Genomic DNA, 42,606 nt, shown 5'->3' on the forward strand with positions numbered 1-42,606 from the left:
CCCCCCCCCCCCTCCGCCGCCACCCCCACCGCCGCGTGACGGCGGGGGAAGGGAGGTGGAGATTTCCACCTCAGAATCAAACCGGTCGTTTCCCTGCCAGGTGTAGTCGGCGCAGACAATGCCGTTGCAAACAGTAAGGCGATCTCCCGGTGCAAGCGAGTTCGCAATCGACCAAACACTGTCACCTCGCGGGGCGAGTTGGGACTTCTCCCTCAGCAGCGTTCGAAAACTGACCGGACGCATACGCTCGTTCCAAATCTCCGATGGCGGAGATGTTTCCCTGGTCGGCGAGCTCGTGCAGATAGGTCGAAGCGTTATGCTTCCAGTTGCTCAATTTTTCGGGGTCTTGAATTACTTTGTTCAGCGATCCAAGTGTTTCTTCTGGAGATAGCGCGTAAGCGTGCATTGCTTCTTGTGAACCCATCGCAGCGGATCGGGATAGCCAGTCGCCTTCGTAGATATCCTTAGTAAGAATGAGCGATTCGCATTCTTTGAGGATTCTCTCCGTTTTCTCCAGAAACCATTTCCCAGCGCCTACGGCGGCCGAGGATTCCGAAAGATCGTCAGCGCGCGATGAGTTGAACGTCCGGCACTCTGAGATAGCTAGGTGGATCTCATATGCCGCATTTGCATCGCCGCGCTCCATTCTTTGCATCAACTGTCGGACATGAAGCAACGCATCGCCATGTGGGCGCAGCTCGCGCGGTCTGATGATCTCGTACGCTCTCGGCCCCAAGGGCCGGAAGGAACCCAAAGGAATTTTCTTGTCGATTTCCAAGCGGTGTGCTGTCGACCCCGCTGAAGCAGGCATCTCCCCGCCCGTCGACTGTTCTGCGGCCTGCACGCCAGCGCTGGTGACATTCAGGGAGACGGCATCACGAGGAGTGTGGAACTCAAAGCTATACAAGGCGGCTCCCGCGATTCCGATGGCCATCGCCGTGGCGATGGAAATCCCGATTCTCTGCTTTCGCATCCTTTCCTCCGTCTCAATTGGGTCGATAATGATTGCAGAGTCCAAGGGCCGGATCCCAACGGACGCCACTGACGCGGTTCTCATTTGGAATTCCATGGAGGGAGAATGCTCGACGGGCATTGCGCGGCGCGTCGCAACGCAGGTCAGGGGGGGCGAAATTCAACTAATTGATCGTTTGTCTGAAAGTGGCAAATCCGACAGTGCCGTGAACGTCGTCGCGGAAAGCACAATTTCCTACTGGAATGCGCGGAAGAAGCGCGTCTGCGATGTAGTTTTTTTCCTGCCCGGTCGTAGCCACTGCTTCCGCCCAAGAGCACTTGGAAGCTGTGATTACGTGGGTGCGGAATGGAATTGCTGGGAAGATCACTGTGCCGCCCTGCGCAGCAGGCAGTGCCTAGCTCAAATACGCCTACGCCGTCGCTGACCCCCGCTGCTGCACCGCCGCGAGTGGTGTCACACGCCTCTGGCTAGACTGTGCTTCTTTTTCGTTCGCAGGAGGCTCCCATGGCCCATCCCATTTCCGTCACCCTGATTGGTGTGCCGACCGACGTGGGCGCGGGCCATCGCGGGGCGCGGCTGGGGCCGGAAGCCCTGCGCGTGGCCGGCCTGCCCGAGGCGCTGGCTGCGCGTGGCGTGGACGTGCGCGACCTGGGCAACCTGGACGGCCCGCGCAACCCGTGGACGGCGCCAGTGGCCGGTTACCGCCACCTGGATGAAGTGGTGGCCTGGAACCGGGCGCTGATGGAGGCCAGCTACGCCGAACTGCAGGCCGGGCGCATGCCGATCATGCTGGGCGGCGACCATTGCCTGGGCATCGGTTCGATCACCGCCGTGGCCCGCTGGTGCCGCGAACAGGGCAAGACCCTGCGCGTGCTGTGGCTGGATGCGCATTCGGATTTCAACACCAGCGATGTCACCCCATCGGGCAACATCCATGGCATGCCGGTGGCCTGCCTGTGCGGCCTGGGCCCGGACGAACTGACCCGGCTGGGCGGCAGCGCCCCGGCCATCGCCCCCACCCAGGTGCACCAGATCGGCATCCGTTCGGTGGACCCGGACGAGAAGCGTCTGATCAAGACCCACCGGGTTGATGTGTACGACATGCGCTACATCGATGAGAACGGCATGAAGCGCACGGTGGAAGCGGCGCTGGCCGGTGTCGATGAAAACACCCACCTGCACGTCAGCTTCGACGTGGATTTCCTGGACCCCAGCATCGCCCCCGGCGTGGGCACCACCGTGCCGGGCGGGGTGAACTACCGCGAGGCCCAGCTGGTGATGGAAATGATTGCCGACAGCGGCCGCATGGGCTCGCTGGACATCGTGGAACTGAACCCGCTGCTGGACAACCACAACACCACCGCCGAGCTGGCCGTGGACCTGGTGGAGAGCCTGTTCGGCAAATCCACCCTGATGCGCGACTGAGCCTGCCTGCCGCAGTCTGAATGGCCCGCCGCGCCGTTCACACTCGCTCCACGCCGTTGCCGCCAGATTGCACGTCAAGCGACGGCGGTGCCTTCGGGTAGCGCCGCCAACCGACAGAATCCGACCCGCGATGTGCGCGGTGTAGCGGCCAACCCAAGGAGAAGCTCATGAAGCGTGTAGTTGCCCTGATGCTGTTGTCGATGTTCTCGGTGGCCATGCTGTCCGGCTGCAATACCGTTGCCGGTGCCGGCAAGGATGTGCAGAAGGCTGGCGAAAAGGTCGAGGATGCCGCCAAGGGCAACTGAGCCCGCGGTGGTGCGACACACGGAAAGGCCGGGCATGCCCCGGCCTTTTTCGTGCGCGCGTGCAGGCACCATGCACGGCGCTGGGTAGTGAACCATTCAAGCAGGTGAGCATGCTTTTCATGGTGGGTTGACCGCTGTTCAACAGGCAGTGCGCGAAGCTGGAGGCACGGTAAGAACGCCGTTGCAACCAAGGATTCCAGCAATGAACAAAGACATCATTTCCGGCAAGTGGTCGCAGCTGAAGGGCAAGGCCCAGGCCAAGTGGGGCGATCTGACCAACGATGATTTCGATGTGGCAGAAGGCAACGCCGAGTATCTGGCCGGCCGTCTGCAGGAACGCTATGGCTGGGCGAAGGACCGTGCCGAGAAGGAAGTCAGCGAGTTCTCGGACAGCGTGCGCAAGGATTACCCGGACTTCAGGTAAGTCCCGCGCTCAGAGACTTGAGCGTCCCCACAGCCCGACGCCCGCGCTGAAATGGTGCGGGCGTCGTGCTGTGTGCGCTCAGCGCGCCGGCGGATCGGGCACGTAGCGGTTGGGGAAGGCCTGCGGTTCCTGTGGCAGGCGCGACGGTGCATCCAGGCGGACGCCGCGTGCGCGCAGGTTGCGGGCACTGTCGTAGCGCAGCTGCACCACCTGGGCGGGCGTGCGGCTGGCACGCTCGAACTGGGTGTCGCGGACCTGCGAGTACTCGCGCTCGCCATGGCCTGTGCCCAGTGCCGGTGCTTGACTGCGCGCCTTGCTGGACGTGCTGCGTTCCATGCGGCTGGCGGTGGCATCGGCCGCTGCCGATTCGGCTGCAGCGGCGGGTGCGGCGGGGGCCGGCAGCGGCACATGGCGCAACGGCGGCCGCGGGGTGGGGCGCCAGCGGTAGGCCTCTTCGAACACCGCCATGCCTACCACCCCGATGTTGTCCGGCCGACCGGTGCGGCTGGCGTAGCTGCCGCCGGGGCTGCTGAAGACGAACTGGGCCACCTCGTCCTGGCTCTTGCGCCAGCCGGTGATGTCCGCGCTCTGGCCCGGATCGAGCACGTAGCCGGTCTGCGACGGATCGGCATCTTCGCCGGAAATGGCATTGATGCCGTCCACCGACAGCACCACCAGCACCCGCCGGGGGCTGTCGTTGTACAGGCGAACCGCATAGCGGTGGCCGCGTTCCCCCGCCACCCAGCGCTGGCCGTCGGCGGCGTAGCTGCGCAGTTCGGTATCGCGGTCGCGGTCCACCAGCACCATGCGCACTGGCTGTTGCGGGTAGGGGGCCGGCAGTGGCGGGGCGGGCCGGAAGCCGGCCAGGGGCAGGATCAGCAGCAGGGGCAGCAGGCGCTTCATGGCAGGTCTCCGGTGGGCTCGGGTGAACAAACGCGTGGCCAGCCACAACGGGGTTGGCCCGGCACGCGGTAAACTGGCCCCGTTCATCGAAGGTTTCCGCACGCAGTCATGACGACCCGAGTCCTTACCGGTATCACCCCCTCCGGCACGCCCCACCTGGGCAACTACGTTGGCGCCATCCGCCCGGCGATCGCCGCCAGCCGCGCGCCGGATATCGAAAGCTTCTTTTTCCTGGCCGACCTGCACAGCCTGATCAAGGCCCAGGACCCGCAGCGCACCCAGCGCGCGACCCTGGAAATCGCCGCCAGCTGGCTGGCCTGCGGCCTGGACCCGGAACACGTGTGGTTCTACCGGCAGAGCGATATCCGCGAAACCACCGAACTGATGTGGTTCCTGACCGCCATCGCCAGCAAGGGCATCCTCAATCGTGCCCATGCCTACAAGGCCGCGGTGGACAAGAACCGCGAGGAAGGCGTGGATGAAGATGCCGGCGTGAGCGCCGGTCTGTTCATGTACCCGGTGCTGATGGCCGCCGACATCCTGATCTTCAAGGCCAACCAGGTACCGGTGGGCCGCGACCAGATCCAGCACATCGAAATGGCGCGCGATTTCGCCCAGCGCTTCAACCATGTGTACGGCAAGGAGTATTTCCCGCTGCCCGAGGTGGTGATCGACGAGCAGGTGGCCACCCTGGCCGGCCTGGATGGTCGCAAGATGAGCAAGAGCTACCACAACACCATTCCGCTGTTCGCCCCGCGCGACGAGCTGAAGAAGCTGGTGTTCTCGATCCTGACCGATTCGCGCGCACCGGGCGAACCGAAGGACACCGAAGGTTCGGCGCTGTTCCAGATGTACCAGGCGTTCGCCACCGCCGAGCAGACCGCTGCGTTTGCCCAGGCCTTTGCCGAGGGCATCGGCTGGGGCGATGCCAAGCAGCAGCTGTTCGAGCGTATCGACAGCGAACTGTCGCCGCTGCGCGAGCGCTACAACGCGCTGATGGCCGAGCCGGAAAAGATCGAAGCGCTGCTGAAGCGCCGTGGCCAGCAGCTGCGCGAACAGCTGGCCATGCCGCTGCTGGACGAACTGCGCCACGCCGTGGGCCTGCGCGATCTGTCCAGCGCCGGCGATATCGCCAGCGAAGACGCCGGCGTGGCCCGCGTGGCCCCGCCGCTGTTCAAGCAGTACCGCGAGAAGGACGGCCGCTTCTACTTCAAGCTGACCGCCGGCGACGGCACGCTGCTGATCCAGAGCGAAGGCTTCGATTCGCCGCGTGATGCCGGCCAGCTGATTGCCGTGCTGAAGCAGGCCGAGCAGGGCGATGCCCTGCAGAGCGAGCTGTTCAAGCTGGAAGCCGACGTAGAGGCGGTGCTGGCGGCACTGGCGGCGCTGCGCGCCGAGTAACGTGGGCCTTGTAGCGTCGAGCTTGCTCGACTTCGCCCTGATGTAGAGTCGAGCCATGCTCGACTGCTGTTGATCCGCCAGTCGAGCAAGCTCGACTCTACAAAAAGGGCCGTCGAGCAAGCTCAACGCTACGTACCACGTGCAAAGATAGGGGGAGTCTGCAATGGCCTGGTTGTCGCTGCTGCTGTTCCTGCCATGGTTCCTGCTGCTGGGCAGCCTGTTCTGGCTGTTTCCGCGCCAGCCGCGCAGCCTGCGGCGGCGCGTGTTCGACAGCGCCAGCCTGGTGCTGGCCTTCCTGCTGAGCATCGTGGCCATGCTGTGGGGCCACCATATCGGCCTGGCGCAGGCCGGTGCCGGCCCGATCTGGCCGCAGGTGCTGGCGGTGCTGTACGCCTACGGCGCGTTCCTGGCGGTGCTGGTGCTGGCGCTGCTGCTGCGGCCGAGGTACCTGGAACGGTAGAGTCGACCGTTGGTCGACTGCGCTCCTGCAGGGCATTGCCAAAAATCCGCGCTTCGCGCGAAGTCGACTGACAGTCGACTCTACCCCCGGCCCCCGTGCCCCTCCGACCAAAGCCGCATCGAACCGCGCCCCTGCGGCGGCCTACCATGGGCATCTGTTCCTGATCCCGCCAGGTGCGTGCCGATGACCGCCGACCCCAGCATCCACACCATCGATACCGGTTTCCAGCGGGCGCAGTTCGATGCTGCCTACCTGATCGTGGAAAACGGTCGCGCCGCCTTCGTCGACTGCGGTACCGGTCTGTCGGTACCGGCGATGCTGCAGGCGTTGGCCGATGCCGGGCTGGGCCCGGAGGCGGTGGACTGGCTGCTGCTGACCCACGTGCATCTGGACCACGCTGGCGGCGCCGGCCTGCTGATGCAGCAGCTGCCCAATGCCCGTGCCGTGCTGCACCCGCGCGGCGCGCCGCACATGATCGACCCCACCCGGCTGATTGCCGGCGCCACCGCGGTGTATGGCGCCGAGGAAATCGCGCGCAGCTACGGCCGCATCGCGCCCATTGCCGAACACCGCGTGGTGGTGGCCGACGATGGCCACCGCATCGATCTGGCCGGCCGCGAGCTGTTGTTGCTGCACACCCCCGGCCATGCGCTGCACCACTATTGTGTGTGGGATGCGCGCAGCCGCAGCTGGTTCACTGGCGATACCTTCGGTATTTCCTACCGCGAACTGGACAGCGCCAAAGGCGCCTTCATCTTCCCGACGTCCTCGCCGGTGCAGTTCGATCCCGAGGCCATGAAGGCGTCGATCCAGCGCATGCTGGCGCACGACCCGCAGGCGATGTACCTGACCCACTACGGGCGGGTGCAGCACGTGCCGGCGCTGGCGGCCGATCTGATCGAACAGATCGATGCCATGGCCACCATCGGCCGCCAATGCGACGGGCGGCCCGATCGCCACCGCTGCCTGCTGGCGGCATTGCAGGCGCTGTACCTGGAACGCGCGCAGGCGCATGGCTGCGCGCTGGACCAGGCCGCGGTGGCCGAGGTGCTGGCCATGGATATCGAATTGAACGCGCAGGGCCTGGCCTGCTGGCTGGACCGCGTGCGTCGCTGAACGCAACGCACGCCGTCATCGCACTGTCACGCTACACTTCAGGGCATCCCTTCCTGCCGTGGTATTGCCGTGAATCCGATGCGCGTGTTGCTGCTGTCGTCCTGCCTGTTCGTCGGGGGCCTGGCCCATGCGGCCAATGATCTGCCCGGTGGCGGCATCGATCCGCAGGCGCTGTCGCGCCACGTGCGCGTGCTGGCCTCGGACGAGTTCGAGGGCCGCGCCCCGGCCACGGCAGGCGAAGAGCGCACCGTGCAGTACCTGATCGAACAGTTCCGCAGCTATGGCCTGCAGCCCGGTGGCGCCGATGGCAGCTGGGTGCAGCCGGTGCCGCTGGTGCGCGCGCAGCTGGATGGCGCGGCCAAGGCCAGCCTGGCCCTGAAGGGCGGCACCCGCGCGCTGGTGAACGGCGAAGACGTGACCCTGCAGAGCCTGCAGCCGCGCAAGCGCGTGCAGATCAAGAACGCACCGCTGGTGTTCGTCGGCTATGGCATCGATGCGCCGGAACGCCACTGGAACGATTACAAGGATGTGGATCTGCACGGCAAGATTGCCGTGGTGCTGATCAACGATGCCGACTTCGAAGCCGAAGCGCCGGGTGCGTTCGACGGCAAGGCGGTGACCTACTACGGCCGCTGGACCTACAAGTTCGAAGAAGCCGCGCGCCGAGGCGCCGAGGGCGTGCTGATCGTGCACGAGACCGCACCGGCCGCCTACGGCTGGGCCACGGTGAAGAGTTCGGGCACCTCGCCGCTGTTCGACATCGAGCGCAGCAACGCCGAAGCGATGGCCCAGCACACGCCGCTGCGTGGCTGGATGCAGCGCTCGCTGGCCGAGGCGATCTTCGCCGACGCCGGCCTGGATTTCGACGCCGAGAAGCGCAAGGCCATGCAGGCCGACTTCCGCCCGGTGCTGCTGGACAACGCCCGTCTCAGCGCGGAATTCGCACTGAAGCGCGAGCAGGTGGTGACCCGCAACGTGGTGGCCAAGCTGCCCGGTGGCGAGCACGGCGATGAAGCCGTGATCTTCTCGGCGCACTGGGATGCCTTCGGCATCGGCCAGCCCGACGCCAAGGGCGACCGCATTCGGCGTGGTGCAATCGACAACGCCACCGGCGTGGCCACAGTGCTGGAACTGGGCCGGGTGTTTGCCGCCGGCCCGCAGCCGCAGCGCACGCTGTTCTTCGTGGCCCTGACCGCTGAAGAAAAGGGCCTGCTGGGCGCCAGCTACTACGCGGCGCACCCGCTGGCACCGCTGGAAAAGACCGCCGCCGTGCTGAACATCGAAATGTTCAGCCCCGATGGCGCCACCCGCGATATTGCCTCGTGGGGCAAGGGCCGCGTGTCGCTGGAAGGGGATCTGGAACGCGTCGCCAAGGCCCGCGGCCGCAGCTACAGCCCCGATCCGAACCTGGAAGCCGGCTTCTTCTACCGCGCTGACCACTTCGCCTTCGCCCGCCTGGGCGTGCCGGCCATCACCATCGGCCCGGGCCTGGACAAGCTGGAAGGCGGCGTGGAAGCCGGCCGCGCGCTGCGCGAGAAGTACTTCGCCGACTGCTACCACCAGGCCTGCGATGCCTGGACCCCCAGCTGGGACCCGGCCGGCCATGCCGCCGATACCCTTCTGGTGTACGACCTGGGCGCCGAACTGGCCAACAGCCGCCGCTGGCCGACCTGGGAAGAAGCGTCCGAATTCCGCGGCGCCCGCGAGAAGAGTGAAGCCGCCCGCCGCTGATGGTGGGAGGCGGGATCGGCCGTGGTGGCGTGGGGATGACATGCCGCCATGACGCCTGCGGTACGGCAACGGCGCCGTGATGCCTGCGGTACGGCATCGGCGCCGTGACGCCTGCAATATGGCATCGGCGGCACGACGTCGGTGATACGGCATCGGCGCCATGACGCCTGCGGTAGAGTCGACTCTACCCAGCCGCCATCAATCGCGCCTCCGTTACCGGCGGCCGCGTAGCAGCCGCCATGCGCCCCAGGCACTGGCGAGCAGGGCAACTACATACAGCCCTGCCCGCGGCCCCGAGGCAAGCGCACGGCCGGGATTCTCACCGCGATGCAGTTGCAGGTTCATGGGCGTGGTATCGCCGCCCAGCACCGTGGCCACTGCCGCCAGCAGGGCAAGGCAGAACAGCAGCAGGGCGATGCCGAAACCGATACGTGGCCATTGGGCCTGCGCGGGTGGGCGTCGCAGCAGCCAGGCCAGCATCGTGGCCAGGGCTGTGCCCAAGGCCACCCACATCAGCGGGGTGGCCGGGTAAACCGCAGCCACCGGCATTGCACCGGTGGCTGCCATCAGAACCGCACCGTTACTTGCGGGTGCCGTCGAGCCAGTTCGGGCCCTTGTTGGTGAGGAAGAACACATAGACCACCAACGATACCGCGATCGTGGCGGTCACGTAGATGGCGAACCAGTCGACGTGGCCGGTCTTCAGCGCGCCCTGGTACAGCAGCGGCGCGGTGCCACCAAACAGCGAATTGGCCAGCGCGTAGCCCAGGCCCACGCCCAGTGCACGAATGTGGGCGGGGAACAGTTCGGCCTTCACCACGGCGTTGATGGAGGTGTAGCCGGTGAGGATGACGAAGCCCAGCGCCAGGGTCAGGAAGGCGAGGGTGGCATCATGCTGGTGCGGCAGCTGGGTGATCAGGTACCAGCTGTACAGCACGCCGCCCACGCCGAAGAACACCAGCAGGCTCTTGCGGCCGATGATGTCCGACAGCCAGCCGCCCACCGGCTGCAGCACCATCAGGAACGTCAGCACGCCCAGGTTGACCAGGGTGGCGGTCATCGGGTCGTCGGCGGCGAACGCGCTCTGGATCATCTTCGGGCCGTTCACCGAGTAGGTGTAGAAGGCAATGGTGCCGCCGGCGGTGATCAGGAAGCACAGCAGCAGCGGGCGCCACTGGTGCACGAACAGTTCGTACATGGAACCGGACTTCTTCGCCTTGCCTTCGCGCGCGGCCTCGATCGACGATTCTTCCATCGTCTCGTCCATGCCACGGCGCAGCCAGAACACCACCACGGCAGCGATACCGCCGATGCCGAAGGCGATGCGCCAGCCGAACTCGGAGATTTCCGGCTTGCCCCAGAAGTTCAGCATCAGGAACAGGGTGAGCTGGGCCAGCACATGGCCACCGACCAAGGTGACGTAGTGGAACGAGGACAGGAAGCCGCGGCGGCCGGGAATGGCAGCCTCGGACATGTAGGTGGCGCTGGCGCCGTACTCACCACCGGTGGCAAAGCCCTGCAGCAGGCGCGCGAACAGCAGGATGATCGCCGCCCAGATGCCGATGCTGGCCGCGGTGGGGGTAATGGCGATCAGGAACGAGCAGACGGCCATAAGCGTGACCGACACAGTGAGCGCCAGACGGCGGCCATGGCGGTCGGCGAAGCGGCCGAAGAACCAGGCACCGATGGGGCGCATCAGGAACGTGGCGGCGAAGATCGCCCACACGTACATGGTGGAGTTCTTGTCTTCGGGCGAGAAGAACTGCGATTCGAAGTACACGGCGAACACCGAGTACACGTAGACGTCATACCACTCCACCAGATTGCCGGCGGAGCCTTTGAGGGTATTGGAGATCGACCGGCGCAGCGCGGCGCCGTCGGTGCTGGGGACAGCGGAATGGGACGTGGTGCTCATCCGGTTGGGGATCCTCGATGCGGCGCTTCCGTGCGGGAAAGATCGGTGCCAGCCGCGCGCGGGGCGCTGGCGGTCAGCCTCCTGGGTACTGCATCCCATGTCAACGCCAGGTGCCGGAACAGGCGGGGCAGGGCATGGGACCGCACAGGATGACAGCGGCGAGGGGGAGGGACCATAGCTAGATCGTCGTACGCGATGCGGCCGAACCCACTAGAATCCTGCTTCCCCCGGCTTTCTGGTGCGTCATGTCGGCTCCCCCTGCTTCTTCTGCGGCTGCCCCCCGGGGCGGCCTTGTCGCGTTGGCACTGCTGCTGGTCTACGTGGTCTGGGGGTCCACCTACCTGGGCATCGCCAAGGCCCTGCACGGCGGCGCGCTGCCGCTCACGATGGTCTCTGGCAGCCGATTCATCATTGCCGGCGGGCTGATGTACCTGGCCCTGCGGGTGTTCTGGAAGCTGCCCCGGCCGACCCTGCGGCAGTGGCGCAACCTGGTCATCATGGGCGTGACCATGCTGGTGCTGGGGAACGGCATGGTGGTGTTGGCCGAACGCGAGGTGTCGTCGGGCCTGGCCGCCACGGCGGTGGCCTCGGTGCCGCTGTGGATGGCGCTGTTTTCCGCGCTGCGCGGCCAGCACGCCAGCCGTGGCGAGTGGCTGGGCATCGCGGTGGGCTTCGTCGGCGTGGTGTGGCTGAACGCGGGCAGCAGCCTGACCGCTTCGCCCACCGGGCTGGTGCTGCTGCTGATCGCGCCGATCGGCTGGGCGTTCGGTTCGGTCTGGGCGCGCGGGCTGGATCTGCCTGGCCCGTTCATGACCGCTGCCGGGCAGATGCTGTGCGGTGGCGTGCTGCTGGTGCTGATCGGCCTGGCCGTGGGCGAACGCCCGACCACCCTGCCCGATACCGGTGGCCTGCTGGCAATGGCTTACCTGTGCGTGTTCGGCTCCATCGTGGCCTTCACTGCGTATGTCTGGCTGCTGCACAACGTGCGCCCGGCGCTGGCCGGCAGCTATGCCTACGTGAACCCGGTGATCGCGGTGCTGCTGGGCGCGGCATTGAACGGGGAGCGCTTCGGCTGGCGCGATTTCCTGGCCATGGCGGTCATCCTGCTGGGCGTGGTGGTGCTGACCATGGCCCGGACCCGAAACAAGTGAACTGACGAAGTGAGCATGACGCAGTGAGCATCGACGAAAAAGAACAACGCCGCGGCCTGCTGGTCACCGCCTCCACCTTCGTGCTGTGGGGGCTGGTGCCGGTGTACTGGCACCTGCTCAACGAGGTGCCTTCGTTCCAGATCATCGCCCACCGCATCATCTGGTCCACCGTGCTGGTGGTGGCCTGGCTGCTGCTGAGCGCACGCCTGGGCTGGTGGCAGAAGATCGCCGCGCAGCCGCGCGCGTTGCCGATCCTGGCCGTATCCAGCCTGACCATTGCCTTCAACTGGGGCCTCTACATCTGGGCGGTGAACGCCGGCCATGTGATCGAAACCAGCCTGGGCTACTTCATCAATCCGCTGGTGAACGTGCTGCTGGGCGTGCTGGTGCTGAAGGAACGGCTGCGCCGCCTGCAGTGGGTGGCAGTGGGCATGGCTGCGGTGGGCGTGGCCTGGCTGACCATCGATGCGGGCACGCCGCCATGGATCGCGCTGGGCCTGGCCTGCTCGTTCGGGCTGTACGGGCTGCTGCGCAAGCTGGTGTCGGTCGATCCGGTGGCCGGCCTGGGCGTGGAGAGCCTGTACCTGTTCCTGCCGGCGCTGGGCTTTGCGATCTGGGCCGAGAACGGCCACGGCGGCGCGTTCTTCCACGGCTGGGGCTGGCGCAACGATCTGCTGCTGGTGTTCGGCGGGGTGGTGACAGCCGTGCCGTTGATCGGCTTCGCCTACGGGGTGAAGCGCATTCCGCTGTCGCTGGTCGGCATCCTGCAGTACATCGCGCCCAGCCTGCAGCTGCTGCTGGGCGTGTTCTTCTTCCATGAAGCATTCGATACCGGCAAGGCGATTGGGTTTGCGGTGATCTGGGCCGGACTGGTGCTGTTCGTGGCCGAGAACGTGCGGGCGATGCGCGCAGCGCGGGGTCGGATCCCTTCGCAGCGCGAAGGGCTCTGACCCCAGGACCGCGGAAAAAAGAACGGCGCCCCGAGGGGCGCCGTTCTGCTTCCATCTCCGGCCAGGAGAGAGTTGGCCGGAACGGGAACGCGGGTGCAGTGCTTAGAAGCGCTGCTGGTACTTCATGTACATGAAACGACCGATGTCGAAGCCGCCGTAGTAGACGAAGCTGCTGTTCGGCTGGCTGTACATGATCGGACCCTGGTGGTCGAACACGTTGTTCAGGCCCAGCGACACGGTGCCATCCCACGGCAGGGCGTAACGCACCTGCAGGTCGTGGAAGGTGTTCGAACCCACCTTGTTGGTCGGCGAGGCATCGGTGTAGGCCGAGCTGAAGCCCGGCATGTTGCACTCGTCCATGTAGGAGCACTTCTCCTTCATGCTGGAGTAGTAGCGCGCGGTCCAACCGATGCCCAGGTTGCCGTACTGCCAGTCCAGGTTGAAGGTCGAACGCACGCGGAAGTTGCCGCCCCAGCTGGTCAGCTGTTCCACCGGAGTGGTCGCGGCGTTGTCGTTACGCTGCTCCAGGTAGTCGGTGTAGGTGGTGTTCCAGGTGACGGCGAACTTGCCGAACGCGGTTTCCGGCAGGCGGTAGCGCGCGCTGATGTCATAGCCGGCGGTTTCGCGGTAGCCGGCGTTGACCAGCGAACGGTCCAGCGCATTGACCTGGCCGTTGCTGCCGCGGGTGAAGCGGCCGCACGCAGCGTCCGAACCCTGCACGTAGCACTGTTCCAGGATGTTGGTGGCCGACTCGCCAACGATGGCGTTGTCGATGCGGATCTTCCACCAGTCCAGGCTCAGGTCCAGGCCCTGCACGAAGTCGGGGCTGTAGACTAGGCCGACGGTCCAGGTCTTGGCGGTTTCCGGCTTCAGGTTCGGGTTGGAACCCGAATTGAAATCGGTGGTGGCCTGCTGGCCCGGCTTGCTGGCCACGCTGCCATCGCTGTTGAGCTGGCGGAAGTTGGCCGGCACGTTCAGGGCCTTGCAGCGTGCAGCCACGGTGGCGCTGGTGGCGGCGGTGCCGAAGGAGGTATCGCACGGATCGGTGAACGAATCGCGGCTGCTGACAGTGCCGCCGTACAGGTCGTCAACGGTGGGCGCACGGAAGCCGGTGCCGTAGGTGGCGCGCACCAGCAGGCTGTCGATCGGCTTCCACTTCAGGCCGAACTTGCTGTTGGTGGTGGAACCGAAGTTGTTGTAGTCCGAATAGCGACCGGCCACGTCCAGCGACAGTTCACGGGCGAAGGCCATGTCGGCCAGCAGCGGAACCTGCAGTTCCAGGTAGACCTCGTTGAGCGAGTAGTCGCCCTGGGTCGGCTGGCCGCTGGTGCCGGCAATCTGGCCGTTCTGCACCATCAGGTCCGGGGTGTAGCGCGCTTCTTCGGTGCGGTGCTCGAAGCCCATGGCGGCCATGATGTCACCGGCCGGCAGCGAGAACAGCGAACCGGAGATGTTGGCGCTGGCCACCTTGGTGGTGGTCTGGCTCTTGTCCACGAAGCGGGCGAACAGGTAGTCCTGCACGTCCTGGTTGCTGAGCGAGCCCGGGCCAGTGTAGCCCATCGGCGCGGCCGGGTTCCACGGCACGCAGCCGGCAATCACCGCATCGCGGGTGCCGCAGTAGGCAACGCCGTTTTCGATGAACGACGGGCCCACGGCCAGGTTCACGTTCGGCTGGTACATGCTGCCGGTGCCGACGCGCTCGCCTTCATTGCGGTTGTAGGTGTAGCTGACGTTCCAGTCCCAGTAACGCGAACCGGTTTCGAAGCTGCCTTCCAGGCCCAGGCTGCCGCGCTTGGTTTCCAGGGTGTTTTCGGTGCCGCGCAGCATCTCTTCGGTGCGGTGCGAGAACAGCACGTCCTGGCCCCACAGGTTGAACGCGCTGTCCTTGGACAGGGCGGCACGGGTGCCATTGCGCGACTGCGCGGCGGTGACCGAGTACGGGTAGCCGGCCAGGTGCTTGGTCGATTCGCGCTTGCTGTACATCGCATCGGCAACCAGGCGCAGGTTGTCGGTGAACGAGAAGCCGCCGTTGGCGAACACCGAGGTGCGCTCCAGGCCGGTCAGCAGGCTCATGTTGGTCTTGGTGTTGGCACCATCGGCCGGATTCGGCGTGTGGAAGTTCGCCGCATCGGTCGGGTCACCGCCCGGGCCGACGGTCAGTGCCTTGCCACCCACGGTGACGCTGCCCCACGGCGTGGTGCCGTTCAGACCGTCATTGGGGTGGCGCGGGCCGTTGACGTAGCGGCTGAACTCGCGCGCGCCGCCCATCACTTCGTCTTCCTTGGTGCGCTCGGCACCCACGCTGAACCAGCCGCGGTCGAAGGTCTTGCCGAAGGTAGCGCTGTAGGAGCGCTTCTGGCCGTCGCCTTCACCGTACTGGCCGACGTAGACGCTGGCTTCGCCACCGTCGAAGTTCTTGCGGGTGATGATGTTGACCACACCGGCGATGGCGTCCGAGCCGTACAGCGCCGAAGCGCCGTCGGTCAGCACTTCCACGCGCTCGACGATGGCCGAAGGAATGGAGGCCAGATCCGAATAACCGCCGGCGCTGACGCCCATGCGGCGGCCGTCGATCAGCACCAGGCTGCGTTCTGGGCCCAGGTTGCGCAGGCTGACATACATGCCGCCGAAGTCGCGCGAGGAGGTCAGCGAGGAGGCGCGGCTCATGCTCGGCGAACCGGCAGCGGTCACGTCCTGCAGGATGTCGGCAACGTTGACGTAGCCCTTCTTCTCGATCTCGGCGCGGTTCAGCGCAACCACCGGCTGGGCGGTTTCGACACTGGCCTGGCGGATGCGCGAGCCGGTGATCTCGATGCGGTCGAGGTTGGTGGTGTTGTCGCCTGCATCCTGTGCGAAGGCGGGGGTGGTGCAGCTGGCGGCCAGCGCGAGGGTGATCGCGTTGCGCAGCGGGGTGGTCTTCAGGAACATCCGTGAAATCTCGTGTTTCAGAAAAAAACATGCGCCCGTTCTGTGGGCGCGGAGGGTGCTGCAAACCAACGTGGGGGGCGCGATTCTAGAGTGTTTTCATTCGTAACTGTTTGTCCCGGCGTGTCACCTGCGCGCGAAAATGAATCGCAACCAACAATCCACAGGCTGGATGTGCGCAGCATCACGCGCGCGCTGTTTTGCATGCGCAGAGGCATCGATAGCGGCAGGTATTGAGTGATCTGTAATGCGCGTGGTGTGCGGTGGTTCATGCACGCATGGCGTGGATCTACTGCATGGCGCCCGCGCAATGACGGCCGGTGGATCCACGCCATGCGTGGATGGCGCGCAAAAAAAACGGGCGAAGCCTTCGCTTCGCCCGCTCACATCCATCACTACCTACACCCGTGCGTTGATCAGGTCTCGCGCAGCGCCGTGGTGATCGGCAACCGCGCCGCGCGCAGCGCCGGGAACAAGCCGCCGACCAGACCGATGCCCAGCGCCCACTTCAACCCGGTCCACAGCAGTTCCGGCGACACGTGGAACTTGAACACCACCGCGCTGAAGTTGCTGCCGATCGTGGACACGCTGTAGCCATTGAACAGCAGCCACGCTACGGCGCAGCCCAGCAGGCCGCCCAGCAGCGCCAGCAGCATGGTTTCTAGCATTACCGCGGTCACCACCGGCAGGCTGCGGAAGCCGATCGCGCGCATGGTGGCGATCTCGCGCGCACGGGTGGCCACCGCCGCATACATGGTGTTGAGCGCGCCGAACACCGCGCCCACCGCCATGATGGTGCCGATCACCTTGCCAAGGATGTCGATCAGCTTGGTCAGGCCACCGCCCTGCTTGCTGTAGTACGCACGGGTGGTTTCCACGTCCAGCTTCAGGCGCGGATCGGCGGCAACGGCGGCCTTGAACTGCTCGAAGCCGGGCTTGCCTTCGGTACGCACGCTGATCGACTGCCAGGCACTGCGCTGGTAGGTGGTGGCCAGCGTGTCGGCGTCGGTCCACAGTTCCGAATCGTGCGCATCGCCGGTGGCAAACACACCCACCACGGTCCAGGTCTGGTTGCCCAGGGTGAGGGTCTTGCCCAACTCCATATCGCGGAACTGGCCCTGCGCACCCTGGCCGACCACGATCTCGCGCAGGCCTGCACTGAACTTGCGGCCCTGCACGATCTTCACCTTGTCATGCACGGCCCAGGCCTGCGGGCCAACGCCGCGGAACTGTGCGTTGACGTCGGTGCCGTCGGCGCGCGAGACCAGGTTCACCACCTGCGACAGTTCCGGCGACAGCAGCGGCCGGCCTTCGCCATCGCGCGCCACGCCGGGCAGGGTGGACAGAGTGGGCACCTGCTCGCGGGTGATGACCGAGTTGGTTTCTGCCTGCGAACCGCCGCGCAGCACGATGGCGGTGGTGTCATCGCCGGTGTTGCTGAGCATGGCCTGGAAGCCTTCGCCCATGGCCAGCATGGCCACCAGCACGCCGACCACGCCGGCAATGCCGACCACGATCACCGAGGACGCGCCCCAGCGCTGCGGCAGGCTGGCCACGCCGATGCGGGTGGCGGCCAGTGCCAGCCGCCCACCGCGGGTCAGCAGCAGCCACAGCGCCAGCAGCAGCGCCACGGCAAGCACGCCAAACCAGGGCAGGCCGATCCACAGCACCAGGCCCACCGCCAGCAGCAACACGGTGCAGGCGTTGCCGAACCACTTCTTGAGCTTGTTCATGGGGTGTCCTCCTCAGCGGCCGGCCAGTGCGTCGACGATCTTCAGGCGCTTGGCGCGCAACGCCGGCAGCAGGCCGACGATGATGCCGATCACCACGATCAGGCCCAGCCCCACCAGCCAGGTGGGCGTGGGGACGTGCGGCGGCAGCATGCCCATGCTCTTCGGGCCGATGGCTGGCAGGATCAGCGCGGCCAGGCCCATGCCGATCAGGCCGCCCAGGCCGATCAGCAGCACCGATTCCACCATCACCAGCGCCAGCACGGTGCTGTCCTTGAAGCCGAGGGTCTTCAGCGTGGCCAGTTCCGGCACGCGTTCGCGCACGGCCTGGGCCATGGTGTTGCCGGTCAGCAGCAGCAGGGTGAAGAACACCGCGCCCATGATCGAGGTCACGATCATGCCGATGTCAGCAAACTGCTTGACGAAGGCTTGCTGGAACGCCGATTCGGTCTGGGTCTTGGTCTCGTGGTCGGAGTTGGCCGAGATCGCATCGATGGCCTGGGCCACACGCGAGGCGTGGTCCGGGTTGTCCAGGGTGACCGTGTACCAGCTCACCTGGTTCTTGATGTAGTCGTTGGATTCGTCGAAGTACTTCCAGTTCATCATCAACTGGCGTTCTTCGTTGCCGGCCTGTGCGCGGTCCTTGGAACGGTAGATGCCCTTCAGTTGCAGCGGCCAGTCGTTGCTGCCGCCGCGCGGGAAGATGGTGGCCTGCAGCGGAATGGTGTCGCCGATCTTCCAGCCGAATTGATTGGCCAGCGTTTCGCCGACGATGGCGCCGGTGCGCGTCTGCTTCCAGTCTTCCAGCTGCGCCGGGTCGATCTGCAGTTCGCGGTACACATCGAAGTAGTTGGGCGACACCGAGAAGTTGGGGAAGAAGTTCTTCGGGTCCTGGTAGATGCCGCCGAACCACATGCCATAGGCCACGTCGCGCACGCCGGCCACCTGCCGCACCTGGGTTTCCAGGCGGATCGGCAGCGACTGGGTGATGGACAGGCGCGAGGCGACGATCAGGCGGTTGGCACCTTCCACGCTGCCGCCGGAATTGAAGGCCACGCGCACCGAATCGAGCATGCCGAACAGCAGGAACGCGGCCACCACCGACAGCAGGGTCAGCAGGGTGCGGGTACGGCTGCGGAACAGCTGTGCCCACACCAGGGAGAAGTATTTCATCGCCGCAGCCTCCGTCAGTGGGCCAGCGGGGCGTCGGCCAGCTCGCCCTTGTCCAGGTGCACCGTGTGGGTGGCGTACTCGGCAGCCTTCGGGTCATGGGTGACCATGATGATGGTCTTGCCGTGTTCGCGGTTGAGCTGCTGCAGCAGGCCCAGGATCTCCTCGGCCGACTGCCGGTCCAGATCGCCGGTGGGTTCGTCGCAGATCAGGAAGGTGGGGTCGGAAACGATGGCGCGAGCGATCGCCACGCGCTGCTGCTGGCCACCGGACAGTTCGTTGGGGCGGTGGCTGCGGCGGTCGGCCAGGCCGACCAGGGTCAGCGCGATTTCGGCGTTGCGCTTGCGCTGGGCCGCGCTGAGGTGGGTCAGCAGCAGCGGCAGTTCCACGTTCTTCTGCGCGGTCAGCATCGGCATCAGGTTGTAGAACTGGAACACGAAGCCGACGTGGTGGCTGCGCCAGGTGGACAGCTGGCCGCCGCTCATCTGGTCGATGCGTTCGCCCTCGATGCTGATCTCGCCGCCGCTGGGGTTGTCCAGCCCGCCGATAAGGTTCAGCAGGGTGGTCTTGCCCGAACCGGACGGGCCCATCAGGGCGACGAAGTCACCGCGGGCGATGTCCAGGTCGATGCCGTGCAGCACCTGCACCTTTTCCGGGCCGCGTTGGTAGGTCTTGGTGATGTTGCGCAGTGAAACCAGGGTCGACATCGGGGATTCTCCACAGAGGCGGGAAACGGGAATGCGCGCCGGCTGCAGGCCGGAGGGCAGGCGTCGAGCGGTGTTGCCGGCGGCGCCACGCGGGCGCCAGGCCGTTACTGCGCTTGTTTCTGCTGCACCTTGCTGCCGTCGTGCAGCGCGTCGGGCGGGCTCAGCACCACTGCTTCACCGGCGCTCACGCCCTTCAGCAACTGGCGGTCCTTGCCCATGGCCTGGCCGGCCTGCACGCTGCGCTGCTGCACGCGGTTGTCATCGCCCAGCACGAACGCCACCGACGCGCCGTCGCGCTGCACCACGGCGTTGTCCGGCACGCGCACGCCCTGCGCCGTGCTGGCGGTGGCCTGCGGCTGCGCCTGTTCCAGGAAGCTGACCCGCACGCCCATCTCCGGCACGATGCGCGGGTCCTTCACCTTCAGTGCCACCCGCACCTTCACCGTGGCCTTGCCGCGGTCGGCGGTGGGAATGATGGCGATCACCTCACCCGGAATCTTCCATTCCGGGTAGGCATTGAGCGTGGCTTCCACCGGCATCTTCGGCTGCACGCGGCCGATGAAGGCCTCGCCCACTTCCACTTCGATTTCCAGCGAATCCATGTCGACGATGGTGCCGATGCCGGTGCGGGTGAAGCCGCCGCCCGCCGACAGCGGCGAGACGATTTCGCCCGGCTGCGCCGCCTTCGCGGTCACCACGCCGGAAAACGGCGCGCGCACGATGTTGTTGTCCACGCCCAGATCGGCAATGGCCAACTGGTCGCTGGCGACCTTGACGTTGCGCTGGGCCGTTTCCAGCTGCGCGCGCAGGCTGTCACGCTGGGCCACGGCCTGGTCGTACTGCGAACGCGAGACCAGCTGCTGGCCCACCAGCGCCTGCAGGCGGCTGGCTTCGGCGGCGGCCTGGCGCTGCTGGGCCTCAAGCCCGGCCACCTGCGCACGTGCCGCCTGCACCTGCGATGCCGACAGGCTGCGCTGTGCATCGGCATCGATCGGGTCCAGGGTGGCCATGATCTGCCCGGCCTCCACCCGCATGCCTTCTTCGATCATGACCTCGCGCACCTTGCCGGTGATCTTGGCCGACACCGTGGCCATGCGCCGGGCCACCACGTAGCCGCTGGCATCAAGCACCGAACTGCTGGCATTGCCCTGCTGGATGGCCACGGCCGGGGCGGTGCTTACTTCCACCGCCGGTTCGCGGCCGAACAACAGGAAGGCCGCGCCCCCGAGCAGCAGCACCAGCAGCGCCAGCACGATCCACAGCCAGCGGCGCGAACCGCCGCTACCGCGCGGGGGGGGCGGCGCGCCGCGGTCGATACGGAGTTCTTTCAACAATTCGGCAGAAGCGTTCATTGCGTTCCATCACAGGCGTTCGGGCGGGTGTGACCGGAGGCGCGGACAGCGGCGGTTCCGGCGGTGGAGCGTGCGGCACAGCATGACGGCAGGCACGGCGGCAGGGGCAGTGACAGCTGTCATTGGAAGTTCCTGACGGCGGCAACTGCCGGATGTGACCACGGCGGCACAGGATGGCAACGTCCCCGCTACCGGCACTGCCCATGGATCCGATTCCCCCGCCGCTGGCCCGCCTGCAGCAGGTGCAGGTGCACTACGGCAACCACACCGCGCTGCACGGTATCGACCTGCAGGTGCGCGCTGGCCAGGTGCTGGCGCTGCTGGGCCGCAACGGTGCCGGCAAGAGTACCGCGATCAGCGTGCTGTTGGGCCTGCGCCGCGCCGACGCCGGCCAGGTGCAGCTGCTGGGCGGTGATCCGCAGCAGCGCGCCAGCCGCCTTGGCCTGGGGGTGATGCTGCAGAGCACCAACCTGCCGCCGATGCTGCGCGTGGACGAACTGGTGCAGGAGGCCCGTGCCTGCTACCCCGACCCATGGCCGTTGCCCGAAGTGCTGCAGCGCGCTGGCCTGCAGGACGTGGCACGGCGCCGCTATGGCCAGTTGTCCGGCGGCCAGCAGCGCCGCGCGCAGTTCGCCATTGCCATCTGCGGCCGGCCGCGCGTGCTGTTCCTGGATGAACCCACCACCGGCCTGGATATCCAGGCCCGGCAGGGCATGTGGCAGGCGGTGCGGCAGTTGGTGGCGGAAGGCTGCGGCGTGCTGCTTACGACACACTATCTGGAAGAGGCCGAGGCGCTGGCGCAGCGCGTGGTGGTGCTGGAAGGCGGCCGGGTACTGGCCGACGCACCCTTGGCCGCGCTGCGCCTGGCCGACCGGCCGCGCCGCATCCGCTGCCGCAGCGCGCTGGCTGTCGAGGACGTGCAGCACTGGGCGGGCGTGCAGCAGGTGCAGCGCGACGGCGCGCATCTGCAGGTGCTGGCCAGCCCGGCCGAACCGGTGGTGGCACGCCTGCTGGCCGCCGATGCGCAACTGCAGGAACTGGAAGTGCAGGGCGCCGCCCTGGCCGACGCGTTCCTTGATCTGACCCGGGAGGCTGCATGAACACCCTCGTCCACCGTGAATCCAGCCGCGCCGGCCGTTGCCGTGCCGCGCTGCGCCCCTATGCCGCCGAAACGCTGGCCGAGCTGCGCCGCGCCTGGCGAACGCCGGCCTTCGTGCTGCCGTCGCTGTTGTTCCCGGTGCTGTTCTACCTGCTGTTTGGCGTGCTGCTGGGGCGCGGCCACGCGCCGCTGTACCTGCTGGCAACCTACTGCGTGTTCGGTGCGATGGCGCCCGCCCTGTTCGGCTTTGGCGTGCAGCTGGCGCTGGACCGCGAAGGCTGCCTGCTGACCCTCAAGCGCGCGCTGCCCTTGCCACCGGCGGCGCCGTTGCTGGCGCGGCTGGCGATGGCGGTGCTGTTTGCCACGCTGATTGCCGCGCTGCTGGTTGCCGTGGCGCATGCCTTCGTTGGCGTGCGGCTGCAGCCACTGCAGATCCTGCAGCTGCTGGCGGTAGCGGCGCTGGCCGCGGTGCCGCTGGGGGCCATCGGTCTGCTGATCGGCAGCCACGTGGGGGCCAGCGCGGCGCCGGCGGTGGTGAACCTGGTGTACCTGCCGCTGGCCCTGCTGTCCGGCCTGTGGCTGCCGTTGGCCGCTTTGCCAAAGGTGTTTTCCACCGTGGCGCCACTGTGGCCGACCTGGCACTTGGCGCAGCTGGCGTTGCCGGCAGTGGGGCAGCCCGCCGCCGGCAGCGCGCTGGGCCATCTGCTGGCGCTGCTGCTGGTGGCCGCTGCGGCCCTGCTGCTGGCACGCCGCCGCCTGCGTCGGATCGGCTGAACTGGCATGATCGACAGCGATCATCCCCGCCTGGATTCCCCCGTGCCATCGAACTGGCTTGCGTCGCTGCTGCGCCCTGCGCCGGATTCATCGGTGGCCGATCTGCTGCGGCGTGGCAAGTCGCCGTGGAGCGGCGCCATCCACCTGCTGTGGTCGGTCTGGATCTTCCTGACCCCGGTGCTGGGCAATGGCTTCACCCTGCGCTGGCTGTTCATCACCCTGGCCAGCTATCCGCTGTTCCTGCTGCTGTACGCACGGGTGATGCTGGCGCCGCGCCACCATGCCTGGCGCTACGCGCTGGCCATGATCGCCATGGCACTGGTGCTGCTGCCCTGGTATCCCTCGGGCCTGAGCTACTTCGTGTTCGGCTGCGTGCTGCTGCGCATGAGCGGGCGTGGCGGCTGGTGGGTGTACCTGCTGCAGCTGACCGGCCTGAACCTGCTGTTCGGCGCGGTGGCACTGTACTTCGGCTACCCGTGGCAGGCGCTGGTGTGGATGCCGGCGGTCTCTTTCATCGTCGGCCTGGTGGTGAACGTGGAATCGCTCAGCCACCAGCGTGACGTGGCCTTGCAGCTTTCCCAGGACGAAGTACGGCGGCTGGCTACCACTGCCGAGCGCGAGCGCATCGGCCGCGACCTGCACGATCTGCTGGGCCATACCCTTTCGCTGATCACGCTGAAGCTGGAACTGGCGCGCAAGCTGTACGACCGCCAGGACGAACGTGCGCGGCAGGAAATCGGCGAGGCCGAGGCGATTGCCCGCGAAGCGCTGGCGCAGGTGCGCAGTGCGGTGACCGGTATCCGCGCCAGTGACCTGGCCGGTGAGCTGGCCTCGGCGCGCTTGCTGCTGGAATGCCAGCAGGTGCACCTGCAGTACAGCGCGCCGCCGCCGATGCCGGTGGAGGTGGAACGCGGCCTGGCGCTGGTGCTGCGCGAAGCGGCCACCAATATCGTGCGCCATGCGCAGGCCACGCAGGCGCAGGTGGACTTCATGCTGGAAGGACGACAACTGGTGATGCAGATACGCGATGACGGCCGCGGCGGGGTGCAGGCCGAAGGCAATGGCTTGTGCGGCATGCGCGAACGGGTGGCCGCGCTGGCCGGTGCGCTGGCCGTGCAGTCGCCGCGTGGCGAGGGCACCGTGCTGACCGTGCGCGTGCCGCTGGCGGCGGCCACGGTGGCGGTGGCCCCGGCGTCGGCGTCGGCGTCGCTGCCGCAGGAGGGCGCGGCATGATCCGCATCCTGCTGGCCGAAGACCAGGCCATGGTGCGCGGTGCGTTGTCGGCACTGTTGGGCCTGGAACCGGATATCGAGGTGCTGGGCAGTGCGGCCGATGGTGAAACCGCGTGGCGGATGCTGCAGCAGCTGCAGCCGGACATCCTGGTGACCGACATCGAGATGCCGGGCCTGACCGGCCTGGAACTGGCCCAGCGCATCGCGCGGCAGGAGCTGCCGATCAAGGTGGTGATCGTGACCACCTTCGCCCGTGCCGGATTCCTGCGCCGCGCGCTGGAGGCGGGCGTGCTGGGCTATCTGTTGAAGGACGCGCCGGCGGAGAACCTGGCCGAGGCCCTGCGCAAGGTGCAGCAGGGCGTTCGTGCAATCGACCCGCAACTGGCGCTGGACGCCTGGTCGCAGGCCGACCCGCTGACCGACCGCGAGCGCCGCGTGCTGCGCCTGGCCGGCGAAGGCCGCAGCGCCAGCGAGATTGCTGAGCAGCTGGGCCTGTCGCACGGCACGGTGCGCAACTACCTGTCCGAATGCATCGGCAAGCTGGGCGTGGCCAACCGCATCGAAGCGTACCGGCTGGCGCGGCAGAAAGGCTGGCTGTAGGGCGCCGCTAGCGCCGGGCCATGCCCGGCGGCCGGTTTCTACGCGCGCGCGCGCTTTCTGTAGAGCCGAGCCATGCTCGGCTGCTGTTCGTGTGCAGGCGCGGAAACGATCCGCCGGGCATGGCCCGGCGCTACCCCTTCAATCCTTGCCGCGGGCCATGGCCTGGAACACGCCGTCGCGACGCACCCACAGGTGGAACAGTGCTGCGCCCACGTGCATCAGCACCGTGGCGAACAGCACGTAGGCCAGCAGACTGTGCGCATTGCGCAGGGCGGCATACAGCGCCGGGCTGTGCGGCACCAGGGCCGGCAGGTGCACGCCGCCCCACAGGGTGATCGGGTAACCACCGGCCGACAGCATCGCCCAGCCGATCAGCGGCATCGCCAGCATCAGCCCGTACAGCAGCCAGTGCGACGCCGTGGCGGCCAGCACCTGCCACGCCGGCAGATCGGCCGGCAGCGGTGGTGGCCGGTGGCGCAGGCGGTTGTACAGGCGCAGCAGCACCAGCACGAAGATCGCCACGCCCAGCGGCCGGTGCAGGTCGATCAGCATTGGCCGCAGGTGCAACGAAGCGACCATGGTCACGCCGATGAACAGCATGGCCACGATCATCACTGCCATGGTCCAGTGCAGCACCCGCGCCAGCAGGTTGAAGTGGCCGTTGCCGGTGTTCATCGTGCGGCCTCCTTCGGTTGTTCGACGTTGCCGGCGGCGCGTTCGCGTTCGCGGCGGTTGAAGGACTGCGAGTACACCGCCGAACGTGCGGCCAGGATCGGATCATCGCTGCCACGCACGCCGCTGGGCAGGATCAGCGGATCGAAGTTGATCTGTCCGCAGGCGCCTTCTTCCTGCGATTGCATGCGGTCCAGGCTGAGCACGCCGGCCACCACCTGTTCGCGGGATTCGGGCCACGGCACCGACGGGTCGTCGATGGCATCGCCGGCGGCGGCGGTGCTGACCACCAGGTTCCAGCGCACCGGGCCGTTGGCCAGGCGCTGGCGCAGTTCCTGGCTGAGGAAATCGACGCTGGCCTGCTTGCGGGCTTCGGCATCCATGACCACCACCGGCGCCTGCGGCTGCCAGCGCCAGCGCACCGCGCGCTTCTGGCCCTGGGCGTTGGTGAACCAGAAGCTGTTCACGCTGTTGTAGGTGGTGTCGGCCCAGCTGCTGGTCCACGGCGCGGTCTTGGCCCACTGCTGGAACGCCTGCGCGCTGGGGTATTTCGCCAGCACGGCGGCCATCTTCGCCGGGTCGGGCTTGCCGGTAGCCGGGTCGGGAATGCCGGCGCGGGTCTGTTCGAAGAAGGCCTCGGCGGTGGGTACGGCGAAGAACGGGAAGCTGTTCATCGCCATCCGCCATTCCTGGCCGTCATCGCTCACCATCTGCACGGCCAGGCTGCGCACCCGCGCGGTGTTGTCGGCGCCATAGGGATCGCCACCGCCGATCGACAGGCGCCCCATCACCGGCACGCGCGGCTGCGAGAACACCCGTGCGCTGGACAGGGTGCGGGCCTGTGCGCTGGGTTCGAACCAGCCGCTCACGCAGATGCCCTTGCTGTGCGCACGGCGGAAGCCGGGATGGGCCGGGCCGGTGGCTTCGATGGTGTCGGTGAAGCGCTGCGCGGTAAGGCGGTCGCCGATCCAGCCGGCCAGCCAGGCGAACACGAGCGCAACGCCGCCCAGTATCAGCGCGATCAGGGCGATCCAGGGCAGGGGCGTGTGCGGGCGGGGCGAGCGCGGCCCCTGGCCGGCGCGGGTAAAGCGGAACAAGGGCATGGTCGGGTTCCTGCCTTCACTGGACGTGTGGGTGGTCGACCTGCACATCCTCGCAGAACCCTTCCAGGCCCGGTATTCAATTTTTCGTCAGATTTGCCAGGCCCGCCAATGCCGCCGACCGGGAATCTCGGCGGGAACCTCGACCGGGAACGCCGACCGCGAACCGTCGGCGGGAACCTCGACCTGGAACGCCGACCGGTAGAGTCGACTGTCAGTCGACTATCGCGCGCAGCGCGGGATTTTCCACGGCCCGTTGAAGAGCAGTCGACTAACAGTCGACTCTACCGCCGACCGCCGACCGCCGACCGCCGACCGCCGACCGCCGACCGCCGACCGCAGACCGCAGACCGCAGACCGCAGACCGCAGCCGTCCCCGTGCGTGTGCCTGCGTGGCTCAGCCGTAGCGCGCCTTCAGCATGGCCCAGGCCGAACGCAGCGCCAGCGCTTCGCCACCGGCCGGGCGGCCCGGGCGTTCGCCGTCGTTCCAGGCGTACACGTCCAGGTGCGCCCAGCGCTGGCCCTCGGCCAGGAAGCGTTCCAGGTACAGCGCGGCGGTGACCGAACCGGCCATGCGCGAACCGGCGTTGGCCAGGTCGGCCACGCCGCTGGACAGATAGCGCAGGTACGGGCGCCACAGCGGCATGCGCCACACCGGGTCACGGGTGGCATCGCCGGCCTGCAGCCACTGCTGGGCCACGCTGTCGTCGTTGCTGAACAGCGCCGGTAGGTCCGGGCCCAGCGCGATGCGCGCCGCCCCGGTCAGGGTGGCGAAATCCAGCACCAGGTCCGGCTGCTGTTCGCTGGCGAAGGTGAGTGCATCGCACAGGATCACCCGGCCTTCGGCGTCGGTGTTGTCGATCTCTACGCTCAGGCCCTTGCGGGTGGCGATGACTTCGCCGGGGCGGAACGCATCGGGGCCGATCGCGTTTTCCACCGCCGGCACCAGCAGGGTCAGCCGCACCGGCAGCTGCTGCGCCATCACCAGCCCGGCCAGGGCCAGGGCGTGGGCGGCGCCGCCCATGTCCTTCTTCATGTTGCGCATGCCATCGGCGGGCTTGATGTCCAGGCCGCCAGTGTCGAAGCACACGCCCTTGCCGACCACCACCAGCGCCGGATCACTTTCCTTGCCCCAGCGCAGCACCACCAGGCGCGGCGCGCGGTGCGAGGCACGGCCGACGGCGTGGATGGCCGGGAAGTTCTGCTGCAGCAGCGCATCGCCGGTGATCGCTTCTACCTGCGCACCGTGGGCGTCGGCCAACGCGCGCGCTGCATCTTCCAGCTGCTGCGGGCCCATGTCTTCGGTGGGGGTGTTCACCCAGTCGCGCACGCGCAGGCTGGCGGCGATCAGGTCGGCCACTTCACCCTGCGGCGCGGCCACCAGCTGTGCCGGTGCGCGGTTGCGCTTGCGGTAGCGGTCGAAGCGGTAGCTGCCCAGGCCCCAGCCCAGTTGCAGCAGGGCCTGTTCGTCGGCGCTCAGTTCGCTGGCCAGCTGCCACACGCTGCCTTCGGGCAGGGCGTGCGGGGCATGGGCATAGCTGTAGGCATCGGCACGGTCGCCCACGCCGATCACCGCACCGGCCAGGCCATCGCTGCCCGGCAGCAGGGCCACGCTGTGCGCGGCGGCGTTGAAGCCCTGTGCGCCCAGCCAGGCCTGGGTGGCCGCCGGCTGGGTCGCCTTCCACGCCTCGAACTGGCTGCGGTCGAGCACGTACAGCGGCAGGGCGGTGGCGGTGGAAGCGGTGAAACCAGTGATCTCGCTCATGCGTCAGCTACTCCGGGGTGCGGCGGCGTCGAGGTTGGCATCCAGCCAATCGGCCAGGCCGGTAAGGGTGTCGAACTGCAGGTCAGGCTGCAGCTGCGGATGATTCCAGGTGGCCGCTTCGCGGTTGATCCAGCAACCGCGCAGGCCTGCGGCGATCGCGCCGGCCACGTCCATTTCAATGTGGTCGCCCACGTGCAGCACCTGCGCCGGGGCCGCGCCCAGGCGTTCGCAGGCGGCATGGAAGATGCTCGGTTCCGGCTTGGCCGCGCCGTGTTCGCGGGCGCCCAGCTGGAAAGCGAAATGATGGGCCAGGCCGATGCGCTCAAGATCGGCGTTGCCGTTGCTGAGTGCGGCCACCGGTACGCGCGCGGCAATGCGGGCCAGTGCATCCAGCGCATCCGGATAGCACTCCACCTGGTTGCGCGCGGCGTAGAACGCCTCGTAGGCCGGCTCCAGCAGGTCCAGGCTGGCGCCACTGTTCTGCAGCGCCTCCTGCAGAGTCAGCCGACGCAGCGCGCTCAGGTCGAAATGCAGCTGTGGGTTGTCGCGGAACGCGCGCTCGCGCAGTTCGCGCATGGCCGCCACCGGATACATCGCGGCGGTGGCGGGGCTGTGTTCACGCATCCAGTCGTACAGGACCTGGTCGATGCGGGCGCCGATGGGAGCAAACGGCCACAGCGTGTCGTCGAGGTCGAGGGTGATGGCAAGGACAGGGAAGTTCACCCCGCCATTCTACGCCCGCGCGGCTGGGCTTTCATTCCAGCAGCCGCGCCCAGCCCTGCATGCCTTCCAGCCGTGCCAGCACCAGCTTGATGCAGACCAGCAGCGGCACCGCCAGCAGCAGGCCGATCATGCCCCAGGCCCAGCCGAACACCATCAGCGCCAGGATCAGCACCAGCGGCGACAGCTTCATGCGCCGGCCCAGCACGATCGGTGTCACCAGCTGCCCTTCCAGGGTATGCAGCGCCAGGTAGGCGGCGGCCGGCAGCAGCGCCTGCAGCGGATCGCGGAATTCCACAAAGCCCATCAGCAGCATCAGCGCCACGCCGATCAGCGGGCCCACGTAGGGCGCGAAATTCAGCAGCGCCGCCACCGTGCCCCACAGCAGCGCTTCCTGCAGGCCGATGCCCAGCAGCATCAGCACGCCGGCAAACAGCAGGCCGACCAGAGTGTTGATGACGGTGATGGTCAACACGTAGCGCGATACCTCGCGTTCGATCGAACGCAGGATGTCACTGGTGAAGCGTTGCTGCTGGCGGTTGGGGAACAAGGCGATGGCCGCGCGCTGCAGGCTCTGCCCGTAGATCATGAAGAACAGGGTGAGCAGCACCACCGCCAGTACCGAGGCGGCCAGGCGCGGGGCGCGGGTCAGCATGCGGTAGGGATCGTCCAGCTGGGTGCGGATGACCTGCACGCGGCGGCTGCTTTCGCCGCCGGCCACGCGGGCGAAGTTTTCCGCGGCCTGGTTGGCCTGCTGCACCGGCTTGGTCAGGTCCTGCACCTGGCGTGCCACCTTGCGCAGCTGCTGCGGCGCTTCCTGCGCCCAGTCCATGGCCGGGCCCACCAGCTGCACTGCCAGCGCGGTGGTCACCCCCAGCCCGGCGCCCAGGATCAACAGCGCGCCCAGTGCGCGCGGAATCCACAGTTTCTGCAGCAGGCGCAGGATCGGGTTGCCCACCAGGGCGAAGAACATGGCCAGCAGGATGGGCAGGAAGATGTCCTGCGCCGCCCACAGCGTGTACGCCACGGCCAGGGTGGCCAGGATCACCAGCGACATCGGCCCGCGCGGGCGTGACGGCGGCGGCAGCGGCGCGTCGGGCGCGGGCGAAGAGGGGGACAACAGGGGCTCGCTCATCGGCGCACCGACCGGGAAGGGAAGCGCATTATCGTCCCGCCGCGATCAACGCGGCGGGTTCACGGTGTCAACGTTCAGAGACATCGGTAGCGGCCTCGGCCGGCTGCGGTACGCGCAGCTCGTCGGCCGTATGCGGGGCGGCAGGCGCAGAAGCCGGTGGCGGCGTGGCCTGCCCGGCGGCCGTATCCGCAGCGGTGTCGGCGGCGGCATCCGCGGTCTCGGCGGCATCGTCGGCGGTATCGGCGGCATGGGCCGCCATCGCCGCGGCGAACGCGGCCTGGCCACTGGCCATCAGGTTGGATACCGAGCCGATCATCTGCAGCCAGCGCGCGCCATTCACCTTTCCAGGCACTTCCAGCTTGCCGGCCACGAAGCCGCCGGCCAGGCCGACCACCACGATGCGCAGCGGCGACCAGCCGCGGCGCCAGACCTGGCTGAGCACGCCCCAGTTGTCCTGGGTTTCGGCCATGCGCACGGCCACCACCTGTTCGCAGCGCTTCACCCGCCGCTGCAGTGCGCCGAATTTCATGGCTTGCCCTCCGGAATCTGCACATCGGCGTCCGGGTCATCCTCGCTGGGCTCGTCGAACAGGCCCAGGCGTGACAACTGACGCCGGGTGGCATGCATGCCGGTGTGGTGGAAGAAGTAGGACACCCGCCAGATCGCGTAGCCGGTAACGGCCAGGCTGAGCAGGGAGGTGATCAGCAGCGCCTGCAGCCAGCTCAGGCCCCAGCTCTGCAGCAGGGCGATGAGGGTGGCCGCCATCAGCAGCCAGGCCGAGGCACCGAACACGATGCCGACCCCGGCCCACGCCAGCGCACGGCCGAACGCACTGCGGGCCAGGGCGAAGTCGGCCGAGGCCAGCCGCCGCAGCGAACGCAGCGAGTGCTTGGCCGAATCGGCGGCGGCTTTGCCGGCCGCGCCGACCTGGCGGATGCTCTCGTCCAGCGGCGGGGTCGCCGCCGGATCGGGAGCCTGCGAGGTGTCTTCGCTCACGCCGCGGCTTACTTGTTGTTGCTGCTGGCCAGCTTGGCAATCAGCCAGCCGGCGGCGAAGGCAACGCCGAACGAGGCCAGCGGACGTTCACGGATCAGCTCGGCGGCGCTGTCCACCAGATCCTTGCCCTTGTCCATCAGCGCATCGACCTGTTCCTTGGCGGCGGCACCGCCGAACTCGGCAGCGGCCAAGCCGGACAGTGCGCTGTCGGACAGTTCGGCCTTGACGTTGGCCTTGCCGATGCGCAGTTCGTCACCGGCGGCGCCGGTTGCACCCTTGATCGCACCGCCGGCAGCGCTGGCGGCCTGCTTCAGGTGGGAACCGGCTTCACCCAGGTGTTCCTTCAGGTTCTCGGTATTGGTGGGGCTCATCGAATCACTCCTGTTGCGATGGGGGGACGAACGGATGTTCGGCCGATGGGACGGGTAGCAATAGCATCGGCCGGGTATAGGGGGTGTTACGGCGGGGCGATCAGCGCATCACCAACTGGCCCTGCTGCTGGCCATTGTTGCGCAGGATGCGCAGCACCAGGGTGGGCGGGCGCTGCTGGAAATTGGCGCGCCAGCTGGCCAGATCGGCGAATTCACCCACCGTGGCCTCGGCGATGATGTCGCCCTGCTGCAGGCCGTTGCTGGCCGCGCGGCTGCCGCGCTTGACCTCGCTGACCAGCACGCCGCCCACGCCGGACTGGCGCAGCGATTCGGGCAGATCGACGAAGGTGGCCCCGCCCAGGCGCGGGTCCAGGCTGTCACCGGTCACCGCACGCGCCTGCTCTTTCAGCGTGGCCTTGATCTGCAGCGGCTTGCCTTCGCGGCGCACATCCAGGGTCAGCACGCTGCCCACCGCGGCCAGGCCTTCCACGTTGTGCAGCGCTTCGGCACTGTCCACCCGCTGGCCATTGGCCGACACCACCACGTCGCCCGGCTTCAGCCCGGCGCTGGCGCCGGCCGAACCGGCCAGCACGCGGGTGACCAGCGCGCCGCGCGTTTCGCCCAGACCCAGGCCCTGGGCGATCTGCGCACTCAGGTTCTGGCTTTCGATGCCCAGCGTGCCGCGCACCACCACGCCATGCTTCACCAGCTGGTCCACCACGCTGCGGGCCAGGTTGGATGGAATGGCCAGGCCCAGGCCGATGTTGCCGGCCATGCTGCCCTGCGGGTTGTAGCTGGCGGTGTTGATGCCCACCAGCTGGCCCTGCAGGTTGACCAGCGCGCCACCGGAATTGCCGGGGTTGATGGACGCATCGGTCTGGATGAAGTTCTGGTAGCCCAGCCCGCGGATGCCGCTGCGGCCGACCGCCGAGACGATGCCCGAAGTGACCGTCTGGCTGAAACCGAACGGGTTGCCGATGGCCACCACGAAGTCACCCACGCGCAGCTGGTTGCTGTCGGCCAGCTTGATGTCGGTCAGGTTCTGCGCCGGAATGCGGATCAGGGCGATATCGGTGTCGCGGTCCGAGCCGATGAATTCGGCCTTCACCGTGCGCCCGTCGGCCAGGGTGACCTGCACGTCGTCGGCGTTGTCGATCACGTGGTGGTTGGTCAGCACCAGCCCCTCGCTGGCATCGATGATCACGCCCGAGCCCAGCGATTCGTTGATGCGTTCCTGCGGAATATCCGGGAACAGGCGGCGGAAGAACGGGTCGTTGAAGAAGGGGTTGCGTACGCGCACCACCTGCTTGGTGTTGACGCTGACCACCGCAGGCATGGCCTTCTCCAGCATCGGCGCCAGCGAGGGCACCGCCTGCCCGGCCACCGATGCCGGCAACGCCGCGGTGGTGGGCAGTGCGGCCGGCAACGGTGCTGCATCGGCACGGTTGTCCAGGTGCGCGTTGAGGCCGGTGGCAACGAAGCCGCCGAAGGCTGCGGCAATGGCGAGCGTGAGCAGGGTGGGTAGCGGTCGCATGGCAGTCAAATTGTTGGCGTGGGTGGGGGGGCCGTAGGCCTATACGGTAGAACAAGCTGAATGAGTGTGTCGCGATCCGGATAAATGGCCCATGAAAAAACCAGGGCGTCGGCGTCGTCCACGCGACCCGCGCCGGTACGCATGCAGGCAGCAGGCGACAGTTGGACACAGCGCGATACTTGCGCAGTTCCGCGCATATGGGCAGCACGATGCCGCTTGGCCGCACTTGCCGCAACGCGCGGCCAGCGCACGTTCCAGTGCATGCAGCTGCGTGCCCGCAATGTTCGCGCACCGCTGAAAAAAAGGGGTTTGCCGGATCCTGCACTGGGCAACGACCGGGTTCGCTTACCTTAGTACCGTCGCACAGGATGCGATTGCAGAAGCGTGACCCGTTCCACGATGGCGATTGTCGGTATAGCATCGCCCCGTTTTGATAATCCAGGCCCCCAGGAGGGCAACATGAGCAACGGTAATGGTGTGTCGGTCGTGACCGACGCCGTCGAGAACGTGAAAGAAACCGCCACCAACGTCGGCGAGACCATCGCCCACGCCGCCGAAGACGCCGTGAAGTCGGTCAAGAAGACCGTCAAGCGCGCCACCAAGGCTGCCGGTACCCGCGTTGCCAAGGCCAAGAAGGCCGTGGCCAAGGTCGAAAAGACCGTTGCCAAGAAGGCCGAGAAGGCTGCCAAGTCGGTTGGCAAGACCGTTGCCAAGGCGAAGAAGAAGCTGGAAACCGCCAAGAAGAATGCCAAGGCCGAAGCCGCTGCCCTGAAGAAGGAAGTGGCCAAGAAGAAGGCGGCTGCCGGCAAGGCCGTGACCAAGAAGGCCGCCGCTGCCAAGAAGACCACCAAGGCTGCCACCAAGGCTGCCGGCAAGAAGGTCGCCACCGTGAAGAAGGCCGCCACCAAGAAGGCTGCCGTGACCAAGAAGACCGTCGCCAAGAAGACCGCCGCTGCCAAGAAGGTTGTCGGCAAGAAGGTTGCGACCGCCAAGAAGGCTGTGGCCAAGAAGACCGTTGCTGCCAAGAAGGTTGCCGGCAAGAAGGCTGTGGCTGCGAAGAAGGTTGTCGGCAAGAAGGTTGCGGCCGGCAAGAAGGTCGCCACCAAGAAGACCGCCGTGGCCAAGAAGGCCGTCGGCAAGAAGGTTGCCGCCACCAGGAAGGTCGCCACCAAGAAGACTGCGGCCGCCAAGAAGGTTGTCGGCAAGAAGGTCGCCGCCACCCGCAAGACCGTGGCCAAGAAGGCTGCACCGCTGAAGAAGGTCGCGGCCAAGAAGGTCGCTGCCAAGAAGGCACCGGCCAAGAAGTTTGTCGCCAAGAAGGCGCCGGCCAAGAAGGCCGTGCGCAAGGCTGCCAAGCGCAAGTAATCCGCGCTGGCGCCATCAACCCTTCCGCCCGGTCCGGGCGGAAGGGTTTTTTTTTGCCTGTCAGTGGCGCGCCAGCTGCACCGTCGGCCGCCACTGCAGAACCGCCAGCGCGGCCAGCGGCAAGGCCCCGCCGAACACCGCCACGCCGGTCCAGCCGAAGTGATGCCAGGCCAGCGCGCCGGCCCACGAGCCGAACGCCCCGCCCAGGAACATGCCCGTCATGAAGACGGTGTTGAGCCGGCTCTTGAACTCCGGGTGCAGGCCGTACACCTGGTGCTGGTGGCTGACCAGCGCCACCTGCACGCCGAAGTCGAGCACCACCACGCCCAGCACCAGGCCGGCCAGGCCTGGCCACAGGCCCAGCAGCAGCCACGATACCAGCGTGGCCAGCACACCCAACCGCACCACCGGTGCCGGCCCACGGCGGTCGGCCAAGCGCCCGGCCATCGGTGCGATCGCTACGCCCACCACGCCGATGATGCCGAACAGCCCGGCCGTGGCAGCACCCAGCTGCAGCGGCGGCGCGGCCAGGTGCAGTGACAGCGTGGTCCAGAACACCGAGAACGAAGCGAACAGCAGCGCCTGCGCCCAGGTGGCCCGGCGCAACAGCGGATGGTCGCGCCACAGCGTGCGCAACGACCCCAGCAGGGCGCCGTAACCGGGCGGGTGGCCCGGCGGTGCATGCCGTGGCAGTGAACGCGCCATCAGCAGCGCCGCGCCCAGCGCCAGCGGCACGCCCAGCCAGAACATGGCGCGCCAACTGCTGGCGCTCGACACCAGCCCGGCCAGCGTACGGCTGAGCAGGATGCCGGCCAGCAGGCCGCTCATCACCGTGCCGATGGCCGCACCGCGTCGCTCCGGCGCCACCAGCAGCGCAGTGAACGGCACGATCTGCTGGGCGACGGTGGCGGCCGCCCCCAGCAGGATCGCGCCGATCGCCAAGGTGGCCAGCCCTGGCGCCAGTGCCGACACCACCAGAGCCACCGCCACCGCCAGGAACTGCAGCACGATCAGCCGCCGCCGTTCGTGGCGGTCGCCCAGCGGCAGCAGCAGGAGCAGGCCGGCGGCGTAGCCGAGCTGGGTCAGCGCAGGTATCCAGCTGCTGACCCGCGCATCGCCCAAGTCATGGGCCATGGCCGCCAGCATCGGCTGGTTGTAGTAGATGTTGGCCACGCCCAGGCCGGCGGCCACGGCCATGGCGAACAACGGTGCGGCGCGCGTGGCGCCGACCGCAGTGGGGGAGGAAGACATGACACGGCTCCTGGCGGAAGAACGCGCGGGCGTGCTGCAGTGCCCGCGCGCGGGCAGACCTCAGCCTTGCACGAAGGCCAGCAGGTCCGGATTGATCACGTCGGCGTGGGTGGTCAGCATGCCGTGCGGATACCCCGGGTAGACCTTCAGCGTGCCGTTGGCCAGGAGCTTGATCGACTCACGCGCGGCCGCATCGATCGGCACGATCTGGTCGTCGTCACCATGCAGCACCAGGGTCGGTATGGTGATCGACTTCAGATCTTCGGTGAAGTCGGTTTCGGAGAAGGCCTTGATGCCTTCGTAATGGGCCTTGGCGCTGCCGGCCATGCCCTGCCGCCACCAGTTCTGGATGGCACCGGGAACGACCTGTGCGCCTTCTCGGTTGAAGCCGTAGAACGGGCCGCCGGGCAGGTCCAGGAAGAACTGCGAACGGTTGGCCGCCAGTGCTGCACGCAGGCCGTCGAACACATCGATCGGCAGGCCCTTGGGGTAGGCCGCGGTGCGCAGCATGATCGGCGGCACTGCGCTGACCAGCACGGCCTTGGCCACGCGGCCCTGCGGCTGGCCGTAGCGGGCCACGTAGCGCGCCACTTCGCCACCGCCGGTGGAATGGCCGATATGCACCGCGTTGCGCAGGTCCAGGTGCTGCATGACCACCGCGGCATCGGCGGCGTAGTGGTCCACGTCGTGGCCTTCGCTCACCTGCGCCGAACGGCCGTGGCCGCGGCGGTCATGGGCGATCACGCGGAAGCCCTTGGCCAGGAAGAACAGCATCTGCGTGTCCCAGTCATCGTTGGACAGCGGCCAGCCATGGTGGAAGACGATCGGCTGGGCCTCCTTCGGGCCCCAGTCCTTGTAGAAGATCTCGACGCCATCGGGGGTGGTGACAGTGCTCATCCGGGTAACTCCTCAGGGGTGGGTGGGAACGAGGTCCACGCTACGCCTGGGGGGCTCGGCGCAACATCACACGCTCGGTTCGCCGGGGCATACCTTGGTGTGATCGCCTGCCTCGAACAGCCGCTGCAGGCAGTCGGCCAGCGCATCGGCGTCCACCGGCTTGCGCAGGAACCCGACAGCGCCGGACGCACGCACGCGCTGTTCCACGGCCGCGGTGGGGAAGGCAGTCAGGAAGATCATCGGCGGCACCGCACCGCGCGCGCGCAGGCGTGCCTGCAGTTGTTCACCATCGAGTACGGGCATCTGCACATCGCTGATGATGCAGGCCGGCGCGGGCAGCGTGCGGTCATCCAGCAGCGCCTGGCCGTGGGCGTAGGCACGTACGGTATAGCCGAGCGCACGCATCAGGCTGGACAGCGACGCGCGGACGCCGGCATCGTCGTCCACGATCGCGATGAGGGGGGGCGGAAACATGTGGGACTCCTTCATGCCACCCCGGACGCAACGGGTCCGGGCTTGGCTGGTGTCCTTTATGCCGCAGTCGCGCGGCCGCCACCATCATACGCAGGTGTGGGTAGCGGCCCGGGCGCGGCCTGTGCTCAGTGGCCGATGCCCAGGGCTTCGGCCTGGCGCACCAGCTCGGCCAACGAGCGCACGCCCATCTTGCGCATCACGTTGCCGCGGTGGATCTTCACCGTGATCTCGCTCAACTGCAGTTCGGCGGCCACCTGCTTGTTCATCAGGCCCGACACCACCAGCGCCATCACCTCGCGCTCGCGGCTGGTCAGGGTGGCGTAGTGCGCGCGCACGCCGTCCAGCGCGCCATCGCTCTGGCGGCGCTGGCGGTCGCGTTCGATGGCCGCGGTCACCGCATCCAGCATGTCCTGGTCGCGGAAGGGCTTGGCCAGGAAATCCACCGCGCCGGCCTTCATCGCCTTCACCGTCATCGGAATGTCGCCATGGCCGGTCATGAACACCACCGGCAGGGCCACGCCCTGGGCGGCCAGCTGGGCCTGCACATCCAGACCGCTCACGCCCTGCAGGCGCACGTCCAGCACGATGCAGCCGGGCACATCGGGCAGCGGCTGCGCGCCCAGTTCGCCAGGGGCCGCGTACAGCCGCGTCTGCAGCCCGACCGAGCGCAGCAGGCTGTCCAGCGAGGTGCGCACGGACGGATCGTCATCCACGATCACCACCAACGGTGGTGCAGCGGGTGGGGGCGCGGAACGATGCATGTCAGGCGGTCTCCGGTGCAGTGGCCAGCAGCAGGGTAAAGCAGGTGCCGGTGCCGGGCGTGCTGCGCACCTGCAGCTGGCCGCCGTGGGCTTCCACGGTGGTGCGGCAGATCGGCAGGCCCATGCCCATGCCCTGCGGCTTGGTGGTGAAGAAGGGCTCGAACAGGCGCGCCACGTGTTCGGCGGCGATGCCCGGGCCGGTGTCGCTCACGTCGATGCGCACATGGCCGTCGATCGCCTGCAGTTCGATGTGCAGGGCGCGCACGCCGGGCTGGCCGCTCATGGCCTGGCAGGCATTCAACAGCAGGTTCACCAGCACCTGCTGCAGCTGGATGCGTTGGCCCGGCACGTCCGGCAGCGCGGCCACCTGGTCCACCTGTACCTGCACCTGCTCGCGCTGCAGCTCGTGCTGCAGCAGGCGCAGGGCATCGTCCACCAGCACGGCCGGGGCCAGCACTTCGTGCGCGGGCGGCGTCTTGCCCAGGAAGTCGCGCACGTTCTTGACGATGCCGCTGGCACGGCGCCCTTCGGCGATGGTGCGCTCGATCGCCAGTTCCACTTCGTGCAGTTCTGGCTGCGGTCGGCGCAGCCAGCGCAGCCCGGCCTCGCCATTGGTCACCACTGCCATCAGCGGCTGGTTCACCTCGTGCGCCAGCGACGCGGTCAGTTCACCCAGGGTGGCCACGCGGCTGGCATGGGCCAGTTCGGCCTGCGCGGCCAACGCGCGGGCCTCGGCCTGCTTGCGCTCGTGGATGTCGACCACGAACACCAGCACCGTGCCATCGCCTTCGCGGCGGTCGGGGAAGGTGATGGTGAACAGCACCGGCACCGTGCTGCCGTCGGCGCGCACGATGGATGTCTCGCCTTCGCAGTGCGTCGCGCCGGCAACGAAGGCGGCCAGCGATGCGGCGAAGGTGCGGTCGTCGTCGGCCAGCACCGCATCGACCGTCGCCGGTGGTGCGCCTTGCCCGATCAGGCGGCGGAAGGCCGGGTTCAGGCCCACCAGGCGCGCCCGTTGCCGGAAGCGGGTGAGCGCCTGCGGGGACGCCTGCAGGTAGGCCTGCAGCTGCGCGCGGTCGCCCACCCCATGCCGCGACAGTTCGGCCTGCACCTCGCTCCAGTCCTGTTCCACCACGCCGATGCGGCTGCCGTCGAACATGCGCCGGTAGCGCTGTTCGCTGCGCACCAGCGCGGCGTGTGCGGCCTGCCGTTCGCTTACATCGGTATGCGTCTCCAGCACCCGCAGCGGCCGCCCCTGGCGATCGCGCTGCAGCACCCAGCGGCTTTCCAGCCACAGCGTGCGGCCGTCACGGGTGCGCTGCGCCAGCAGGCCTTCCCAGCGGTCGTGCTGCAGCAGGTCCGCTTCAATCTGCGAGCGCGGCGCCGGGTAGCGGGTCTGCAGCAGGCGGTCGGCGGGTTGGCCGGCAGCTTCTTCGCGGCTCCAGCCGTATACCTGCTCGGCGGTCAGGTTCCAGAACCCGATCACCCCGGCCGGGTCGCGCACGAAGATCATGTCGTGCGACAGGTCCAGCAGCACGGCCTGGTCGGCCAGGGTGCGCATCGAACGCTGGTTCTGCAGGGCCAGCACGGCCGCGATCGCGATCGCCACCAGGCTGACCAGTGCGCGCACGGTCTGCGGCCCTACGTGGTCGATGCCGTGCGTATCCAGGTAGGCGCACAGGGTCAGCCCGGCGCCGGCCACGGCCACGGCGATGATGTCGCCGCGGCGGCCGGTGCGCGCCACCAGCAGCAACGGCAGCACGTACAGCACCGCCACCGCACCTTCCAGCGTGGACAGCGTGTCGAACAGGGCGATGGCCAGCACCACTACGCAGGCCACCGCACGCAGTGCCATGGCAGGAATGATCCGGTGCGGGAACACCACGTCGCCGCCGCCACTGGGGTGCGGTGCCGGGGTCCAGGGGGATGGGGTGCGCGGCGTTGGCATCGGGCCTCCTGTGCCAGGGTGGGGCGCCGCCTGTCGGCCACGCCGAAAGACCGCTGCTACGGTCCCTTGCCCGCCCATGCTGGGCAAGAAACCGGCGCGGCGTCTTGCACGGATGTGCGCAGCCGGCCGGGCAAACCAAGGTATGCCCCGCACGATACCCAGGTGCAATGGGCGCCGGCCCGCGCGCTGCCTACGCTGGATCCGTCCCTACTGGAACCGCCGTCATGACCGCTCCCACCTTTTCCAGCGCCCTGCGCGTACGCAACGACCTGGGCGCGCAGGCCGCCGCCGATCTGGCCCCGGCGCTGACCGCGCTGCTGGCCGACATGTTCGCCCTGTACCTGAAGACCAAGAACTTCCATTGGCACATGAGCGGTCCGCACTTCCGCGATTACCACCTGATGCTGGACGAACAGTCCGCGCAGGTGCTGGCCACCACCGATGCCATTGCCGAGCGTGCGCGCAAGGTCGGCGGCACCACCCTGCGTTCGATCGGCCACATCCAGCGCATCCAGCGCCTGCTGGACAACGATGCCGACTATGTCACCGCGCAGGACATGCTGGCCGAACTGGCCGACGACAACCGCCGCCTGGTCGGCTTCCTGCGTGCCACCCATGGCGTGTGCAGCGAGTACGGCGACGTGGCCAGCACCAGCCTGATCGAAACCTGGATCGACGAGGCCGAACGCCGCAGCTGGTTCCTGGGCGCCTGCCGCGAAACCCGCTGATCACTCGACCCGTCCGCATTGCAAGGAGAGCGGTAATGCACACCCCATTGGCAGTGGCTCCCGCCGAGCCGTCCCCCGCCAGCCGCCTGGCCATGCTGGGCCATGATCTGAACAACGTGCTGCAGGCGGCCGCCGCCGCGATCGGGCTGGCACTGCAGGGCGGCCGACTGGGCCCCGCCGACAGCGCGCTGCTGGACGTGGCCGGGCAGGCCCTGCAGCAGGGCGCCGGCATGGCCCGGCTGTTCCTGGGCCAGGACATTCCGCGTCCGTGCAGCAGTGACGGCGTGGATCTGGCCGAGCTGGTGCAGGAGATGGCGCCGCTGCTGCGGCATGCCGTCGCCCCGGCCCTGCAGCTGGAACTGGATGCATGCGCGCTGTCCGGACGCGTGCAGGTGGACCGCAGTGCCCTGCAGCGTGCGCTGGTGAACCTGGCCCTGAACGCGCGCGAAGCCTGCGCGCCGGGCGCGCGGCTGCGCATCAGCACCGACACCTGCACCCTGGTGGTGGCCGGCCCCGGCCGCATACCGGGCCGCTACGGCATCGTGCGGGTGGCCGACAACGGGCCGGGCATCGACCCGGCCGTTGCCGCGCGCGTGTTCGAGCCCGGCGCCAGCAGCCGCGGCCCGGGGCGCGGCCTCGGCCTGGCCCAGGTGCGCGCCGCGGTGGAAGCCAGCGGTGGCTTCGTGGATGTGCAGTCCTCGCCACGCCGGGGCACCTGCTTCCTGCTGGCCCTGCCCAGCACGATCGCCTGATCCCTACGGAGAACGTCATGTCTGTTTCTGCCATGCCCCTGTCCCGTCACGTCCGCTCGCTGGCCCACGCAGAACTGGCCCATGCCAGTGCGCTGGGCGAAGTCCGCCGCCTGGACGGCACCGCGTTCCCGCTGCTGCAGGGGCTGTCGATCAAGCGCCTGCGGCTGGAAGCCGACGCCATGCGCGAAGCGCACTGGCATGCCAATGCCGATGAACTGGCCTACGTCTGCCAGGGCCAGGTGCGCGTGCAGGTGATCGACAACGGTGACCAAGTCAGTGCGTTTGTCGTGTCAGAAGGGCAGATGTTTCACATTCCCAGCGGTGCCCTGCACCTGATTGAAAACCTGGGCCCCGCTCGCGCCGAACTGATCATCGCCTTCAGCCATGCCCATCCGCAGGATTTCTCGCTGCAGGCGGCCTTCGGTGCGATGAGCGATGCGGTGCTGGGCAATACCTTCGATCTGCCCGCCAGCGCTTTCGCGGCGCTGCCACGTGATACCGGCAGCCGCTATCTGGTACCGCGCCCGCGGGGTCTGCCGCCTGCGTCACCCGATCACGCGCAGCCGCTGCGCTTCGACGTGGAAGCGCAGTCGGCGCCGGTGACCTTCCCGTATGGGCACGCACGGGTCGCCCGCAGCCAGTTCTGGCCCGCACTGCGCCACCTGGCCATGTACTCGCTGCAGATTGGCGAAGACGGCATGCGCGAACCGCACTGGCACCCCGATACCGCCGAGATGGGCTACGTACACCGCGGCCATGCCCGCATGACCGTGCTCGACCCCGACGGCAGCACCGACACGTACCTGCTGTCACCGGGCGATGTGTACTTCATTCCCCCGGCCTACCCACACCAGATCGAAGCACTGGGGCAGGACATCCACTTCCTGGTGTTCTTCGACCGGCCGATGCCCGCCGATATCGGCTACCGCCTGTGTGGCGCGGCACTGCCACCGGCCACCCTGGCCGCGACCTTCGGCGTGCCGGTGGAGCGCATGCCGGTGCTGCCGACCACCGCCCGCGACCCGCTGATCGTGGCCCGCGGCAATCCTCTCGATCCCTGCACCTGAAGTAGGCCACCATTGGGGCCTTCCCGGGGAGGCCTGCGCATGCGCGGTATCGACTTCAGTTCCTGGCAGGGGGTGCTGTCCACGCTGGCCGGGCTGGTGCTGATCACCCTGCTGGGCGTGGGCATCCGCCTGCTGGTGATGCAGACCCTGCAGCAGCGCCGCGAGCGCGAGAACCGGCAGATCAACGAGCGCCTGCGCACGCTGATGGCCGCCTACAAGACATTGGGCGGCTCGTTCACCGGCGATCTGGGCGTGGACCCCACCCATCTGCGCGAACTGCGCCAGCGCGCCCACGAAAGCGGCAGCGCCGAGCCCGGCTCGGAGCGTGCACGGCGCATCCGCGATGCAGTGGAGGCGGCGTTGTCGGACATCCTGCTGCTGGGCACCGACGAACAGGTGCGGCTGGCCGCGCGCGCCGCCACCGAACTGGCGCAGGGCCGGCCGGTGCATACCCACGACCTGGTGGTATCGCTACGTGATTTCGTGCGCCAGGCACTGGATCTGGCCCCAGTGCCGACCGACCTGCAGATTCCACCGCAGGGCCCGACCCGTCCGGCCAGTGGCGGTGGCGGCGGCAACAAGGCACGTGGCGGCGAGGGCGAGGCCAAGGGCGGTCGCGGTGGTGGGGGCGGTGGCGGTGGAGCGGGCGCCGGCATGGGCGGCCTCGGCCTGGGGGGGGGGGGCGCGGGGGGGGGGGGGCCCGCCCCCCCCCGCCCCCCCCCCCCGC

The 42,606-nt window shown here is 67.8% G+C and carries 41 protein-coding genes; 18 read left to right on the top strand and 23 right to left on the bottom strand.

Features of this window, described 5'->3' with window-relative positions:
• Window positions 1-181: 181 nt before the first annotated feature.
• Window positions 182-1,018 carry a hypothetical protein gene (locus tag IAE58_RS09120; protein ID WP_199932761.1) on the bottom strand — a complete coding sequence of 279 codons (837 nt, stop codon included), beginning with the start codon at window positions 1,016-1,018 and terminating at the stop codon, window positions 182-184.
• Window positions 1,019-1,477: 459 nt separating this feature from the next.
• Between IAE58_RS09120 and rocF the strand changes: the two genes are divergently transcribed.
• The 3 genes from rocF to IAE58_RS09135 all read left to right on the top strand — a co-directional run bounded on the left by rocF (window position 1,478) and on the right by IAE58_RS09135 (window position 3,127).
• A complete protein-coding gene (gene rocF, locus IAE58_RS09125; protein ID WP_108748164.1) occupies window positions 1,478-2,398 on the top strand; it encodes an arginase in 921 nt (306 codons plus the stop codon).
• A gap of 167 nt (window positions 2,399-2,565) precedes the next feature.
• Window positions 2,566-2,703 carry an entericidin A/B family lipoprotein gene (locus IAE58_RS09130; RefSeq protein WP_108748165.1) on the top strand — a complete coding sequence of 46 codons (138 nt, stop codon included), beginning with the start codon at window positions 2,566-2,568 and terminating at the stop codon, window positions 2,701-2,703.
• A 202-nt stretch (window positions 2,704-2,905) separates the two neighbouring features.
• Window positions 2,906-3,127, top strand: a complete 222-nt coding sequence (locus tag IAE58_RS09135) for a CsbD family protein (protein ID WP_108748166.1) — start codon at window positions 2,906-2,908, stop codon at window positions 3,125-3,127.
• A gap of 78 nt (window positions 3,128-3,205) precedes the next feature.
• On the opposite strand, the gene IAE58_RS09140 is transcribed toward IAE58_RS09135, so the two are convergent.
• The gene (locus tag IAE58_RS09140; protein WP_199932760.1) at window positions 3,206-4,030 is read right to left on the bottom strand and encodes a hypothetical protein; all 825 of its coding nucleotides are present in this window, start codon (window positions 4,028-4,030) and stop codon (window positions 3,206-3,208) included.
• A 108-nt stretch (window positions 4,031-4,138) separates the two neighbouring features.
• Here IAE58_RS09140 and IAE58_RS09145 point away from each other — a divergent pair, with 108 nt between their 5' ends.
• The 4 genes from IAE58_RS09145 to IAE58_RS09160 all read left to right on the top strand — a co-directional run bounded on the left by IAE58_RS09145 (window position 4,139) and on the right by IAE58_RS09160 (window position 8,738).
• On the top strand, window positions 4,139-5,431 hold the full coding sequence (locus tag IAE58_RS09145) for a tryptophan--tRNA ligase (RefSeq protein ID WP_199932759.1): 1,293 nt from the start codon (window positions 4,139-4,141) through the stop codon (window positions 5,429-5,431).
• A gap of 163 nt (window positions 5,432-5,594) precedes the next feature.
• Window positions 5,595-5,891: a hypothetical protein gene (locus IAE58_RS09150; protein WP_199932758.1), complete on the top strand. Its 297-nt coding sequence runs from the start codon at window positions 5,595-5,597 to the stop codon at window positions 5,889-5,891.
• Between the two features lie 183 nt (window positions 5,892-6,074).
• A complete protein-coding gene (locus IAE58_RS09155; RefSeq protein ID WP_199932757.1) occupies window positions 6,075-7,007 on the top strand; it encodes an MBL fold metallo-hydrolase in 933 nt (310 codons plus the stop codon).
• Between the two features lie 78 nt (window positions 7,008-7,085).
• Window positions 7,086-8,738: a M28 family metallopeptidase gene (locus IAE58_RS09160; protein WP_199932764.1), complete on the top strand. Its 1,653-nt coding sequence runs from the start codon at window positions 7,086-7,088 to the stop codon at window positions 8,736-8,738.
• 213 nt (window positions 8,739-8,951) lie between these two features.
• On the opposite strand, the gene IAE58_RS09165 is transcribed toward IAE58_RS09160, so the two are convergent.
• A complete protein-coding gene (locus tag IAE58_RS09165) occupies window positions 8,952-9,305 on the bottom strand; it encodes a hypothetical protein (RefSeq protein ID WP_233614659.1) in 354 nt (117 codons plus the stop codon).
• A 13-nt stretch (window positions 9,306-9,318) separates the two neighbouring features.
• Window positions 9,319-10,653 carry an MFS transporter gene (locus tag IAE58_RS09170; protein ID WP_108751886.1) on the bottom strand — a complete coding sequence of 445 codons (1,335 nt, stop codon included), beginning with the start codon at window positions 10,651-10,653 and terminating at the stop codon, window positions 9,319-9,321.
• A 245-nt stretch (window positions 10,654-10,898) separates the two neighbouring features.
• Between IAE58_RS09170 and yedA the strand changes: the two genes are divergently transcribed.
• Window positions 10,899-11,804 carry a drug/metabolite exporter YedA gene (gene yedA / locus IAE58_RS09175; protein ID WP_199932756.1) on the top strand — a complete coding sequence of 302 codons (906 nt, stop codon included), beginning with the start codon at window positions 10,899-10,901 and terminating at the stop codon, window positions 11,802-11,804.
• A gap of 23 nt (window positions 11,805-11,827) precedes the next feature.
• Complete coding sequence (gene rarD, locus IAE58_RS09180; RefSeq protein WP_164273734.1) at window positions 11,828-12,754, top strand: EamA family transporter RarD; 927 nt, start codon at window positions 11,828-11,830, stop codon at window positions 12,752-12,754.
• 102 nt (window positions 12,755-12,856) lie between these two features.
• Here the strand turns inward: rarD and IAE58_RS09185 are convergent, their stop codons facing one another.
• From IAE58_RS09185 to IAE58_RS09205, 5 genes are all read right to left on the bottom strand, one after another.
• On the bottom strand, window positions 12,857-15,682 hold the full coding sequence (locus IAE58_RS09185) for a TonB-dependent receptor (protein WP_108755157.1): 2,826 nt from the start codon (window positions 15,680-15,682) through the stop codon (window positions 12,857-12,859).
• Between the two features lie 413 nt (window positions 15,683-16,095).
• The gene (locus IAE58_RS09190) at window positions 16,096-17,412 is read right to left on the bottom strand and encodes an ABC transporter permease (RefSeq protein WP_199932755.1); all 1,317 of its coding nucleotides are present in this window, start codon (window positions 17,410-17,412) and stop codon (window positions 16,096-16,098) included.
• A 12-nt stretch (window positions 17,413-17,424) separates the two neighbouring features.
• Window positions 17,425-18,582, bottom strand: a complete 1,158-nt coding sequence (locus tag IAE58_RS09195; protein WP_199932754.1) for an ABC transporter permease — start codon at window positions 18,580-18,582, stop codon at window positions 17,425-17,427.
• A 14-nt stretch (window positions 18,583-18,596) separates the two neighbouring features.
• Window positions 18,597-19,286, bottom strand: a complete 690-nt coding sequence (locus IAE58_RS09200; RefSeq protein WP_004153799.1) for an ABC transporter ATP-binding protein — start codon at window positions 19,284-19,286, stop codon at window positions 18,597-18,599.
• 104 nt (window positions 19,287-19,390) lie between these two features.
• Entirely contained in the window at window positions 19,391-20,638 is a 1,248-nt protein-coding gene (locus IAE58_RS09205) for an efflux RND transporter periplasmic adaptor subunit (protein WP_199932753.1), read from the bottom strand.
• Window positions 20,639-20,841: 203 nt separating this feature from the next.
• On the opposite strand from IAE58_RS09205, the gene IAE58_RS09210 reads away from it, so the two are divergent.
• From IAE58_RS09210 to IAE58_RS09225, 4 genes are read left to right on the top strand one after another with little or no spacing between them, the layout of a single operon-like run.
• The gene (locus IAE58_RS09210) at window positions 20,842-21,738 is read left to right on the top strand and encodes an ABC transporter ATP-binding protein (RefSeq protein WP_199932752.1); all 897 of its coding nucleotides are present in this window, start codon (window positions 20,842-20,844) and stop codon (window positions 21,736-21,738) included.
• Window positions 21,735-22,511 (top strand): ABC transporter permease, encoded by a 777-nt coding sequence (locus tag IAE58_RS09215; protein WP_199932751.1) that lies wholly within the window; start codon window positions 21,735-21,737, stop codon window positions 22,509-22,511. The genes IAE58_RS09210 and IAE58_RS09215 overlap by 4 nt, the downstream gene beginning before the upstream one ends.
• A gap of 6 nt (window positions 22,512-22,517) precedes the next feature.
• Window positions 22,518-23,744, top strand: coding sequence for a sensor histidine kinase (locus IAE58_RS09220; RefSeq protein WP_199932750.1), 1,227 nt, complete (start codon window positions 22,518-22,520; stop codon window positions 23,742-23,744).
• The gene (locus tag IAE58_RS09225) at window positions 23,741-24,343 is read left to right on the top strand and encodes a response regulator transcription factor (RefSeq protein WP_108748182.1); all 603 of its coding nucleotides are present in this window, start codon (window positions 23,741-23,743) and stop codon (window positions 24,341-24,343) included. The genes IAE58_RS09220 and IAE58_RS09225 overlap by 4 nt, the downstream gene beginning before the upstream one ends.
• A 138-nt stretch (window positions 24,344-24,481) precedes the next feature.
• Here IAE58_RS09225 and IAE58_RS09230 read toward each other — a convergent pair whose 3' ends face one another.
• The 9 genes from IAE58_RS09230 to IAE58_RS09270 all read right to left on the bottom strand — a co-directional run bounded on the left by IAE58_RS09230 (window position 24,482) and on the right by IAE58_RS09270 (window position 32,636).
• On the bottom strand, window positions 24,482-25,018 hold the full coding sequence (locus IAE58_RS09230) for a cytochrome b (protein ID WP_108760987.1): 537 nt from the start codon (window positions 25,016-25,018) through the stop codon (window positions 24,482-24,484).
• Window positions 25,015-26,118, bottom strand: coding sequence for a catalase family peroxidase (locus tag IAE58_RS09235; protein WP_199932749.1), 1,104 nt, complete (start codon window positions 26,116-26,118; stop codon window positions 25,015-25,017). The genes IAE58_RS09230 and IAE58_RS09235 overlap by 4 nt, the downstream gene beginning before the upstream one ends.
• 394 nt (window positions 26,119-26,512) lie before the next feature.
• Entirely contained in the window at window positions 26,513-27,880 is a 1,368-nt protein-coding gene (locus tag IAE58_RS09240; RefSeq protein WP_199932748.1) for a M17 family metallopeptidase, read from the bottom strand.
• A 3-nt stretch (window positions 27,881-27,883) separates the two neighbouring features.
• Window positions 27,884-28,603: an HAD family hydrolase gene (locus IAE58_RS09245; RefSeq protein ID WP_199932747.1), complete on the bottom strand. Its 720-nt coding sequence runs from the start codon at window positions 28,601-28,603 to the stop codon at window positions 27,884-27,886.
• Between the two features lie 31 nt (window positions 28,604-28,634).
• Window positions 28,635-29,735 (bottom strand): AI-2E family transporter, encoded by a 1,101-nt coding sequence (locus tag IAE58_RS09250; RefSeq protein ID WP_108751900.1) that lies wholly within the window; start codon window positions 29,733-29,735, stop codon window positions 28,635-28,637.
• A 67-nt stretch (window positions 29,736-29,802) separates the two neighbouring features.
• The gene (locus tag IAE58_RS09255; RefSeq protein WP_199932746.1) at window positions 29,803-30,264 is read right to left on the bottom strand and encodes a protein sip-5; all 462 of its coding nucleotides are present in this window, start codon (window positions 30,262-30,264) and stop codon (window positions 29,803-29,805) included.
• Complete coding sequence (locus IAE58_RS09260; RefSeq protein ID WP_108770934.1) at window positions 30,261-30,731, bottom strand: phage holin family protein; 471 nt, start codon at window positions 30,729-30,731, stop codon at window positions 30,261-30,263. Before IAE58_RS09260 ends, IAE58_RS09255 begins: the two co-directional genes overlap by 4 nt.
• A gap of 8 nt (window positions 30,732-30,739) precedes the next feature.
• Complete coding sequence (locus IAE58_RS09265) at window positions 30,740-31,102, bottom strand: hypothetical protein (protein WP_108748190.1); 363 nt, start codon at window positions 31,100-31,102, stop codon at window positions 30,740-30,742.
• Between the two features lie 100 nt (window positions 31,103-31,202).
• Window positions 31,203-32,636, bottom strand: a complete 1,434-nt coding sequence (locus IAE58_RS09270; protein ID WP_199932745.1) for a Do family serine endopeptidase — start codon at window positions 32,634-32,636, stop codon at window positions 31,203-31,205.
• 459 nt (window positions 32,637-33,095) lie between these two features.
• Between IAE58_RS09270 and IAE58_RS09275 the strand changes: the two genes are divergently transcribed.
• Window positions 33,096-34,001: a histone gene (locus tag IAE58_RS09275; protein WP_199932744.1), complete on the top strand. Its 906-nt coding sequence runs from the start codon at window positions 33,096-33,098 to the stop codon at window positions 33,999-34,001.
• 60 nt (window positions 34,002-34,061) lie between these two features.
• Here the strand turns inward: IAE58_RS09275 and IAE58_RS09280 are convergent, their stop codons facing one another.
• From IAE58_RS09280 to IAE58_RS09300, 5 genes are all read right to left on the bottom strand, one after another.
• Window positions 34,062-35,252: an MFS transporter gene (locus tag IAE58_RS09280; protein ID WP_233614658.1), complete on the bottom strand. Its 1,191-nt coding sequence runs from the start codon at window positions 35,250-35,252 to the stop codon at window positions 34,062-34,064.
• A 60-nt stretch (window positions 35,253-35,312) separates the two neighbouring features.
• Complete coding sequence (locus IAE58_RS09285; RefSeq protein ID WP_199932743.1) at window positions 35,313-36,149, bottom strand: alpha/beta hydrolase; 837 nt, start codon at window positions 36,147-36,149, stop codon at window positions 35,313-35,315.
• A gap of 66 nt (window positions 36,150-36,215) precedes the next feature.
• Window positions 36,216-36,623 (bottom strand): response regulator, encoded by a 408-nt coding sequence (locus tag IAE58_RS09290; RefSeq protein ID WP_199932742.1) that lies wholly within the window; start codon window positions 36,621-36,623, stop codon window positions 36,216-36,218.
• Window positions 36,624-36,748: 125 nt separating this feature from the next.
• Window positions 36,749-37,384 carry a response regulator transcription factor gene (locus IAE58_RS09295; RefSeq protein WP_108748196.1) on the bottom strand — a complete coding sequence of 212 codons (636 nt, stop codon included), beginning with the start codon at window positions 37,382-37,384 and terminating at the stop codon, window positions 36,749-36,751.
• A gap of 1 nt (window position 37,385) precedes the next feature.
• A complete protein-coding gene (locus IAE58_RS09300) occupies window positions 37,386-39,332 on the bottom strand; it encodes an ATP-binding protein (protein WP_199932741.1) in 1,947 nt (648 codons plus the stop codon).
• A gap of 224 nt (window positions 39,333-39,556) precedes the next feature.
• On the opposite strand from IAE58_RS09300, the gene IAE58_RS09305 reads away from it, so the two are divergent.
• From IAE58_RS09305 to IAE58_RS09320, 4 genes are all read left to right on the top strand, one after another.
• Window positions 39,557-40,060, top strand: a complete 504-nt coding sequence (locus tag IAE58_RS09305) for a DNA starvation/stationary phase protection protein (protein WP_108751908.1) — start codon at window positions 39,557-39,559, stop codon at window positions 40,058-40,060.
• A gap of 35 nt (window positions 40,061-40,095) precedes the next feature.
• Complete coding sequence (locus tag IAE58_RS09310; RefSeq protein ID WP_199932740.1) at window positions 40,096-40,812, top strand: ATP-binding protein; 717 nt, start codon at window positions 40,096-40,098, stop codon at window positions 40,810-40,812.
• Window positions 40,813-40,829: 17 nt separating this feature from the next.
• Window positions 40,830-41,879 carry a cupin domain-containing protein gene (locus IAE58_RS09315; RefSeq protein WP_199932739.1) on the top strand — a complete coding sequence of 350 codons (1,050 nt, stop codon included), beginning with the start codon at window positions 40,830-40,832 and terminating at the stop codon, window positions 41,877-41,879.
• A gap of 39 nt (window positions 41,880-41,918) precedes the next feature.
• The coding region (locus IAE58_RS09320; protein ID WP_200734976.1) for a hypothetical protein at window positions 41,919-42,606 on the top strand (688 nt) is incomplete at its 3' end.

The sequence above is a fragment of the Stenotrophomonas sp. S49 genome (assembly GCF_016624905.1).
GTDB lineage: Bacteria > Pseudomonadota > Gammaproteobacteria > Xanthomonadales > Xanthomonadaceae > Stenotrophomonas.

Excerpts from the sequence above, each read along its gene's own strand:
- IAE58_RS09270 (WP_199932745.1), bottom strand. The coding sequence starts at position 32,636 with ATGCGACCGCTACCCACCCTGCTCACGCTCGCCATTGCCGCAGCCTTC.
- IAE58_RS09150 (WP_199932758.1), top strand. The coding sequence starts at position 5,595 with ATGGCCTGGTTGTCGCTGCTGCTGTTCCTGCCATGGTTCCTGCTGCTG.
- IAE58_RS09290 (WP_199932742.1), bottom strand. The coding sequence starts at position 36,623 with ATGTTTCCGCCCCCCCTCATCGCGATCGTGGACGACGATGCCGGCGTC.
- IAE58_RS09280 (WP_233614658.1), bottom strand. The coding sequence starts at position 35,252 with ATGTCTTCCTCCCCCACTGCGGTCGGCGCCACGCGCGCCGCACCGTTG.
- IAE58_RS09310 (WP_199932740.1), top strand. The coding sequence starts at position 40,096 with ATGCACACCCCATTGGCAGTGGCTCCCGCCGAGCCGTCCCCCGCCAGC.
- IAE58_RS09275 (WP_199932744.1), top strand. The coding sequence starts at position 33,096 with ATGAGCAACGGTAATGGTGTGTCGGTCGTGACCGACGCCGTCGAGAAC.
- IAE58_RS09220 (WP_199932750.1), top strand. The coding sequence starts at position 22,518 with ATGATCGACAGCGATCATCCCCGCCTGGATTCCCCCGTGCCATCGAAC.
- rocF (WP_108748164.1), top strand. The coding sequence starts at position 1,478 with ATGGCCCATCCCATTTCCGTCACCCTGATTGGTGTGCCGACCGACGTG.
- IAE58_RS09225 (WP_108748182.1), top strand. The coding sequence starts at position 23,741 with ATGATCCGCATCCTGCTGGCCGAAGACCAGGCCATGGTGCGCGGTGCG.
- IAE58_RS09215 (WP_199932751.1), top strand. The coding sequence starts at position 21,735 with ATGAACACCCTCGTCCACCGTGAATCCAGCCGCGCCGGCCGTTGCCGT.
- IAE58_RS09205 (WP_199932753.1), bottom strand. The coding sequence starts at position 20,638 with ATGAACGCTTCTGCCGAATTGTTGAAAGAACTCCGTATCGACCGCGGC.
- IAE58_RS09250 (WP_108751900.1), bottom strand. The coding sequence starts at position 29,735 with ATGAGCGAGCCCCTGTTGTCCCCCTCTTCGCCCGCGCCCGACGCGCCG.
- IAE58_RS09155 (WP_199932757.1), top strand. The coding sequence starts at position 6,075 with ATGACCGCCGACCCCAGCATCCACACCATCGATACCGGTTTCCAGCGG.
- IAE58_RS09295 (WP_108748196.1), bottom strand. The coding sequence starts at position 37,384 with ATGCATCGTTCCGCGCCCCCACCCGCTGCACCACCGTTGGTGGTGATC.
- IAE58_RS09165 (WP_233614659.1), bottom strand. The coding sequence starts at position 9,305 with ATGGCAGCCACCGGTGCAATGCCGGTGGCTGCGGTTTACCCGGCCACC.
- IAE58_RS09130 (WP_108748165.1), top strand. The coding sequence starts at position 2,566 with ATGAAGCGTGTAGTTGCCCTGATGCTGTTGTCGATGTTCTCGGTGGCC.
- IAE58_RS09190 (WP_199932755.1), bottom strand. The coding sequence starts at position 17,412 with ATGAACAAGCTCAAGAAGTGGTTCGGCAACGCCTGCACCGTGTTGCTG.
- IAE58_RS09285 (WP_199932743.1), bottom strand. The coding sequence starts at position 36,149 with ATGAGCACTGTCACCACCCCCGATGGCGTCGAGATCTTCTACAAGGAC.
- IAE58_RS09160 (WP_199932764.1), top strand. The coding sequence starts at position 7,086 with ATGCGCGTGTTGCTGCTGTCGTCCTGCCTGTTCGTCGGGGGCCTGGCC.
- IAE58_RS09305 (WP_108751908.1), top strand. The coding sequence starts at position 39,557 with ATGACCGCTCCCACCTTTTCCAGCGCCCTGCGCGTACGCAACGACCTG.
- IAE58_RS09135 (WP_108748166.1), top strand. The coding sequence starts at position 2,906 with ATGAACAAAGACATCATTTCCGGCAAGTGGTCGCAGCTGAAGGGCAAG.
- IAE58_RS09235 (WP_199932749.1), bottom strand. The coding sequence starts at position 26,118 with ATGCCCTTGTTCCGCTTTACCCGCGCCGGCCAGGGGCCGCGCTCGCCC.
- IAE58_RS09185 (WP_108755157.1), bottom strand. The coding sequence starts at position 15,682 with ATGTTCCTGAAGACCACCCCGCTGCGCAACGCGATCACCCTCGCGCTG.
- IAE58_RS09240 (WP_199932748.1), bottom strand. The coding sequence starts at position 27,880 with ATGAGCGAGATCACTGGTTTCACCGCTTCCACCGCCACCGCCCTGCCG.
- IAE58_RS09255 (WP_199932746.1), bottom strand. The coding sequence starts at position 30,264 with ATGAAATTCGGCGCACTGCAGCGGCGGGTGAAGCGCTGCGAACAGGTG.
- IAE58_RS09210 (WP_199932752.1), top strand. The coding sequence starts at position 20,842 with ATGGATCCGATTCCCCCGCCGCTGGCCCGCCTGCAGCAGGTGCAGGTG.
- IAE58_RS09145 (WP_199932759.1), top strand. The coding sequence starts at position 4,139 with ATGACGACCCGAGTCCTTACCGGTATCACCCCCTCCGGCACGCCCCAC.
- IAE58_RS09265 (WP_108748190.1), bottom strand. The coding sequence starts at position 31,102 with ATGAGCCCCACCAATACCGAGAACCTGAAGGAACACCTGGGTGAAGCC.
- IAE58_RS09200 (WP_004153799.1), bottom strand. The coding sequence starts at position 19,286 with ATGTCGACCCTGGTTTCACTGCGCAACATCACCAAGACCTACCAACGC.
- IAE58_RS09140 (WP_199932760.1), bottom strand. The coding sequence starts at position 4,030 with ATGAAGCGCCTGCTGCCCCTGCTGCTGATCCTGCCCCTGGCCGGCTTC.
- yedA (WP_199932756.1), top strand. The coding sequence starts at position 10,899 with ATGTCGGCTCCCCCTGCTTCTTCTGCGGCTGCCCCCCGGGGCGGCCTT.
- IAE58_RS09230 (WP_108760987.1), bottom strand. The coding sequence starts at position 25,018 with ATGAACACCGGCAACGGCCACTTCAACCTGCTGGCGCGGGTGCTGCAC.
- IAE58_RS09195 (WP_199932754.1), bottom strand. The coding sequence starts at position 18,582 with ATGAAATACTTCTCCCTGGTGTGGGCACAGCTGTTCCGCAGCCGTACC.
- IAE58_RS09170 (WP_108751886.1), bottom strand. The coding sequence starts at position 10,653 with ATGAGCACCACGTCCCATTCCGCTGTCCCCAGCACCGACGGCGCCGCG.
- IAE58_RS09300 (WP_199932741.1), bottom strand. The coding sequence starts at position 39,332 with ATGCCAACGCCGCGCACCCCATCCCCCTGGACCCCGGCACCGCACCCC.
- IAE58_RS09315 (WP_199932739.1), top strand. The coding sequence starts at position 40,830 with ATGTCTGTTTCTGCCATGCCCCTGTCCCGTCACGTCCGCTCGCTGGCC.